At 58.2% G+C, this 57,101-nt stretch carries 57 protein-coding genes (2 of these 57 cut by a window edge); 29 read left to right on the forward strand and 28 right to left on the reverse strand.

From position 1 onward, the window contains the following. The 5 genes from EKH79_RS00550 to EKH79_RS00565 form a co-directional block, all read right to left on the reverse strand. Positions 1-753: the 5' portion of an MFS transporter gene (locus EKH79_RS00550; RefSeq protein ID WP_126671842.1), read on the reverse strand. The gene continues 543 nt to the left of window position 1, outside the view; only the first 753 of its 1,296 coding nucleotides appear in the window; its start codon is at positions 751-753; its stop codon lies off the left edge, out of view. 40 nt (positions 754-793) lie between these two features. Continuing rightward, positions 794-1,357, reverse strand: a complete 564-nt coding sequence (locus tag EKH79_RS00555; RefSeq protein ID WP_126671843.1) for a cysteine hydrolase family protein — start codon at positions 1,355-1,357, stop codon at positions 794-796. 38 nt (positions 1,358-1,395) lie between these two features. Continuing rightward, a complete protein-coding gene (locus tag EKH79_RS00560) occupies positions 1,396-1,848 on the reverse strand; it encodes a MarR family winged helix-turn-helix transcriptional regulator (protein ID WP_199754060.1) in 453 nt (150 codons plus the stop codon). Between the two features lie 182 nt (positions 1,849-2,030). Further along, entirely contained in the window at positions 2,031-2,186 is a 156-nt protein-coding gene (locus tag EKH79_RS18820; protein WP_158621157.1) for a hypothetical protein, read from the reverse strand. A gap of 286 nt (positions 2,187-2,472) precedes the next feature. Further along, a complete protein-coding gene (locus EKH79_RS00565) occupies positions 2,473-2,886 on the reverse strand; it encodes a hypothetical protein (RefSeq protein WP_126671845.1) in 414 nt (137 codons plus the stop codon). A gap of 204 nt (positions 2,887-3,090) precedes the next feature. Between EKH79_RS00565 and EKH79_RS00570 the strand changes: the two genes are divergently transcribed. Beyond that, entirely contained in the window at positions 3,091-3,558 is a 468-nt protein-coding gene (locus EKH79_RS00570; RefSeq protein WP_126671846.1) for a YybH family protein, read from the forward strand. A gap of 65 nt (positions 3,559-3,623) precedes the next feature. Here the strand turns inward: EKH79_RS00570 and EKH79_RS00575 are convergent, their stop codons facing one another. Further along, positions 3,624-4,427 (reverse strand): restriction endonuclease, encoded by an 804-nt coding sequence (locus EKH79_RS00575; protein WP_233590103.1) that lies wholly within the window; start codon positions 4,425-4,427, stop codon positions 3,624-3,626. 405 nt (positions 4,428-4,832) lie between these two features. After that, on the reverse strand, positions 4,833-5,006 hold the full coding sequence (locus EKH79_RS18825) for a hypothetical protein (protein ID WP_158621158.1): 174 nt from the start codon (positions 5,004-5,006) through the stop codon (positions 4,833-4,835). A gap of 867 nt (positions 5,007-5,873) precedes the next feature. On the opposite strand from EKH79_RS18825, the gene EKH79_RS00580 reads away from it, so the two are divergent. Next, a complete protein-coding gene (locus EKH79_RS00580; RefSeq protein WP_158621159.1) occupies positions 5,874-7,544 on the forward strand; it encodes a S53 family peptidase in 1,671 nt (556 codons plus the stop codon). Positions 7,545-7,595: 51 nt separating this feature from the next. On the opposite strand, the gene EKH79_RS00585 is transcribed toward EKH79_RS00580, so the two are convergent. Continuing rightward, positions 7,596-9,410: a tetratricopeptide repeat-containing diguanylate cyclase gene (locus tag EKH79_RS00585; protein WP_158621160.1), complete on the reverse strand. Its 1,815-nt coding sequence runs from the start codon at positions 9,408-9,410 to the stop codon at positions 7,596-7,598. A gap of 69 nt (positions 9,411-9,479) precedes the next feature. After that, positions 9,480-9,791, reverse strand: a complete 312-nt coding sequence (locus EKH79_RS00590) for a hypothetical protein (RefSeq protein ID WP_126671849.1) — start codon at positions 9,789-9,791, stop codon at positions 9,480-9,482. Positions 9,792-10,449: 658 nt separating this feature from the next. Here EKH79_RS00590 and EKH79_RS00595 point away from each other — a divergent pair. From EKH79_RS00595 to EKH79_RS00615, 5 genes are all read left to right on the forward strand, one after another. Further along, positions 10,450-11,535 carry a DUF748 domain-containing protein gene (locus tag EKH79_RS00595; RefSeq protein WP_126671850.1) on the forward strand — a complete coding sequence of 362 codons (1,086 nt, stop codon included), beginning with the start codon at positions 10,450-10,452 and terminating at the stop codon, positions 11,533-11,535. Positions 11,536-11,715: 180 nt separating this feature from the next. Beyond that, positions 11,716-11,979 (forward strand): DksA/TraR family C4-type zinc finger protein, encoded by a 264-nt coding sequence (locus tag EKH79_RS00600; RefSeq protein ID WP_126671851.1) that lies wholly within the window; start codon positions 11,716-11,718, stop codon positions 11,977-11,979. Positions 11,980-12,185: 206 nt separating this feature from the next. Continuing rightward, positions 12,186-12,503, forward strand: coding sequence for a hypothetical protein (locus tag EKH79_RS00605; RefSeq protein WP_126671852.1), 318 nt, complete (start codon positions 12,186-12,188; stop codon positions 12,501-12,503). Positions 12,504-12,670: 167 nt separating this feature from the next. Next, positions 12,671-13,486: a creatininase family protein gene (locus tag EKH79_RS00610; RefSeq protein ID WP_126671853.1), complete on the forward strand. Its 816-nt coding sequence runs from the start codon at positions 12,671-12,673 to the stop codon at positions 13,484-13,486. Between the two features lie 55 nt (positions 13,487-13,541). Next, positions 13,542-14,705, forward strand: coding sequence for a YncE family protein (locus EKH79_RS00615; RefSeq protein ID WP_233590104.1), 1,164 nt, complete (start codon positions 13,542-13,544; stop codon positions 14,703-14,705). Between the two features lie 7 nt (positions 14,706-14,712). On the opposite strand, the gene EKH79_RS00620 is transcribed toward EKH79_RS00615, so the two are convergent. Together EKH79_RS00620 and EKH79_RS00625 are read right to left on the reverse strand one after the other, a co-directional pair. Then, positions 14,713-16,695 (reverse strand): ferritin-like domain-containing protein, encoded by a 1,983-nt coding sequence (locus tag EKH79_RS00620; protein ID WP_158621161.1) that lies wholly within the window; start codon positions 16,693-16,695, stop codon positions 14,713-14,715. A 132-nt stretch (positions 16,696-16,827) separates the two neighbouring features. Next, on the reverse strand, positions 16,828-17,592 hold the full coding sequence (locus EKH79_RS00625; RefSeq protein ID WP_126671855.1) for an SDR family NAD(P)-dependent oxidoreductase: 765 nt from the start codon (positions 17,590-17,592) through the stop codon (positions 16,828-16,830). A 138-nt stretch (positions 17,593-17,730) separates the two neighbouring features. Between EKH79_RS00625 and EKH79_RS00630 the strand changes: the two genes are divergently transcribed. Continuing rightward, positions 17,731-18,636: a LysR family transcriptional regulator gene (locus EKH79_RS00630; RefSeq protein WP_126671856.1), complete on the forward strand. Its 906-nt coding sequence runs from the start codon at positions 17,731-17,733 to the stop codon at positions 18,634-18,636. Between the two features lie 64 nt (positions 18,637-18,700). Here the strand turns inward: EKH79_RS00630 and EKH79_RS00635 are convergent, their stop codons facing one another. Beyond that, complete coding sequence (locus EKH79_RS00635; RefSeq protein WP_126671857.1) at positions 18,701-19,240, reverse strand: DUF2059 domain-containing protein; 540 nt, start codon at positions 19,238-19,240, stop codon at positions 18,701-18,703. A 256-nt stretch (positions 19,241-19,496) separates the two neighbouring features. Here EKH79_RS00635 and EKH79_RS00640 point away from each other — a divergent pair, with 256 nt between their 5' ends. After that, positions 19,497-20,945 (forward strand): alkaline phosphatase family protein, encoded by a 1,449-nt coding sequence (locus tag EKH79_RS00640; RefSeq protein WP_126671858.1) that lies wholly within the window; start codon positions 19,497-19,499, stop codon positions 20,943-20,945. An 11-nt stretch (positions 20,946-20,956) separates the two neighbouring features. Here the strand turns inward: EKH79_RS00640 and EKH79_RS00645 are convergent, their stop codons facing one another. From EKH79_RS00645 to EKH79_RS18915, 5 genes are all read right to left on the reverse strand, one after another. Further along, on the reverse strand, positions 20,957-21,691 hold the full coding sequence (locus EKH79_RS00645; RefSeq protein WP_199754065.1) for a 2OG-Fe dioxygenase family protein: 735 nt from the start codon (positions 21,689-21,691) through the stop codon (positions 20,957-20,959). Between the two features lie 84 nt (positions 21,692-21,775). Continuing rightward, positions 21,776-22,177 (reverse strand): ExbD/TolR family protein, encoded by a 402-nt coding sequence (locus EKH79_RS00650; protein ID WP_126671859.1) that lies wholly within the window; start codon positions 22,175-22,177, stop codon positions 21,776-21,778. 126 nt (positions 22,178-22,303) lie between these two features. Continuing rightward, complete coding sequence (locus tag EKH79_RS00655; protein ID WP_158621162.1) at positions 22,304-23,155, reverse strand: alpha/beta fold hydrolase; 852 nt, start codon at positions 23,153-23,155, stop codon at positions 22,304-22,306. 201 nt (positions 23,156-23,356) lie between these two features. Further along, positions 23,357-23,902 carry a Spy/CpxP family protein refolding chaperone gene (locus tag EKH79_RS00660; RefSeq protein ID WP_126671861.1) on the reverse strand — a complete coding sequence of 182 codons (546 nt, stop codon included), beginning with the start codon at positions 23,900-23,902 and terminating at the stop codon, positions 23,357-23,359. Between the two features lie 58 nt (positions 23,903-23,960). After that, positions 23,961-24,311 (reverse strand): hypothetical protein, encoded by a 351-nt coding sequence (locus EKH79_RS18915; RefSeq protein ID WP_199754066.1) that lies wholly within the window; start codon positions 24,309-24,311, stop codon positions 23,961-23,963. Positions 24,312-24,935: 624 nt separating this feature from the next. Here EKH79_RS18915 and EKH79_RS00670 point away from each other — a divergent pair. Both EKH79_RS00670 and EKH79_RS00675 read left to right on the forward strand, forming a co-directional pair. Continuing rightward, on the forward strand, positions 24,936-25,979 hold the full coding sequence (locus EKH79_RS00670; RefSeq protein WP_425478445.1) for an alpha/beta hydrolase family protein: 1,044 nt from the start codon (positions 24,936-24,938) through the stop codon (positions 25,977-25,979). Between the two features lie 97 nt (positions 25,980-26,076). Then, complete coding sequence (locus tag EKH79_RS00675; protein ID WP_158621163.1) at positions 26,077-26,562, forward strand: DUF3455 domain-containing protein; 486 nt, start codon at positions 26,077-26,079, stop codon at positions 26,560-26,562. 36 nt (positions 26,563-26,598) lie between these two features. Here EKH79_RS00675 and EKH79_RS00680 read toward each other — a convergent pair whose 3' ends face one another. Continuing rightward, complete coding sequence (locus EKH79_RS00680; protein ID WP_233590105.1) at positions 26,599-27,702, reverse strand: calcium:cation antiporter; 1,104 nt, start codon at positions 27,700-27,702, stop codon at positions 26,599-26,601. Between the two features lie 904 nt (positions 27,703-28,606). On the opposite strand from EKH79_RS00680, the gene EKH79_RS00685 reads away from it, so the two are divergent. The 3 genes from EKH79_RS00685 (at position 28,607) to EKH79_RS00695 (ending at position 31,382) form a co-directional block, all read left to right on the forward strand. Next, positions 28,607-29,317, forward strand: coding sequence for a transposase (locus EKH79_RS00685; RefSeq protein WP_126671865.1), 711 nt, complete (start codon positions 28,607-28,609; stop codon positions 29,315-29,317). A 142-nt stretch (positions 29,318-29,459) separates the two neighbouring features. Then, positions 29,460-30,722, forward strand: a complete 1,263-nt coding sequence (locus EKH79_RS00690; RefSeq protein ID WP_126671866.1) for an MFS transporter — start codon at positions 29,460-29,462, stop codon at positions 30,720-30,722. 105 nt (positions 30,723-30,827) lie between these two features. After that, on the forward strand, positions 30,828-31,382 hold the full coding sequence (locus EKH79_RS00695; protein WP_126671867.1) for a hypothetical protein: 555 nt from the start codon (positions 30,828-30,830) through the stop codon (positions 31,380-31,382). Positions 31,383-31,444: 62 nt separating this feature from the next. Here the strand turns inward: EKH79_RS00695 and EKH79_RS00700 are convergent, their stop codons facing one another. Together EKH79_RS00700 and EKH79_RS00705 are read right to left on the reverse strand one after the other, a co-directional pair. Next, on the reverse strand, positions 31,445-32,116 hold the full coding sequence (locus tag EKH79_RS00700; protein ID WP_126671868.1) for a restriction endonuclease: 672 nt from the start codon (positions 32,114-32,116) through the stop codon (positions 31,445-31,447). 246 nt (positions 32,117-32,362) lie between these two features. Then, positions 32,363-32,905 carry a DinB family protein gene (locus EKH79_RS00705; protein ID WP_126671869.1) on the reverse strand — a complete coding sequence of 181 codons (543 nt, stop codon included), beginning with the start codon at positions 32,903-32,905 and terminating at the stop codon, positions 32,363-32,365. A gap of 175 nt (positions 32,906-33,080) precedes the next feature. Between EKH79_RS00705 and EKH79_RS00710 the strand changes: the two genes are divergently transcribed. Together EKH79_RS00710 and EKH79_RS00715 are read left to right on the forward strand one after the other, a co-directional pair. After that, the gene (locus tag EKH79_RS00710; RefSeq protein ID WP_126671870.1) at positions 33,081-33,464 is read left to right on the forward strand and encodes a hypothetical protein; all 384 of its coding nucleotides are present in this window, start codon (positions 33,081-33,083) and stop codon (positions 33,462-33,464) included. Between the two features lie 236 nt (positions 33,465-33,700). Beyond that, a complete protein-coding gene (locus tag EKH79_RS00715) occupies positions 33,701-34,075 on the forward strand; it encodes a hypothetical protein (protein ID WP_126671871.1) in 375 nt (124 codons plus the stop codon). A gap of 7 nt (positions 34,076-34,082) precedes the next feature. On the opposite strand, the gene EKH79_RS00720 is transcribed toward EKH79_RS00715, so the two are convergent. The 4 genes from EKH79_RS00720 to EKH79_RS00735 form a co-directional block, all read right to left on the reverse strand. After that, positions 34,083-35,888, reverse strand: a complete 1,806-nt coding sequence (locus tag EKH79_RS00720; RefSeq protein WP_126671872.1) for a GGDEF domain-containing protein — start codon at positions 35,886-35,888, stop codon at positions 34,083-34,085. 8 nt (positions 35,889-35,896) lie between these two features. Beyond that, a complete protein-coding gene (locus tag EKH79_RS00725; RefSeq protein ID WP_126671873.1) occupies positions 35,897-37,564 on the reverse strand; it encodes a methyl-accepting chemotaxis protein in 1,668 nt (555 codons plus the stop codon). A 143-nt stretch (positions 37,565-37,707) separates the two neighbouring features. Next, entirely contained in the window at positions 37,708-38,943 is a 1,236-nt protein-coding gene (locus EKH79_RS00730; protein WP_126671874.1) for an MFS transporter, read from the reverse strand. Positions 38,944-39,087: 144 nt separating this feature from the next. Then, on the reverse strand, positions 39,088-39,585 hold the full coding sequence (locus tag EKH79_RS00735) for a VOC family protein (protein WP_126671875.1): 498 nt from the start codon (positions 39,583-39,585) through the stop codon (positions 39,088-39,090). 666 nt (positions 39,586-40,251) lie between these two features. Between EKH79_RS00735 and EKH79_RS00740 the strand changes: the two genes are divergently transcribed. The 4 genes from EKH79_RS00740 (at position 40,252) to EKH79_RS00755 (ending at position 45,943) form a co-directional block, all read left to right on the forward strand. After that, positions 40,252-41,595 carry a carbohydrate-binding protein gene (locus tag EKH79_RS00740; protein ID WP_233590108.1) on the forward strand — a complete coding sequence of 448 codons (1,344 nt, stop codon included), beginning with the start codon at positions 40,252-40,254 and terminating at the stop codon, positions 41,593-41,595. Between the two features lie 274 nt (positions 41,596-41,869). Next, a complete protein-coding gene (locus EKH79_RS19125) occupies positions 41,870-43,468 on the forward strand; it encodes a carbohydrate-binding protein (protein ID WP_126671877.1) in 1,599 nt (532 codons plus the stop codon). 478 nt (positions 43,469-43,946) lie between these two features. Then, on the forward strand, positions 43,947-44,933 hold the full coding sequence (locus EKH79_RS00750; protein WP_126671878.1) for a sulfotransferase family protein: 987 nt from the start codon (positions 43,947-43,949) through the stop codon (positions 44,931-44,933). 158 nt (positions 44,934-45,091) lie between these two features. Further along, positions 45,092-45,943 (forward strand): DUF3014 domain-containing protein, encoded by an 852-nt coding sequence (locus EKH79_RS00755; protein WP_233590109.1) that lies wholly within the window; start codon positions 45,092-45,094, stop codon positions 45,941-45,943. Positions 45,944-46,027: 84 nt separating this feature from the next. Here the strand turns inward: EKH79_RS00755 and EKH79_RS18920 are convergent, their stop codons facing one another. Next, entirely contained in the window at positions 46,028-47,272 is a 1,245-nt protein-coding gene (locus tag EKH79_RS18920) for a YXWGXW repeat-containing protein (RefSeq protein WP_199754067.1), read from the reverse strand. A gap of 348 nt (positions 47,273-47,620) precedes the next feature. Between EKH79_RS18920 and EKH79_RS00765 the strand changes: the two genes are divergently transcribed. After that, positions 47,621-48,124, forward strand: a complete 504-nt coding sequence (locus EKH79_RS00765) for a DinB family protein (RefSeq protein ID WP_199754068.1) — start codon at positions 47,621-47,623, stop codon at positions 48,122-48,124. Between the two features lie 6 nt (positions 48,125-48,130). Here EKH79_RS00765 and EKH79_RS00770 read toward each other — a convergent pair whose 3' ends face one another. Continuing rightward, positions 48,131-48,931 (reverse strand): SDR family oxidoreductase, encoded by an 801-nt coding sequence (locus EKH79_RS00770; RefSeq protein WP_126671879.1) that lies wholly within the window; start codon positions 48,929-48,931, stop codon positions 48,131-48,133. A gap of 76 nt (positions 48,932-49,007) precedes the next feature. Between EKH79_RS00770 and EKH79_RS00775 the strand changes: the two genes are divergently transcribed. Together EKH79_RS00775 and EKH79_RS00780 are read left to right on the forward strand one after the other, a co-directional pair. Beyond that, positions 49,008-49,598 carry a 2'-5' RNA ligase family protein gene (locus tag EKH79_RS00775; RefSeq protein WP_126671880.1) on the forward strand — a complete coding sequence of 197 codons (591 nt, stop codon included), beginning with the start codon at positions 49,008-49,010 and terminating at the stop codon, positions 49,596-49,598. A gap of 117 nt (positions 49,599-49,715) precedes the next feature. Further along, positions 49,716-50,498, forward strand: a complete 783-nt coding sequence (locus EKH79_RS00780; protein WP_126671881.1) for a class I SAM-dependent methyltransferase — start codon at positions 49,716-49,718, stop codon at positions 50,496-50,498. A 23-nt stretch (positions 50,499-50,521) separates the two neighbouring features. Here EKH79_RS00780 and EKH79_RS00785 read toward each other — a convergent pair whose 3' ends face one another. Further along, on the reverse strand, positions 50,522-51,673 hold the full coding sequence (locus EKH79_RS00785) for a glycoside hydrolase family 18 protein (RefSeq protein ID WP_126671882.1): 1,152 nt from the start codon (positions 51,671-51,673) through the stop codon (positions 50,522-50,524). Positions 51,674-51,795: 122 nt separating this feature from the next. Here EKH79_RS00785 and EKH79_RS00790 point away from each other — a divergent pair, with 122 nt between their 5' ends. The 5 genes from EKH79_RS00790 to EKH79_RS00810 all read left to right on the forward strand — a co-directional run bounded on the left by EKH79_RS00790 (position 51,796) and on the right by EKH79_RS00810 (position 56,711). Then, on the forward strand, positions 51,796-52,005 hold the full coding sequence (locus EKH79_RS00790; protein WP_126671883.1) for an oxidoreductase-like domain-containing protein: 210 nt from the start codon (positions 51,796-51,798) through the stop codon (positions 52,003-52,005). A gap of 178 nt (positions 52,006-52,183) precedes the next feature. Then, the gene (locus EKH79_RS00795) at positions 52,184-52,702 is read left to right on the forward strand and encodes a hypothetical protein (RefSeq protein WP_126671884.1); all 519 of its coding nucleotides are present in this window, start codon (positions 52,184-52,186) and stop codon (positions 52,700-52,702) included. Between the two features lie 129 nt (positions 52,703-52,831). After that, complete coding sequence (locus EKH79_RS00800) at positions 52,832-54,832, forward strand: OPT family oligopeptide transporter (RefSeq protein WP_233590110.1); 2,001 nt, start codon at positions 52,832-52,834, stop codon at positions 54,830-54,832. A gap of 101 nt (positions 54,833-54,933) precedes the next feature. Beyond that, complete coding sequence (locus tag EKH79_RS00805; protein WP_126671954.1) at positions 54,934-55,998, forward strand: class I SAM-dependent methyltransferase; 1,065 nt, start codon at positions 54,934-54,936, stop codon at positions 55,996-55,998. Further along, positions 55,995-56,711, forward strand: a complete 717-nt coding sequence (locus EKH79_RS00810; protein ID WP_126671886.1) for a pseudouridine synthase — start codon at positions 55,995-55,997, stop codon at positions 56,709-56,711. Before EKH79_RS00805 ends, EKH79_RS00810 begins: the two co-directional genes overlap by 4 nt. Positions 56,712-56,728: 17 nt before the next feature. Here the strand turns inward: EKH79_RS00810 and EKH79_RS00815 are convergent, their stop codons facing one another. Continuing rightward, entirely contained in the window at positions 56,729-56,932 is a 204-nt protein-coding gene (locus EKH79_RS00815; RefSeq protein WP_126671887.1) for a hypothetical protein, read from the reverse strand. Between the two features lie 141 nt (positions 56,933-57,073). Between EKH79_RS00815 and EKH79_RS00820 the strand changes: the two genes are divergently transcribed. Beyond that, positions 57,074-57,101, forward strand: partial view of a protein adenylyltransferase SelO gene (locus tag EKH79_RS00820; RefSeq protein ID WP_126671955.1) — the 5' end (the start) only. It continues 1,532 nt past the right edge of the window; the window shows 28 of its 1,560 coding nt (coding positions 1-28); it begins with the start codon at positions 57,074-57,076; its stop codon lies beyond the right edge, outside the window.

Raw genomic sequence — 57,101 nt, forward strand, 5'->3', positions numbered from 1 at the left:
CACCGTAACAGCCATGGTCGAGATAAAGATAGGGAAGTTCAGTCCGAATGTGCCGATAAAAAACAACATCAGCAGAAGGGTTCTGAGATCGGGGCGTCCGAGTACATAACGAAACCCATCGACAAGCCCCGCGCGTGTGCGTTCTGCGTGATGCCTCGGATGAAGTTCGTTGACGCGCAGGAAGGTCAATGAACACAACACGGCGCCGAACGAAACCGCGTTGAACACAAATACCCACCCCGTACCTATTGCTGCGATCAGCAGGCCGGCGATGGCTGGACCGATCATGCGCGCGGCGTTGAATGAAGTGGAATTCAGCGCAACGGCATTGGAGAGATCTTCTTCGCCGACGATATCGGAAACAAAGGTTTGACGAGCGGGTGCATCGAATGCCGTCACGCATCCAAGCAGCAGCGCGAAGACATAGACTTCCCATAACCGGACCAGGCCTGTGACGGTTAGAATGCCAAGACCAAGCGCAAGCGTTCCCAATGCGGCTTGTGTGGCGAACAGCAATTTGCGTCGGTCCAGATGATCGGCTGTAAATCCGGTGATGGGTAAAAGTCCGAGCTGTGGCCCGAATTGCAATGCCATCACGACGCCAACGGCAGCTGCATTCTTATGGGTGAGTTGTGTGAGAACGAGCCAGTCTTGTGCGATCCGCTGCATCCATGTTCCGATGTTGGATACGATCGCACCGCTCGCCCAGACGCGATAGTTGTAATTATGCAAAGAGCGGAAGGTGCCTTTCATCGCCTGATTCGTCGGTCCCTGGCACGCGTCATCGCCACGATCACGCGTGTGTGGCGTCGAGAAGGTCGATGATTTCCTGCGTCGTTCCCGTCTCGCCGAGCTTCGGGAAAATCTTCGTGATGGTGTACTGATGTGTTTCTTCGGTCATGTCGGTCATGGCATCAATGGCTAGTGTGACGTTATAGCCGTGCTCATACGCCTGACGCGCGGTCGATTCGACGCCGACGCTGGTGGCAATTCCGAGAATGACGACCTGTGTTATGCCAAGACTTTTCAGATGCGCGTCCAGATCGGTGTGGGTGAATGCACCCCATGCTTTCTTCGTCACGACGTGATCGTGCGGCTGCTGGTTGAGTTCCGGAAGAAAGTCGGCGAAATCGGCTGAAAAGCTGCTGCTAGCGCGCGCTTGTTCGGTGCGGCCCGGTGCCCGGCCCGTTACGTTGACCAGCACGATGGGCAGGTGGTGAGTGCGAAACGCTTGTATGAGCGCGCTTGCATGCTTTGCGACGTCCGTCGCAGGCCTCGCCGTGGGGTATGAACAAATGCCTTTCTGTAGATCGACGACGATCAATGCCGCTTTGGAGTCGAGTGTGGTGAGGGCCATGAGACGTACTCTTTGGGGTGAGCGGTGTGGGGAGGTGGTTACGGCTCGACAAGCCGCTTTAGCAAGCCGATCGCATCGGCGACTTTCTTCTGCTCGGCAAGCGACAGCTTTGCTTGCATCGTATGGACCAGCCAGTCTTCGCGTTGCGCGCGATGCTTCTTGATCCATGCATGGCAAGCGGGCGTAAGCGAAAGAAGGGTTTGCCGGCCATCGGTGGGATGGGGGGTGCCTGCGATGAATCCGGCAGCTTGCAAGGTGGCGACCGTTGCGCCCATCGATTGCGGCCGGACGCCTTCGATCTGCGCCAAGGCGGTTACGGTGGTAGGGCCGTCACGTTCAATGCGTCCCAACACGGAGATTTGCGAGGCGGTGAGATCGCCCTGACTGGCTTGTTCCCGCAGCCGGCGCCTCAGCTGACCGAGCAGAACGCGAAGTTCGGCGGCAGTAGCGGAAAGAGGCGAGGTTGCTACGTCGAGATTGCGTTTGCCCATGCCGCCATTATGGCACATGTGAAGGTAAACTACAAAGGTTACCTTCCTAATTGAATCGGGCTATGCGAAATCCGATGCGGGTAAAACGGCGTTGCGCGAACCAGTAGTTGACCTGTCAGATCCGGTTGGGCCATATCGGCGCGACCGGATCAATCGTGGCGTGTCATGGTCATATCGCTGGTTCAAGCTGCCGAGTTTGCCGGGGCAGCAACCTGAGCATGATTGGTTGCGACATGTGTCACCGTGGGCTTTGCTGTGACCATCGCGCCGAACGTCAGCACGCAGATCAGCAGGCAAGCGGTGAAGAGGCTCTTCAGGATGAAGGTTTCGAAGTTCATGGTCATTCTCCGTGAGTGGGGTTTTGAAGCTTTCGAGATATAGATGGCAAACCCCGTGCCAATGGTTTAAATGTCTCGAAAGCCGCATTCCCATGCCATTTCTCGCTTTGCAGCGTTGCGCAAGCGGCTGTCCGCGGACGATTTTGCCGTTGTCCGGACAGGATGCGGACGGCGGACATTGGGGTGTCCGTGGTAGATGAAGATAAAAAAAGGCGGTTGAGCGTCGATGCTCAACCGCCCTTGTTGGAAAACGACATCGCTGCATGGCGCAGCGCGCCTGCTGCGATCAGTTGGACATCGCGTTGGACATGCCTAGTTCGAAGGGATCCAGATACGGGGTCGTCGGCGGCGCCGGTAGGTGACGGTTTTCAAGCACGCTTGCGATGCAGTCTGAAAAACCATTCTTCGGTTGCAGCACGACTTTGTATGCGGTGGCCGATTGAAACGCGAAGTAACCGTGCAGGGCGGTCGCACCGCCGTGGTTCGTTGCGCAACTCTTCATGCCAGGCATGACATCCGGCAATCCTTGAATATACGTACCTAATTGCTGATCGTAGGTCTGTCCAGCGCCTGATGCGGCATTGGCTTTCGCCTTGGCATAATCGTCGTCAAAGCTCACTGTCTTCGCCGACAAATAAAACGGAAGACCGATGCCGAGCAGCGCGCAAACCAGACCAATGCTGAGTTTTCTCTTGTCCATATGCGCCTCCTTTGGGTGAGGAACATGAGCGGGGGAAGGGGCTGACATTGGCGTTTCGTGGCGATAGCCACAACGTGTGTCCTGAGAACACTAGCGCCTTCCACGATCGCCTTCGCCCCCGCTTTCGGCACTAGCCAACGCGGACTGCTCGACATAACCTCGCCGCGGGATTGAATGAGTCATTCGAAAACCTGAGGAATCACTATGAAACCCCGACACGGCGCTTTGCTCGTTGTGGTGGTCTGTGCAGTTCTCAGTCTTACGGCGTGCTCGTCGAGTACGTCTTCGAATCAGGCTGCCATGGCAGGTATCAACAAGCTGCATCAGGACGACATTGCAGCGACCTTGAATCAGAACCCCGATCAACTCGCCGCGCTATGGACCGACGATGGTGTGTTGCTTTCGCAGGGTAACGCGCCGGTCATTGGAAAAGAGACCATTCGAGTCGGTGCGTCGCACAGCGTCGGTAAAGTCATCCATTACACGCCGCGCATTCAGGACGTCAGTATCAGCGGGGATTCGGCCGTGGAATGGGGTTACTTCGACTTGACCTTCCAGGATCCCAACCAGCAACAAACCGGCGAGTTCCACGGCCGTTTTCTGCGCGCGATGAAGAAGCAGCAAGACGGCACGTGGAAATTCACGCGCGTGATGTGGCAGCAGGCGGAATAGCGGAAGATGAAGGTAGTTGGAGCGGGCGATGCATCGATCGCCCGTCTCTCGTTCAGCGCGCTGTGTCAGGCGACGCGCGTACCCTGGCAAGGATGGTTGGAGCAGCTCCAGAAATGCTTGCCCGAGCGCTTGTTCAAACGCTGCATCATCAAATGACCGCACGATGGGCAGATAGGTTCGAAACGCATCACCGCGTCGGTGCTTCGCATCATCTTGGGCTTGGGCGCGGCTTTCTGACTGGTACGCACCATATCGAGCAGCGAGTTGCCGTAGATCAGCTCGATCGGTTTGCCCTGCACAAATTGACGGGCATCGTCGGTGTAGTTGCCGATGGCGACAATCTTCACGGCATCGGCGTAGTGATGGTTCATCAAGCCATACATTTCGCGCACCATCCTGACGTCCACCAGTTTGGTCCACCACTGTCTGCATTGCACCAGGGTCAGCGTGCCGTCCTTGCGCAGGAACAGATCGACGCCGTCATCGGTCTCGCCTGAAACGGCGTCTTGAACCATGTAACCCTGCCGGCGAAACGTTTCTCTGACCAGCATGTGGAATTCGCGCCAGTCGAGCATGCGAAGGCCGTTCAATTCGGTTTGCTTTTCGAGCAATCGGCGGCGACGGCGGCTATCGATAAAGGAGACCAGTGCGGCGAGCCAGCATGCGCTGAGCAACAACCATGCAACGGCAATGCTCGGCCCTTGGCTGAGTTGCTTGCCCATGGTTTGCCCGACCGAACCACCAAGCGTCGCGACAAACCACGCGAGCACATAGCGCACGCAGGTATAGCTGACGATGCCCAGGACGATGCCTGCTTGCCACGGCAGTCCGGACATCATTTCCATGCTGTTGTCTTTGCGTCTCGTCACCGCTCCCCCTTGAGCGTTTCATCACGCAGCGTGTTATTCGGAAGTGAGTTCTTCTTGTTCTAGCTGCCATAAAGACCAAGCACGAACTGAGCCAAGGAACCGGGGGCATTCCGTGACGTACGTCTTGCTTCTCCGTTCAGCCACTTAGGCTGGGGTCTGCGCGCAAAGCCTTAGATCGCGCCTGCAGCCGAGGTGCTGCAAACGGTCGCGCCGGGGCGGGGCAGATGACTAAATGTGTCACTTCCGGCGACGAATGCGGGTGCCTGTGGTTGTCGCCCTGCTTACGTATGCGGCAAGCGGGCGGGGAGGTTCGGCGGTATAGGCGTAGGGCAACCCCTTGGGAAGTAGCGGGCGCCCCTCTATGGGGCCAATTGAGGAAACGCTTTGGCGCCTCGCTGGCGGCCGTCAATGCACGACGAACTGCTCGCCAAATTTCTCGTGATGCTTGACCAGATAGGTGTTGAAGAAGTCCTGGTCGGAATCGTATTCGCCTTCCAGTTGTTCAACGATCGCGGGGTCGAACTGATCGCGGATTTCTTCGAAATCGTAGGTCGTCTCTTTATGGGTGATCTTGCTCATTGAGAATCTCCGGCTTTGGGCACTGATACATAGCCATCGCTTGGGTTGATTGCCGTCAATGAAACGTCAACGCAATCGATGGCTTCGTACCACCCATATATCGCTTGGCGTCGATGTCGAAGCGTGAAGAATCAATGTCGAAACTCATCACGCGGGGATGCGGTTATCGTGCTTTCAGCTCGGCATTCGCATGCGAAAGAGAAATCGCTAGCAAGCTTGCGCGAATTTAAGTGCGATGTCGTTCGCGATTTGACGGATAAACAAAGGTGAAGGTGCGCCTTGCGTCATGCTTGCGCTTTTGCACGAAAAACTATTCAGATGGAAAATATCCGCCTTGTTTTCTGCAGCATATCTTGCATGTCCGCTATTCACTTTTCACATCATGTGGACGAAACAGCGCACGCGTAATCGAGAGGCTTTGCGACATTGACGCGAAACGCTTGCAAAAAGCTGTCGCGAATAAAAGATGTTGCATCCGAAAAACAAGAACGCGTGCGCGCGCTTTGACATTCGTGAAATTCAAACGCATGACGTACACACTGGTGAACCGCAATTAATTCTTGCGTTTGCAAGCTGAATATTGCGCTTGACGCGAAATCCTTCGATCCCTAGTTTTCTTGCGTTCGTCATAAGGACCACGCGACGAATGATTCCACAGCGATGCGCATGACTGAAGGATTGCATCGTCTGAGCGTTGTGTCGGCACTGCCTGCGTCGGGATCGCAGGGGGAGCAGCAGCTCAACCGAAGCTCACGGAATCGCAAGGCACTTTCAAATACACAACGGAGTCGCGTGAGCGCGACATTTCTTGTCATGGGGTTTTCGACCTCATCAGGGTCGTTTGCCCCGAAATTGTGGGAGTTAGAAATGCCGAGTCATCTTCGTATCAAGTCAATGGTCATTGCTTTGGGTTTGGCCACGGTCACGTCAGGGTTTGCCGCGACACAAAGCGATGCCGCCGCCATGATCACTGTCAAACATGCAACCTCGTTGCGCCAGGGCGACACGGTGGTCGGGCCGTTGGCTTTTTCGCAGCCGATGCACGTGGTGGTTTCTCTGAAACTGCGCAATCAGGCCCAGTTGAAGGCTTATCTGGCCAAGCCCGGCCATAAGGCGCTGACGCCCGATCAATTCAAGGCGCAGTACGCACCGACTACCGAGCAAGCGCAGGCGGTGGCGGATTACCTGACCAAAGCAGGCTTTTCCAAAGTGACGATTGCACCCAATCGTATGCTGGTAGAAGGCTATGGGCGTGCGGATACCGCGCAGTCGGCTTTCAATACGGCCTTTGTGCATGTTCATACGCATGACGGGCGAGATGCCTATGCCAATGCCAGCGACGTGAAGATTCCGGCATCCTTGCAAGATTCGGTGCTCGAAGTGCTTGGCGTGCAGACCGTGCACGTCGCGCACACCTTTGCCCACCGCATCAACCGCAAGGCTGTGCATGCCGATGACAGCGGTACTGCAGTGGCGCATAACCCCACCGATTTCAATGCCATCTACAACGCAAGCAGCCTTTCGCCGGCGACATCGATTCCGGTGGGTGTGATCACCGAAGGCAGCATGACGAACATCGAAAGCGACTTGCAGCAATTTGCTTCGAGCAACAATCTGCCGACGATCAACGTGCAGGTCGTGGGCAGCGGCAGTAGCGATACCAGCGGCGACGACGAGTGGGACCTGGATACCCAGGACATCGTCGGCATCACCGGCGGCGTGCAGCAACTGGTGTTGTACGACGCTGCATCGATGCAGGATTCCGACTTGACCACTGATTACAACGCGGCCGTGTCGGCCAATGCGGTGCCCGTGATCAACGTCTCGCTCGGCGAATGCGAAACCGATGCGCCGACATCTACCGACGATCAGATCTTCGAGCAGGCTCAATCGCAAGGTCAGACGTTCTCCGTGTCGGCGGGTGATTCCGGCGCCGACGAATGCGGTAACGGCGGAACCACGCCGAGCTACCCCGCCAGTTCCCCCTATGTCGTCGCTGTGGGCGGTACGGAGCTGTACACCGACAACACCACGACATGGGCCAACGAAACGGTATGGAACAACCTTAGCGAGAGCGAGGGTGCTACGGGCGGCAGCCCAAGCACAATCGAGCCGATTCCAAGCTGGCAACAAGGCGTCGGCCAGAATGGCAGTTCCAGTTATCGTGGCGTGCCGGATGTGGCGTTCGATGCCAGTCCGGATACCGGATCACTCGTGATTGTCGATGGCCAGGCCAATCAGCAGATTGGCGGTACGAGTCTGGCGTCGCCACTGTTCGTCGGTTCGTGGGCGCTTATCCTGCAAGCGGACGGCACAAGTTTGGGATTTGCCGCGCCGCTGATTTATTCGGATGCCACATCGAATTATTCGACGGACTTCCACGACGTCACATCGGGGAACAACGACGGTGAAACCGCCGCAACAGGTTGGGATTACACCACCGGCTGGGGCAGCCTGAGCGTGGCAAATATCGCGGCAAATCTTGCATCCAGCAGCAAGTCAGATGCCGCGCAGACAGCTAAGAAACCGGCGAAGTAATACTTTTCTCGTCGAGCAGGGCGATGACCCGGTCTTCCCGGCCGGGTCATTTTAATGGGTCGGATCCGCGCAGTGTGTCGTGTTGCGTATGCCGTATAGCGACGGCTCGGTGGGCGACGATACGTCATCGCTCGTGCGGCTAGCGTTGACGACCACGCGATTGCGGCCATCGCGCTTGGCGCGATATAGCGCTTCATCTGCGGCAAGCAGCAACTGGCGCAGCTCGTAGCCGTGATGGACGGTCGAGGCGATGCCGAAGCTCGCCGAGATGGCGATGTCGTTCGATTCGCCTGCGGGTTCGGCATGGATGGCCGCGCGCAATGTTTCGGCACATTCCCGCGCACGCTCCTGATCGCATTCGGGCAGCAGAATGCCGAATTCCTCGCCGCCAAGACGGCCAAACACATCGCTGGAATGCAAATAGTGCTGGCAAATGGCCACGGCGCGCCTGAGTACCTGATCGCCCACTTCGTGGCCATACGTGTCGTTGACCGCTTTGAAATGATCCAGATCGATCAGCACAAGGCTGGCGTTGCGCGAGGATTTGGCGACATAGCGCAACGATTGCTCCGCTTCGTCTACAAAATGCTGGCGATTGAATATGTCGGTCAGTCCGTCTCGGCGTGCAAGTCGCATGAAACGCAATTGCGAACGCTTCAGACGGAACAGCCAGAATCCGATCGATGCGAGAACCGTCAATAAAAGCGCAATGTAAAGACGGCCGGTTACTACCGCTTTATGATCGAGCGCCTGTTGCAGTTGCAAAATTTCGTTCTGCTTGTTCAGTTCTGCCAGCTCTGCCTTCTTTGCGTCCATCTGTTGCTTGACCAGCTGGTACGCAAGCACCTTCGCCTCGGTTTCATCGAGCTGCCTTTTATCCGTCGCCATGTATTGCTCGTGATAGGCGAGGGCATTGCGCAGATCACCTTTTTGCGCGGCTATTTGATATAGCACCTTGTAGGTCAGGCTCAGAGGTTCGTTGAATTCGCCTTTGACCGCGCTTTTCAGCGCGTATTGCGCATATTGTTCGGCGCGAGCGGGGTCACCCTTGTCCCAATATGCTTGAGCGAGCAGTGCGTTGTACTCGGTCGTCAGGTCCGGGTATTGGTAACCCAGCACATTCGCATAACTGCCTTGTAGCAATGCGGCCGCAGCATCGGCGTGATGGTTTTGAATGTCATAGTGCGCGACGTCGCGCCGGATCGAGTCGGCGATCAGACCTTCGCTGGCTTGCAGACACACATCGATACCGCGTTGAAATTCCTGCGCTGCCGCTTTTAAGCCGTCGCTCTCGAATTGAGCGTGCAGCATGACGTAATAGCCCGCACAGGCATTTCGACCCTGCGGGAAATCGGCAATGATCTGGTGGCCATAATTGACGGCCAGATTGTATTGCCCGGCCTCGGTCAGCAGCTGGGCCGCTTCGGTAAAGACCTGGAAGCGCGCGGTCTTGTCGCTTATTTGCGGCGCGTCATCGAGCGCCTGGTTGAGGATGGAAAACGCTTCCTCATAGTGGCCGCTGATGCCAAGAATGTTGATCAATGTCGCGGTGGCGCGAAACCGTAGGTCATTGTTGCCGGATTGATTCATCAGCGCTTTCAACAGCGGCTCGGCATGTTCGTAGTCGCCGCTGTAAGCGACTTGCCACGCGACCAGGTAGCGCAGGTACGCAAGCTGTTGGTCCGTCATGTGCGATGTATCGTGGCCCAGTTCATCCAGCAGCCTTACAAATTGATCGTGCTCGGATGTTTTCAGGTTGTCTGCAAGTACAAGCAGTTCCTGTGGATTCTTCGACTCAGGACCTCTGGCAAATGTTTCGGGTGCAATGGCGTTTGCGGTGGGCACTGCAAATAATGCAGTGCCCACGAATATACCCAGGAGCAACAGCGCTCCCGCCCAGACTTTCCGGCGTGTTGTGCCGGAACCGCCCATGGGTCACTCAGACGTCACGGTGACGAGCTCGCTGGCATTCCGTTGCAGACCTTTTGGTTTAGGTTTGCCTGCATTGTCATCCTCGTCTTCATCCTCGTCTTCTTCTTCCTCTTCATCCGGGGTGGCTTGTATGCCGAAAAGTGGCACCAGTCGCAATAACGCCTGCAGCTCGGATGTATCTTTATTCAAGATCGCTGTGCGTAGCGGCGCTTCGATCTCGGTTTCGCTCAGTGCAAGTTCCAGTTCTTCCGGCGAAGCGTCACGCAGTTGTGCCTCGCTGCCCATGCGTTCTAGAAAATCAATAATGCTCGACATCGAGCGGCCCCCTGTACATTGTGTGCAACTGCCGTGGCAGTCCCCTAACGATCAACCCTTTGGGATGCTCGGTCCACAGAATGGCCGTGGACGACCCCCATCATAACTGGCTAGGCATGCCCCGATGTGATGCATCGCATCGGCTGCCATAGAGCGGTTGTATGGCCCCAGTCGGCGCGAAAACGATAGGACGCTGGCGTCGACAGTGATGTTCTATCATATTGAATTAACGTGACTTTTAAGACTTTTCCTTCGTGTATCCAACGCCGTCAGGCGCATGTGTGCTTGCGTCGGCTGAAGGGGGTATACGGCGGAGCAGCTAACCATGTCTGATTGAGGTAGTCCGGAAAGTGCAATTCCTCGATCCGCGGTGACTGGATGGATAGTGTTGCAGCCTGGTCATTGATCACGTCATGGTCAGCCGAGCAATCGCGTGCGAGCACTACTACCCATACTTGCCATTATGCGGCGGCAGTGGCGAATGGCTTCTCCAATCGATCACCGACACCTTATTCAACGGTGCGAGCGTCGCTCAGATTCGGCGCAGCATGGCGGGATAATCCATTGCGCCGCAAGTGAGTAAAACGGTCGCTGAAATTGCCCGGTCCGGCGGGTATTGCGCTACAGTCTGAAGTCTATCCGTGACGGAAGCCGCGCTGTGAAAGTCGCGCATGTGCACAAGCTTGGCGGGCTGCTTCTCGCGTTGATCGTTGTGCTGATCATCGTCCGCATCGCGATGCCTTTCATGGTTCGCCATTATCTGAACGATCGTATCGAACACATGGGTCCGTATCACGGCTCCATGGAAGCCGTTCATCTGCAAATCTGGCGCGGTAGCTACGCCATCGAGAATCTTCGTATCCAGAAGGACGGCGCGCCGCCGAGCGAACCCTTTCTGGTGGCGCCTCATACGGAGATCACGCTCAGCTACGGCGCGGCGTTTCATGGCCGTCTTCGCGGCAAAGCCGGTTTTTACGATCCGGTGGTGAATTTCATCGACGGCAAGACCGACAGCGAGCGGCAAACCGGCAAGGGCGTCAACTGGAGTGACGAACTCAATATTCTGATTCCCGCCGAGGTGGACGAAATCAACGTCCACAACGGCACCGTGACATTTCGGAATTTCGTTTCCAGCCCACGTGTCGATCTGAAGATGACCAACGTCAACAGCACCGTTACCAATCTCAGCAAGGCGCAACGCGAGAACGGATCGCGCGTCGCCACGCTGCACACTACCGCGATGGTTCTCGGGGATGCACCGCTGGAAACCAACGCCGACTTCGATCCCACCAATCGCTTTGGCGATTTCAGTTACCACATCCATGTCACGCGTATTCAACTCGTACGCGCGAACGATCTGGCACGCGCCTACACCGGTCTGGATTTCGCAGGCGGCACGGGCGATTTCACGATGGAGCTCAAAGCCAGAAACGGCGAGCTGGAAGGTTATGCGGAGCCGGTGTTCAAGGATCTGCAACTTTTCAGCTGGAAGAAAGATGTGGAGCAGGAAAAAAAAGGCCCAGTGAAGCTGCTTTATGAAGCGGCCGCACAAGGTGTGGTCTCACTGTTGAAGGATCAGTCCACCGATCAGTTCGTTGCCCGGGTGCCGATCAGCGGACGTATCGACGACAGTGAGGCCGGAAAGCCGCAGGCTATTTTCAATGTGCTGCACACCTCTTTCGTGCAGGCCTATAAGGCACAGCTGGATCATCTGAAGCCCGCGCCGGACGATGCGGGCCACTGACTGCCGCGGTACCCTGGCTACGTCGAGATAGCGTGAAATCGGCGATACCTGTCGCCTCAAGCTTTGTCGCCCCGGAAACCTGGTTGTAACCTTGGACTCGGCGGGTTTTGGCCGCATATGGGTAGTTGCCGGCCGGTGCCATACCCGCCGGATCTACCTTTTTGAAGTGAGGAGGTTCCCATGGCGACGGGTTGGGCAGGCGATGGCGCCGTGCAGGACCAGATCGATGCCACGGTCAACGACGCGGTTCAGCGTGCGCGCCGCGAGCTGAAAAAGGGCCCGGGACTTACCCACTGCGAAGAGTGCGATGCCGTCATTCCCGCCGCACGCCGCAAAGCGGTGCCAGGCGTGCGGCTTTGTGTCGCCTGCCAGGAAGCGCAGGACGCTGAACGTTCCGCAAACCTCTATAACCGGCGCGGGAGTAAAGACAGTCAGCTACGCTAGCGATTGCCATGTATCGTATGCAGGATGAATAACGCGCGCGTGCAGCTGCGCAAAAGCGTCTCCACTTTTTATGCACGCGCAGGATGCGCAGATCGCATCGACCGATGTTCATTGAACCAAGCATTGTGCTTCAACATTTCGAAGACAGAGCTGTACTTGGTTAGAGAGTAGGCTCTGTTCGTCCCCACTCGAAAAAGGAGCCGCCCATGGAAGTCAGCTTCAAAAATTGGGGTGATGCAGTGACATTTCTTTCGCAGCGCACCGACGTCGCGCTGGAAGGTCTGATGGCGCTGAGTGCTCAACAGATGGTCGATCAACAAGTGATCGCCGCACTTCTCGCATCCCACTCGCATTTGCGGGCCGCTGCCGATACCTGGCGGCTCATGGCCTCCGCGACGTTGCCGATCTCCCACGTACGCAGCTTGCAGGACGACCAACCCGAATCGGTCCGAGAAGCCTATTCGGAGCGCGTGGCATATTGGGAGGGTGTGTTCCGCAAGGCCATGCCCGAAAACGAAAGCTGAGCGTGCGCGATCAAGGCATGTCCACCGTGCCTGCGCGGCGATTATTTGTGGCAAAACGCGGATGATGGGCAGCGAGGGGATGCGCAAGACGCGCGTGCATGTAACCATAGACGGCGTTTGAACATCGCCTTCCACATCACCCATTCGTTTTTTGCCGGGCAACGATGATGCAACATTCTCTTCGACGCGTGCTCGCGTCTATCGCGTTGATACTTGTCGCGCACGTTTCGTATGCGCAGGCGCCGCAAACGGTCCAGCTGCAGAACCTCACCTGGACGGAAATACGCGATCAGGTTCGCGCCGGCAAGACCACCATCATCATTCCCATCGGCGGTACCGAACAAAGCGGACCCTACGTTGCCGTCGGCAAACACAATGTGCGCGCGGAATATCTTTCCGAGAAGATTGCACAGAAGCTTGGCAATGCGCTCGTTGCGCCGGTGGTCTCGTATGTACCCGAAGGTGGCTACGCGCCACCAAGTTCGCACATGCGTTTTCCGGGCACCATTACCATTCCCGACGATGTGTTCGAAAAGATGCTCGAGTCTGCTGCCAATAGCTTTGCCGTGCACGGTTTCAGGAACATCGTTTTCCTGGGCGATCACGGCGGCTACCAGAATGATCTGAAGCAGGTAGTGGCACACCTCAACAAGACCTGGTCTGGCACGAACGCGCACGCTTTCCTCCCGCCGGAGTACTACCAGACCTCGTCGGATGGCTACGCGCAGATCCTTCGCGAGCATGGCATCCGCGACGATGAAATCGGTACCCATGCCGGGTTGGCGGATACGTCGCTGCAACTGGCGGTGGCGCCCCAGATGGTCCGGCTGAGCGCGCTGCAAACCGCGCCAAAACTCGGCGCCAACGATGGTGTCTATGGTGGCGACCCGCATCGTTCGTCGGCCCAACTGGGTGAGCTGGGCGTGGATGCTATAGTTTCGCGCACGGTCGATGCCATCCGGAAAGACACCACGGGGCGATAGCGTCGTCCCGGTTTATTCGGCCTACGTTACCTAGTCTCTGATACAGGAATTTGCTGTGAAATGTGATCGATTTGGGCGTCTTGCATCGTTTGCTGGCGCTGTCCTGGCAAGCCTTTGTGTGACCGGCGTTGCGCTGGCGCAAACGGTGACCACCGTTCCGGGGATGCCTCCGGTGTCCAATCCCAACAACATGTATAGCGACGCGGGATTGAATAACTTCAGCCCGAACGTGGCGGGCGCCTTGCAGCGCATCTACGTGCCGAACCTGCGTTCGAACGATATATACGTGATCGATCCGACGACATTCAAAGTCGTCGACCGGTTTCCGGTAGGCCGCAGTCCGCAGCACGTCGTGCCGTCGTGGGATCTCAAGACGCTTTGGGTGACCAACAATGCCGAAGGCCACAACGACGGCAGCCTCACGCCGATCGATCCGCTGACCGGCAAGCCGGGCAAGGAAGTGATGGTCGACGATCCGTACAACATGTACTTCACGCCCAACGGCAAAGAAGCCATCGTTGTCGCCGAAGCCCATGCGCGCCTGGACTTTCGTGATGCGCACACCATGGCACTGAAGATGAGCTTGCAGGTGCCCGAGTGCAAAGGCATCAATCACGCGGATTTCTCGATCGACGGCAAGTACGCGATCTTCACCTGCGAATTTGGCGGCAAAGTTGCCAAGATCGACATGGTCAACCAGAAGGTGGTCGGCTACATCGAACTGCATAAAGGCGGCATGCCGCAGGACATCCGCGTCTCACCCGATGGCAAGGTGTTCTACGTGGCCGACATGATGGCCAACGGCGTGTATCTGATCGATGGCGACAGCTTCAAGCAGATCGGTTTCCTCAAGACCGGCATCGGTACGCACGGTATGTATCCGAGCCGCGACGCGACCAAGCTTTACGTCGCCAATCGCGGTTCCAACAAAGTGCACGGTCCGGCACATGGCCCGGGTAGCGTGTCAGTCATCGACTTCGCCACGCGCAAGGTCGTTGCCAACTGGCCGATTCCCGGCGGCGGCAGCCCGGACATGGGCAACGTCACCGCCGACGGCAAGTACCTGTGGCTGTCCGGCCGCTTCGATGACGTCGTCTATGCGTTCGACACCACCACCGGTGCGGTGAAGATCATCAAGGTCGGCATGGAACCGCACGGTTTGGCCGTATGGCCGCAACCGGGTCGTTACTCGCTGGGCCACACCGGCATCATGCGTTGATTGCCCCTCAGTCGGCGATGAATCCAACTTTTGCGTGGCTTCCATCGCAAAAAGGTTTGTTCTGACTATGTCCGCATCGGCACAAAAACGCGTTGGTCATGCGCGTGACCATGCGTCCCGTTCCACTGGTGATTTCCAGATTGCCGCATACTTTCAATGGACCGTTGGTTTGCGGATCGATCTGCAGCGGACCATCGCGTGTAGCCAGTGTTTCGGGTGACGTGGACGTTGCTGGTTCGCCGGTGGCATCGAAGTGGATGTCGTGGTGCGAGCCATCGCAGAACGGTTTGTTCTTCGATGCCCCGCAACGGCACAGCGTGGCGCGATAACCGGCAAAGCTGCCGTTGATACGCAGGTCGCCGCGAAATGCATAAGGGCCGGCTTCGCGTGTCGCGGCAAGATTCACCGGCGGTGCGGTTTCATCGGGACGTCCGTCTTTGCGCCTGTAACGAATCGCGCCAGAGGGGCAGGCGTGGGCGATGTCGACGAGCCGCTCCACATCCATGGTGTCCGGATAAAGCCACGCACCTTTGACGTTGGCCAGAAAGACTGTCGGTGCACCCGTGACGCAGAATCGCGCGTGGATGCATCGCTTCCCTTCATACAGCAACGTCAGCTTTTCTCCTTCGACCTGTTCAACACCATCCTGCACGGATGTCGCTGGCACATCCTTCGGCGCGGGTGGCGCGGCCGTTGCTGGTGCCGCGGCAGCAGCGGCATACGGCGGCGGACGAGAGAGATCGAAGCCTTGCTCGGCGCGTTGTTGCAGCTTCGCCAAAACGGATGCAGCTTGCGCGGTGCGCGGATCATTCGGATCTCGCGTGCGTTCAGCGGCTTCAGCCAATTGCTTGAAACGTTCGCAGAAGAAGCGACGCGCAGAAGGGCCTGGCGGCAACGCGGATGCATCGCGCACGGTAATAAAGGACATGCCCGCGTGACAGTTCGGATTCGACGGACCTGCCGGCAATCGCGCGGCGCGTTCGGCCAGCGGCACGATGGCGTGCATCAATCCAATGGAGAGATCCAGCGCCAGCGCTTTGTCCGGATCGTGCGACGGCACGGCATAAACGTACGCAAGCAAGCGTTGCATCAACCCATACGAAGCATTGGCGAGATCGACGGTCGCGATCGCGCGAGGATCTTCCAGCCACACGCGGCCTTCCGGTCGTGGGGGTTTGCGCAACACGGGATTGGTCGCTGCAGGGAAAGCAGGGGCAAACGTCGGATCGGCAGCGAGGATGGCCTGGTATTCGGCGCGTATGCTTTCGAATTTGTGGTAGTGCGAGTCCAGGGTGTTTTCCTGCGCACCTTCACCTTGTCGCACGATGGCATCGAAGGCGGCGAGCGCGGTCTTGACGCAAATCACGCGCTTGGCACCTGTCAAGGCCACATCGGTTTCGCACAGTTGCAGCGAAGGGTCGCCGCACATGGTCGCCGATTCGCCAAACACCTCCGCCAAGCGGGTCAGTCCCCAACTCAGCCGCTCATAAAACACACCGACGGTGTCGTAGTCCTTGCCCATCGGCGTCAAATGGATGCCAGCCGTGCTGCGTGTGAAATAACGCTCCGGCGCAAATCCTTCGCCATCAGGCTCCTTCGAATCCGTCGGACGCTCCAGATAGATGAAGTGTTGCAGTGTCTCCATGTTGAAGGGGGCAAGCTTCACCACCATGCCTGCCGGCAGATAGCCGGGATCAAGCGGGAAGTTGGATCGCCCGACGCGTGGCGCGCCACCGATGGCCACAGTGATATTCCACACCGCCAACAGGTGGCCCATCTCTTCGGTGGCCACTTCCAGAATAAGACGGCGCCAACGTTTTACGGCTTCAAGCTGTTCCGCCGTGAGACCTTCGTCTACCGAACATTTGAGCGAGAACGCTGCGTACAGATACGTACACATCAAACAATGTTCGAGCTCCGCCGCTTCATATAACGCGTGCAGCGCTATCTCGCGGGTGGGAGGCGGTGCGATCGATACGGGTTGATCCATGGCTGGCTCCATGACTGGAGTGGCGGCAACAAAACACGTTACACCCTTCTGGCAGGAACGCGAATAGGCCGCTATGCCATGTCACACACCCTGCGACGAATGCCTTTCGCGCAGGGCGTGTCTCTCACATGGTTAGACGAACATGCCGCCCGATGCTTCGATGCGCTGGGCGTTGATCCAGCCGCTGTCCTTGGCAAGCAGCGAGGCCACCACGCCGCCAATATCATCCGGCAGTCCGACGCGGCCCAACGCTGTCTGCGAGGCGACGAAGGCGTTGACGTCGGCGTTGTCGCGAACGACACCGCCGCCGAAATCCGTTTCGATGGCGCCAGGAGCCAGCGTATTGACCGCGATGCGGCGCGAACCCAGTTCCTTTGCCTGGTAGCGCGTGAGTACCTCGATGGCGCCCTTCATCGCCGCGTACGCCGCGTAGCCCGGCAGCGCGAAACGAGCGAGGCCGCTGGAGATATTCAGGATGCGGCCGCCATCGTTGATCAGCGGAAGCAGGGTTTGGGTGAGGAAGAAGGCGCCCTTGAAGTGGACGTTCACCAATTCGTCGAATTGCGCTTCCGTTGTTTCGGCGAAGCTGGCGTGAACGCCGATGCCGGCGTTATTGATCAGGTAATCGAAACGATCGCGCTGCCAATGTTCCTTCAACACCGCACGCAACTGATCGGCAAACGCCTTGAAGGTGGATGACTTGCCGACATCCAGCGGCAACGCGACAGCGCGCCGCCCAAGCTTCTGAATGGCCGCCACGACCGCTTCCGCCTCGGCTTGGTTGGAGCGATAGGTCAGCACCACATCGGTACCGCTCTCGGCCAGTTTCACGGCCATGCTTTTGCCCAGGCCGCGGTTGCCGCCGGTGATCAGGGCGATGGGGGTTTGCGTACTCATACGGTCATCTCCGGGTAGGGGTGAAACCAACGGGATAAGCATATTGATCTGTACAGACGGCATAAATGTCGCGATCATGAGCGCTGTGTTCGGAAAACATGAACAATCTGGCGGCGCTGATCGATACGCGGAGCGGCTATGAATCGCATCGAAGCCATGCATATCTTTGTTCGAGTGGCCGAGCTGGCCAGCTTCACCAAGGCCGCCGATCACTTGGGGCTGCCCAAGGCAAGCGTCTCCACGGCCGTGCAACAGTTGGAAGCACAATTAGGCACGCAGCTGCTGCATCGAACCACGCGCAAAGTACAGATGACGCAAGACGGCCAGCGCTTTTACGAGCGCGCCAAGAGCTTACTCGCCGACATGGATGAGCTTGGTGCCATGTTTCAGCATGCGCCGCAGTCCTTGCGTGGACGTTTGCGCGTCGATATGAACAGCAGCATCGCACGGCATCAGGTGATTCCGCGATTGCCCGAATTCATGCGCGAGCACCCGCAGATCGAAGTGGAATTGAGCTGCTCCGATCGGCGCGTCGATGTTGTCGGTGAAGGTTTCGATTGCGTGGTACGCGTGGGAACGCTCGAAGATTCCAGTCTTGTCGCACGACCGTTGGGGACGCTGCGCATCGTCAACTGCGCGAGTCCTGCATACATCGAGCGGCACGGCGCGCCGCTCGAGCTCTGCGATCTGGCCAACCATCACATGATCCACTACGTATCGACGCTGGGTCAGCGGCCGCCGGGCTTTGAGTATCTGGAAGGTTCAACCTGCCGATACGAGCCGATGCGCGGCGTATTTACCGTCAACAGCATTGACGCGTATGAAGCGGGTTGCCTGGCCGGGTTGGGCATTATCCAGTCGCCATGCACAGGCATGCGGAAATGGCTCCAGCAAGGTGCGCTGGTGGAAGTGCTGCCTCAGTATCACGCCGAACCGATGACGGTGTCGCTGATTTATGCGCAGCGCCGCAATATTTCCGTGCGCGTGCAGACATTCATGGATTGGCTGGCGCACGTCATCGTGCCGTATCTCGATGAGGTTTGACGAATGAGCCGGGTGCAAGCAGCGATCACGCCCGGCTTTTGCTTATCGTCCGGCGGGCATTACTTCACTTCGAGCTGCCCTGGCCCTTCTTGCTCGCTTCATACGTCTGAAGCTGGCTGATGGTGTCCTGATTGATCTGCTGGATCTGCGGCATGATGTTGGCGATATACGTCTTCATTTGCATCATGCTTTGCTGCATGACTAGCGGCAATTTTTCGATCACCGCCTGTCCGGTCGTCGACTTGTAAAACGCGATCATGTCGTTGACTTCTTTTTGGGTAAACGTAGTGCGATAAACATTCATGTACATGGGCGATATCTTGTCCCATGACAATTCGCGCAGAATCACGCCGTGAACTTTGTCAAGCTGGCTGTCGAGGATTTTTTGTTCCTGGGCATCCAATGTGCGGCCATTCAAAGCCTGCTGAACGGCGCTGCGGCCGAGCGCATCGCTCTGCCCAATGATCGTGTCCACGATTTTATGCGCCTGCATCACATCAAGCAGTTCACGCACCGACGCATCGCTGGGCGGTTGATCGGCGAAGGCAAAAGTTGGGCTCAACGAAAAAAGACAAAGCAGGACGCTCGCTGTCCATACACGCATGATGTGCACCTCAGATAATGTGATTCCCCAGCCATCGGTTCAGCTTTGGCTGCGATGGTCGTCACAGTAGATCATTACAAGGTCGTCATCTCAATCGCCGGATGCCAGCGCGACGGCAAAAGAACCGGAAATGTCATGGAGGGCGTCTACCTTAAGCGAGGTCCTGCGCGATCGCAAAAACCTGTCGTTGATCGAATCGCGACATCGAACATGACGTAATGACAGCCCCGATGCCCAAACCAGAAGGTGACACTGTATGTCTGCAACCGGCGCGAGTCCGCTCTCGGCGATCAACCACATTGTCGTTTTAATGCTGGAGAACCGATCGTTCGATCACATGCTTGGTTTTCTTTATACGAGCGCCGGCAATGTGTCTCCGGCAGGGCAGGCGTACGAAGGATTGACAGGTAAGGAATCCAATCCAGGCGTGAGCGGCTCGGCGCCGGTCACGGTGTACAAAATACAAGGCGGTACCACCAGCACGTATTTTATGCCGGGCGCGGACCCTGGCGAGGGATATTCCGCCACCAATTCTCAGCTGTTCGGCAGTACCACGGCGCCGACACCGCCGGTGGCTACGAATAACGGCTTTATCAGCGATTTCTCCTACACCCTCGGGTGGGAGTCGAAAGAAAAAGATTCGGTGCTGCCAGGCACCGTGGCAAACGACATCATGGGCATGCATACGACCGAAACGTTGCCGGTGTTGTCGGCCCTCGCGCAGGGTTTCGCGGTGTGCGATTACTGGTACGGGTCTGCGCCGACCGAAACACTGCCAAACCGCGCGTTCCTCCATTCCGCGACGTCGCAAGGGCACATGGATGACAAGACCAAAACATTCACGTCACCGACGATTTTTGCGTCGCTGACCAAGCAGAATGTCAGCTGGATGATCTGCGGCTACGATGCCGATCCGCTGACACGCATGACCTTCACCGATTTGACCAGTGCACCCGATGCCAACTTCGGCGAGTTCGCGGCTTTCCAGGCAGCCGCTGCGAACGGCACGCTTGCGTCTTACACCTTTCTCGAGCCGAGTTGGGGGTCGAAAGGTAATAGCCAGCATCCCAACTACGACGTCTCGCTTGGCGAGCAGCTGATCCACGATACGTACTACGCGTTGCGCAATGGCCCGTTGTGGAATCAGACGCTGTTGATTGTGCTTTACGACGAACACGGTGGCTGCTACGACCACGTTGCCCCGCCGTCGGGTGCGGTTCCGCCGGATAACTCCGCCGGGGAATATGGATTCGATTTCACTCGCTTCGGGCCACGTGTGCCGGCGTTGCTGATTTCGCCATTGATTCGTGCAGGAACGGTGTTTCGCGTGCCCGCAGGTTCCATGCCGCTCGATCACACATCCGTTCTGAAAACGATCGAGTTGCGCTGGAATGTGCCTTCCTTGACAGCACGCGACGCAGCTGCACCGGATGTGGGCGCGGTGCTGAGTCTTTCCACGCCGCGTACGGATGATCCCTTGGCTGGTGTGGTCGTGCCGACGTCGACCGGTACAAACCCATCTGCGAACAAGCCGTCGCATTTGCAGGAAGTGTATGCGGACCTCGTGTCGCGGTTACCTGTGCCCGATGCAGTGAACGGTACGTATCATTCGCTGCCCAAACTCGTCACCGGCGACGATTACGATCGATACATTCGTGATCGATTGACCGCGTGGAAAGCGAGCCGGCACGATTCGAAGTCGTGACGCTGCAGGCGTTACGACTTCGCCTTGAACGTCACGACGAGCACGTCACGATGCGCCGGCTCCGAGGGATCAAGCGGCGTGACAGCGGTCACGCCATGAAACACGCGAGGGTCGTGAATCAGTGCCGCATCGAGAGGGTGCGTCAGCGTGAAATCGCCCAGCGGCTTTCCGTCCGGCGTGTGGATGGTGGTCGTACCGCTTGCGATGTTGTGCCGGTCGATCAGCAAAACCAACACAAAATCGACGCCATCGCGATGGCTTCCTTCCGGCGTCGGTTCACCCGCGTTTTCGACGCTCGCTTCAATGCGGAATTGATGAACTTCCACATGCCAGTTCAGCGTCTGTGGTGCCAGCGAACTGAAGAAGCCGTTGCAGAACGCTAGTATCGTTTGCAGGCTGGCGCCGTTGGCAATGGCAGGTTCGACAGGTTCGAACCAGCGCTGGATATCGCCTTGCAGCGTGTTGTATTGCAATGACTGATAGTGCGGCTGGTGCGGTTCCAACTGCACGGTGCCCTGTGCGTTCGCCGAGAACGTCGCGTGGCGCCGGCGGCGAAATCGCCCCTTGGCCGCAAGATAGGAATCGGGGCCAAGCTGGTTCCAGCTATCGGCGAAGGCCTGCCAATCGGACAACGCTCCAACCGATTCAAACAGCGGCTGCATGGTCTGGGCCGTTACGAAACAGAAGCCCTCGCGCTGCATGGCATGAAGCAAAGGGGAAACCAGCGGTTCGGCGTGCTTTTGCATCGCTCAATTATACGAGCTATTGCGGGCATTCGTTGGCATGGAAAAGGGCGCCACGCGGGCGCCCTGAACTCGTGCACGTGCAGATCAAAACTGACCGAGTATGTTGATGCGTTCGATGCCTTGTGCCTTCGCATTCGCCAGGACGCGAGCCACCGTGTCGTAATCCACGCCATCCGCAGCGGCGATATCCAGTGCGGGCTGTTTGGGTAGTGCACCGGCGAGAGCAAGCTGCGTGACCAGTTGATTGTGATCGATCGGCGTGTCGTTCCAATACATCTGTCCGTCTTCATGGATGGCCAGATGAATCGGCGTTAGCGGGTCTGTCATTGCTTTGGACGAGGACTGCGGCAGATCCATTGCGGTCTTATGCGTAACGATCGGCGAGGTGATCATGAAAATGATCAGCAACACCAGCAAGACATCAACCAGCGGTGTGACGTTGATGCTAGCCATGACGTCATTGGAAACACGTGCAGAGAAAGCCATGATTCTTCCTCCCGGGCATGCGTGCGGTTGTCGATGTTGGTAGGCCCGGCAGATTGCGGGGAACCGGGCGGCTTCAGCTTACTGCGGGTTTTTATCGAAGGATAGATAGCTTGGTAAGCGGGGCCGCTAAAGCGACTTTGCAATCTCGTCGAAGTGATTGCACAGAGTCGAAATGTGCCCGTCGTGCGGATAGGTTACGAGCGTAGCCGTGGGCAATGTCGCCAAGGTATCTTTCACCAGGGCGAGCGGCACGTTGGCGTCCCTTGCACCATGAAAAACATGGAGCGGCGTGTGGATATCCTGCAGACGAATGTCGAGCTGTTGTGCATACATGCGCATGTCCCACACAACGCCTTTTTTGCCTTGGCGCAATGCTTCGCGCAAGGTGAAGCCATAGACTTCGTAGCGTCCCGCTACTTCGAAGGTGTCGTAATCCGGTGGCGGTAGATACCGCTTGAGCTGCGCGAGATCTTTGCCCGCACCTTTCGCCAGGTTATTGAGCATGACGCCGAGCAACATCGGCGACCGCTTGGTCAGAAACCAGGCTAGACGGTTTATCGCGGGCAGAGTGGCCAGGGAGGGATGATTATCCATGCGCCACGCACCCGAAACGATCACAGAGCTGCGCAGCCGCTGAGGGATCTGGCTGGCGCAAGCCGCGACGTAAGCGCCGCCGCCCGAAAACCCAAGCAGAGAGAATGTATCCAGCTTCAGAACTTCTGCGAGTGCCAGCACATCCACGGGCCAGTTGGAAAAGCCTCGATGTGGCTGAAAACTCGATCGGCCCATGCCTGGCCGGTCGGGCGCGATGATGCGCAGCCCATGCTGCGCGAAGACCTCATCGCCGATCAGCAACGGTTCCAGTCGCGATGACGGTGAGCCGTGAAAGTAAAAGACCGGGCGACCTTCTGGCGAACCGTATTCGGCATACGTCATGACCCTGCCATCGGCAAGTACGACATTGCCCTCGATCGCCATCGTTACCTCCCGTCGTCGGCTATGGATCCGCGTGTGCATTGTGCACGGTGCCGATCTCTCATAAACGGGCATCGGTCCCGTTTCTCTGCGTGTTGTCCCCATTTTGCAACAAATACACAGCAAAGAGGCCAGCGATATACCCGGTGTGTCTCGGGCACCTGCTGGCCTCTTTGTAGCTACTTTCGTGTGCTAATCGCTTCGTCAGGTCCCTGAAGAGGATGCAGCGGACGATGCACTTGCCGGTTTGGCGGTGTGCTTGTGCATGGCCGGGCGCGGATGCAGCGGACGGTTATGGAACAACGTATCGGCCGTCTGCTTCTGATCGGGGGTCAGCACGGCGTAGAGGTCGCTCCATGCCGATGCCAGCTTCTGCATCTGATCGGCATGCATCTGCGCGAGCTCCGCATAGGACTTCATGATGTCGTCGGCGTTCATCGTGGCCATCTTCTGTCTGCGGCCGCTCAAGGCATCGGACGTCTTCTGTGCGTTGTCGCGCATGGTCTGCGCATAGGCATCCCACTGCTTGGATTGCGCATCGGTAATGCTCAGCTGCGAATGCATCGTGGTGATTTGCTGTTCCACATTGTCCATGCGCCGCTGTGCATGCGATTTGGCGGCAGTGGACGACGAAGACATGGCGGATGTCGAAGATGCAGACACCGGCGCGGTTTGCGCCCACGCCACGCCAGTGAACATGGCAAGCGATATCAACGCGGGTACGGCAGCCTTACGAATGGGGTTTTTCATGGTGTGAACTCCAATTCATGAGTGCGGATCGAAGACGGCTTCAAAGCGCGTGTTGGCTTCAATACCCGGGAGGTGGCGGCGCGCCGTTGTCGTAATAGACCACGCCAGGCGGCGGAGGTGGAGGCGGTGACGCATACACCACGCCCGGCGGCGGCGCGGCGGCAGCCGCATTGGAATTGGCGATGGCAGCGCCCGCGACGACACCCAGCAGGGCACCGGCAATGAGTGCACCGCCGTTGTCTCCTCCTCTGCGGCGTGGGCCGTAATAACGGGGCGGCGGTGGACGACCGTAACCCGGCCGTGGGCGATGGTATTGCGCATCGACTGAAAACGAGGAAGTCATCACCGTGACGGCGATGGCCACGCAGGTCAATGTTCGGTGTAACGGAATGCGAGAGGTGCGAGTCATCAACTTACCCTCCTCAGTGTGCAGCGTTTGTCGCAGGCATCCGGCCAGCATTGGCTGCTTGCGAAGATGGAAGTGCTCGGGGCGATATCGAGCGATGAGTACAACGTCTGACTCATCATCACTATTCGCCGTACCCCGGAGTCTATGCCAAATCATGTGTAGGTTTATTCAAACCGATCTGCCGCGTGGGGTCCGGTTCATTCAGGTGCCTAGCCTGATGGCGATACGTCGCCTTTAGCCTGAAAAACGCACAGGAAGCGTTTGACATCTGTCACTGGCCGCCAAATCGGCTAATCCCACAATAGCCAGGAACGAAGCGGGCCGCATTTCCCGGGCCGCAGGGGTTCAACCTAAACAGGTGTAATCATGCTGAGGCGATTCATTTTTGGCGTGCTGCTGCTCGCAGTGGCTGTCATCGGGTGGCAGGTCCTGGCCAAACCGGAAGACCGCGGGAATCCACGCTATTTTGCGGATCAGACGTATAACTTCGAGGCCCTTCGCGTTCTCAACGATATTGCCATCGTTGGCGGCGACACCGCAGATATAACGCAAGCCATCGGGCAGATCCGCACAGGCAATGCGAACGATTGGTATACCGCGTGGACCCAGGCGGGCGATCGCGCCATGACATTGGCCGACAACACGAACGACGCCGTCTCCAAGGGCAACGCGTTGCTACGCGCGCACAACTACTACCGATCGGCAGAGTTCTTTCTTGCGCCGAACGATTCGCGGCATGCCTTGGTATGGAAGAAAAACATCGATGCCTTTTACAAGGGGCTCAATGTGCTTGATGTCAACTACGAACGCATCCAGGTTCCCTATGGCAACCATCATCTGAACGCCGTTTACTATCCGGGGCCTGCCGGTTCTGAGAACAAACCGTTGCTTGTCGTGGTCGGCGGCTATGACAGCACCATGGAAGAACTGTATTTCCACGTCGCTGCCGCTGCGCATCAGCGTGGTTATTCCGTGTTGACGTATGAAGGGCCGGGGCAGGGTTCCATCTTGCGCGAACAAGGCCTGGCCTTCACGCCCGAATGGGAAAAACCCACGGGTGCGGTGCTCGATACCTTTCTTGCGAAACATCCGGTTTCTCAAAAGATCGTGCTGATCGGCGAAAGCATGGGCGGCTATCTCGCGCCACGTGCAGCAGCGTTCGATCCGCGCATCAACGGTGTCGTTGCGTACGACGAGTTCTTCGATGGTTATGCGATTGCGACACGACGCGTGCCATCCTTCGTGTTCTGGTTGCGAGACCATCACTATGATGGAACCTTGCGTTTCCTCAGCGAGCATGGGCCAAAAGATCCGGGTTCGACATGGTCGATGCAGAACGGCATGTGGGTGTTCGGTGTGAACGATCCCTTTGCAGTCCTGGACGCTTTCAAGCCATATACGCTGGCGTCCGTCGCATCGCGCATCACCGGCGATGTGCTCATTCTCGCTGGCGCGGACGATCACTTCGTGCCGCTAGATCAGGTCGATGCATTTCAGAAGAGCCTGACGCATGCACGCAGCGTTACCACGAAGGTCTTCGATCGCGAATCGGGCGGTGGCGAGCATTGCCAGATCGGTGCGGCGAGCCTATGGCACGCGACGCTTTTCGACTGGTTGGCCCAGAAGTATGGCCAGCCCGATCAGGCGGCTCCGGTCAATCAAAAGTAAGCCGCGACCGGCATAAATGTTTCATCGATCGCCGATAAGATACCGTCACCTGTCGATACAGGTGGCGGTCCCTCGCATCGGATTAAGGAGACGTGCTGTGCAGAAGTCGTTAATGTGTTGCGCTATCGCGCTTATGACGGTTGGCGGATGGGCCCAGGCTCAAACCGCTCCGAAAAAACTGCCGGCCATAGAGGTCCTCGGCAAAGGCGTCCAGATATACACCTGCAAAGCATCCAACGGTGCTTATGCGTGGACCTTGAAGGCACCCGATGCGACCCTGATCGACGCGAAAGGCAGCGCGATCGGCAAACATTTCGCCGGACCAAGCTGGCAGGCCAACGATGGCAGCACGGTCGTCGGCGAACCCCTGAACGTTTCAGCCTCGCCTGACGCAGGTGCTGTTGCGTGGCTTGTATTGCATGCCAAGTCCCATACGGGCGACGGTGTCATGGCGAATGTCCAATACATCGTGCGCACACATACACAAGGCGGTGTGGCACCCGCTAGCGGCTGCGATGCAAGCCATGCTGGCGCGGAAGTTCGCGTGCCGTACAGCGCCACCTATACCTTCTTCCGCGGTTGAGAGAAGTAGTCCAATCGTGGTGAATGACGGTTGGCGCTAGGGACTGAAGACAAGCACGAGGAAAACGATAAACATCGAAAGATGCACCGCACCCTCGAGCATCGTCGTGCGGGCATTCGAGAACGTCATCGCGCTCAGGACAAGTGTCGCCACCGCCATCACGATTCCCGACGAAGGCAAACCGAGTAACACCGGGTGTCCGGTGTAGAGGCCGATGGCGAGAACCGCGGGAATTGTAAGACCAAGCGTTGAAGCAACCGCGCCGAGACAAAGGTTGATCGCTCGCGTAAGCCGGTCGGCACGAATGGCAATCAGCGCGGAAATACCTTCCGGCGCGAATACCAGCATCGCAATGATGATGCCCCCCAGCGCCACCGGCGCGCCCGTTACGGCAATGCCGTATTCCAGGATTTTCGCCAGGCTCTTGGACAGGATGACGATCGGCAGAATGTTTATCAGCAGCAGAATGAAGTGCCAAAGCAGCGACTTCTTGTCGAGCTTGTGCGGCCGTTGATGTTCGATCTCGCGCGGATCGATCGGTTGCGCGTCGGGCGCTACAAAATAGCCGCGGTGCCGCCCGGTTTGCAGCCAGATGAAAACGCCGTACAGACCGATCGTGAGGATGGAGAACATGATCGCCTGTGGCCGCGCGAGCGAGCCGTCAGACGTGGATGTCGTGAAGTCCGGCAATACAAGCGCAATGATCGTCAGCGGAACGATCACCGAGAGATACGCTGAAGCACCCTTGAGGTTGAAAGCCTGCTCGTAATGGCGAATACCGCCCATCAGCAGACCCACGCCCACGACGCCATTGAGCACGATCATCAGCACCGCATACATCGTGTCGCGCGCCAGGGTGGAACTGCCCGGCGAGCTGAGCATCACCGCCGAGATAAGCGCGACTTCGATGATGACGATGGAAAGGGTCAGCACCAGCGTGCCTAGCGGCTCGCCGAGCATGTCCGCCAGCGTTTCCGCTTCATGCACGACACCAAAGGCCACCCAGATGATGGCGACGAATAGCCACACGAATAACCCGAGGGTGAACATGTGGTTATCGAGATGCGTCATCCATCCTGATCCGAAGATCAGGAATAGTGCGACGCTCAGCCAGCCAAAGACCGGGCGTGCTGCTGTCATGATCGTCCGCATGATGTCCTCGACCTGTCGCTATGGACCCGTTGTGTGCGGGCGTTATCGCAATAGTAAGCGTTAAGGTGATGAGGTGGGGAGTGGATTCCCTTGTCGCGACGTGCTTTTCGACAAAAGTACGACCTTCGGACGTCGTGCGAGGCGGTAAGCGGCCCGTGGACCTGCATTGGCAGCCGCATCGTTATGATAGTGAGATGACTTCAGACCTTCATGCTGGCAGCACACGCTCGATGTGGGTAACGAAGTCGAAGTCTCATCATCCGACGATGGCGAAACGCGGTTCGTCGACTTTCCATTTTTGCTTGTCATCGGAATAACGCGATGTAAAGGATGGTTAAAAATATTTTCCCGCGCATGTCCGTGCAGGGCAGTCAATGCTCACCGATAACGTTATGGTCAATCGCTTCGCTGCTTGCCAATCCGGATGCACACGCCCTTGCTATGAATCGTGACACTGGAGCCTTGATTGCCTCGGCCCGATTCCTCGGCAGATCAACCTGTCCCCGTTATTTCACCATCGGGTTTCGATGGATTTAATCGATGTGGCGTGTCGCCTCGCACACATACAGTCGCACACAGTCATAACGCAATCTGAAAACGTTTCCTCGTCACGCTCTTTGCACGACTGAGCGATATACGCTTGGAAACCAAGCGGTCTTGGGGCTGCCGCTTGCTAGGGGAAGTGTGCAAATGCCACCCAAAGTATCCGGTGTCTGGGTAGCGACGAATGACGCATGAGTTGTTTTGATTGTCCGTGTCGTAAGCACGGCCGGCATTTCCCTTCGTATATCCGGCTGCAATCAAGCACACGAAAGTCAGGCAACAACAAAGTCGCACTCTAAGTAGCTATTGCCTTCCATCGAGCGCTATATCGCCGCACGGAGTTTGCTCTATGCCACGATTGCCACGGTTTGATATTGCCGGTGTGCCGCAACATGTGCTGCAGCGTGGTCGTGGCAGCAATGCCTGCTTTTTTTCCACAGACGATTATCAGTGCTATCTCACGCAACTTCTGCATGCGAGCCAGCGATGGCAATGTGCGGTGCATGCCTATGTGCTGATGCCAAATCACGTGCATCTGCTCGTAACGCCTTCGCGTCTGGGCGCATTGGCGGGGATGATGCAATCTATCGGACGAAATTACGTCAACTACGTCAATATGACGTACCACCGCACCGGGACCTTATGGGAAGGGCGCTACAAATCGTGCCTGGTCGATGCGGAACACTATCTTTTGATGTGCTACCGCTACATCGAACTGAATCCCATTCGGGCAGGCGTGGCGGTTGAGCCATCGGTCTATCCGTGGTCCAGCTACCGTTGTAACGCCCTGGGGGATATCGATGCGCTGATCGAGCCGCACGCGCAGTATCTTTCGCTCGGCTGGGACGATGAAGAGCGTCTGCGGGCGTACAGGGACTTGTTTGCAAACGACATCAGCCGGGCGAGTCTTGACGAAATTCGCACTTACGTTCAACAGCAGCGTGTACTCGGTTCTCCTGCTTTTCAAATGCAAGTGGAGGCGAGGCTCGGCCGATATGCGAAGGCGCGTCCGCCGCATCGCCCCCGGCGTGTTCCGGACATGCTGGCGTCGAGGCGCTAGCCGAATAAGAGTGACTATTTCAACGTGCGCAGCTGTGACGGATAGGGTTACGTAGCCCTTGCGGGCTTGTTGTGTCGCCATCCGCGCCAAAGTGCTATGGCGTCTGGCAAAATCGAGCCATTGCCCGCAGGAATATCTGGACATGCTCGATGCCGTCTCCAAACCGGCCAATTCGCCTGGCCGTGTGCTGTTCGCCAGTTTGATTGGCACGACTATCGAATTCTTCGATTTCTACATCTACGCCACCGCAGCGGTGTTGGTCTTCCCGAAGTTGTTCTTTCCGGCGGGGGATGCGGCCTCGGCGACGTTGCAGTCGTTTGCGACTTTCGCGCTGGCGTTCGTTGCGCGGCCTATCGGCTCGGCCTTGTTCGGGCACTTTGGCGACCGGATCGGCCGCAAGGCAACGCTGGTCGCGGCACTACTGACGATGGGGCTGTCCACGGTCGCCATTGGTCTGCTACCCACGTATGCGCACATTGGCTTGATGGCCCCCGCACTGCTGGCCTTGTGTCGCCTTGGTCAGGGCCTTGGCCTGGGTGGCGAATGGGGTGGTGCAGTATTGCTCGCCATTGAAAACGCGCCGCCCGGAAAACGTGGCTGGTACGGCATGTTTCCACAGCTCGGTGCACCTATTGGATTTTTCATCGCGACCGGCGTGTTTCTGTGGCTGACGCAAAGTCTTGGAGACGCCGCTTTTTTTGCGTGGGGCTGGCGTGTGCCATTCATTGCTAGCTCCGTGCTGGTGATTGTTGGCTTGTGGATGCGTCTGCGGCTTACCGAGACGCCCGAATTTGCCCGTGCCGTCGCCAAGCACGAGCGCGTAAAAGTGCCCATGCTGAGCGTGTTCGCGCATCATTCACGCGCATTGATCTCCGGTACGTTTGCTGCACTGGCCACCTTTGTGATCTTTTATTTGATGACGGTGTTTGCGCTTTTTTGGGCAACATCGTCGTTGGCCCGTCCGCGCGAAGATTTTCTGATCGTGCAGATGGTCGGTGTGGTTTTCTTCGCATTGACCATTCCGCTTTCAGCATGGCTGGCGGACAAGCGTGGCGGCCGCTTTGCGATGATCCTTGCCACGGTGCTTATCTTTATCTTTGGTGTGGCCTACGCGCCGTTGTTTGTGCACAGCGATATGGCGTTCATGATCGTCGGCATGTGCGTCGTCGGCATCACGTACGGCCCTTTGGGCACGGTGCTCGCACAAATTTTTCCAACGACGGTGCGCTATACGGGTTCCTCATTGGCGTTCAATTTTGCGGGTATTCTCGGTGCCTCGCTCGCGCCATCTATCGCGAAATGGCTTGCTGACCATTACGGGCTCGCATACGTTGGCTATTACCTGTCGGCGGCGGCGGTTTTAACGATGATTGCGCTGTTGTTCAAGCCAGAGCCGGAGATGTAAATCCTGTGGCATTAAATGTCCGCTTGAATGCATATGAGGTATTTCATGCGTCGTGACCGTTACGCCGCAAATGGGGTTGCCGCGATTCTGTTAGCCGGGCTTTTCATGTCCGTCGCCGTGCGGTCGCAGACGGCACCCGTGCAGGGTAAGTTCGTCAATATCAGTGCGCCGGCCAATCTTGCGCCGACGCGCAAGCTTTCATGCATCGACCTAACAGACGTAAAAAACACATACACGCCACCTGACGTCTACACCGCAATACGAGCCTGCCTTGCGAAAGGTGATTACGATCGTGCGGCCATGCTCTTTCCTTTGGCAGGGGCGTACGCTCATTTCGACGCATTTCGCATTACGGATCAGACAGCGCGGGATGGCGGACAGATTTTGATCATGCAAACCTTTGCAATGATGCCGCCCGATCAGAAGCAGGCGTTCAAGCAGGCGCTTACTGTGGTGATTTCAGACCCGAAAAGACATGCCGATTTCTGTTCGGACGTAAGCAAGATCGGACCGCCCGACTATTTTCCGAAATACCTGATCATGCACGGGATGAATGCTTTTCTGACGCCGCATCCCGAGCAGAATGCGTTGGTGCCGAATTTCGATGCGCAGGGTACTTGGACCAAACTTCAGGCGGAATACTTGAAGTGCGTTAACTGAGCCCCGTTTTAGAGAAAAAAGCCGCGCCATAGGCGCGGCTTTCTTATTCGTTTCCGACAGCGTCAATGCGCAGCGGTTCGCGCGCGATGGTGCATGGGTGGCGGTGACGCCGGTGCACGGAAGGGCACGACCGTGCTGTCCTGTGCGAGCGGTGCGTCGCCGAGCATGGCGAGCAGGGTCTCGCCATAAATCAGCTCGAAAGGTTTGCCGACGACGAACTTCCATGCGTCGGGCGTGTAATCCCCGCATGCGACAATTTTCACGGCAGAGGCATGATGGTGTTTCATCAGGCTGTACATCTCGCGTACGTCCTTTACGTCGACGTTGCGACTGTGCCAATGCCTGCATTGAACCAGCGTTGTCAATCCATGTTTGTGGACGGTCAGGTCGATGCCTGCGTCGATATCCGAATGTCCGGCGTGCTCCACCGTGTAACCGCGATAGCGAAAGGCCTGGGCGATACGGTTCTCGAATTCACGCCAATGCATCATGCGCAGCTGATCGAGTTCGTCGCGAAGGACTAGGCGCCGCGTGCGTTGGCGATAGCCCAGACAGCAAAGGAAAGCGGCGAACCAACACGCGCTTATCAAAAGCCCGACTAGGGTGAGTTGTACGGCGCTGTGCTCTCCCATGCCGTAGCGCACGAAGACGTACGCACTCGCGCCGAGCAAGATGCCGGCTGGCCAGTGCACCGATACGAATCGTTCGATGCGTTGTGTTCCGTGCTTCGCCATCAACTCCCCCGAGCTGTGAACGTTGCTTACTGAAACGTCTGTTGACCTTAGCGCGGACGATTGGGGAGATCAGCGTGCACTGCGGCATACGGCCGCAGCGCGGATTTGACGCGTTTGCAGGGCGTTCCGTGGCGACCGTTTTGTGCGCTGCGGCGACGCTTTGTTACAGATCTTAGGGAGGTAGAGGACAAAAAGCCGGGCGCTGGCACGCCCCCTGGTCGGGGATGCCCCTATAGCGAGTCGAGTTCACGGCTGCTGCCATTCCGGAACCAGCATGGACAGATCCGTCACGCCGACATCGACGCCGGACTGAGTCAGCAAGGTAGTGATCTGCCCACGATGGTGCGTTTGATGATTGAAAAAGTGCTGCAGCAAAGGGCCAAACTGACGAACGTAGGGCTCGCCTTTGGTGTTCTTGTAGGACAGCGGTTGCTCGAAGTCGTTGTCGGTCGTTTCGCCGATGAACGTGATGATCATCTCATCCATGCCTACCCTCGCCTTATGCAAGGACGGCAGTTCGGAGTGCAGTGGTTCATTCAGTGCACGAGGCATAGGCAGCGCGTGCGCAGGTCCCAGCGCGGCAAAACGTGCAGGGTGATCGGCAAAGCGCCTCAGCCAGATGGTGTCGGCCACCATCAGATGATTGAGCGTGCCGAACACCGAGCCGAAAAATGCACCCTTGTTAGCGTGCAGCGTTTCGTTATCGAGCTTGGAGGCCGCGTCATAAACTTTGGCGTTCATCCATTGGTTGTAACGGGCCATCAGTTCGAAGTGGCTTTTTTGCGACATGGCTGCTCCGGCGTTCGTGCGCGTTGTCCGAGAGGAAACATGTTGGCGCACGCTAAACGGCCCGGCAACGGCGAGAGGTCATACGTGTCGACGGGCCCTTCACGCGACAGCGGCACAATCATCCTGCCTACGCCGAATCATCCGGTTTAGCCGCCGCCACTTGCCGGAGTGCCCCATGAACCACAGGACGCCAACCCACGTATCTCATGTTCCCGTCAATTGGAGCGATCCGGAGCTGGCGTCGCTGCTGAATCGAAGTGACGGCTGGCAATTGGACAACCGGGGCGGGTATGCACCCCAAAACGTCGACGTTTTTGTCGGCTGGAGCTCAGCAGCGGGCCGTCCCGCCACATTGGTGTGGGAGCGTGGCCAATCCGCCGTGGTTGCGGCCGCTTTTCCGATCGGGCAGGGCGAGCATGTGCGCGTCGAGCGGCATATGGGCGGCAACGTGCGCATCCTTTTTGGCGTGGTGATCGAGGGCCGCGAGGGCTTTCGCGAAGATGACGTTCAGCGAGGCATTCGCCTCTACTGGCTGCGGGTCAACACGCAAAAATCCTGACCTGCACAGCTGTGGCTATCGGGGCTTAAGGAAAACTCCAGTCCGGTCGATAACACACGTAAGCGCGTAAACCATCCAGATTCAGCCTGCTTTTAGCGGTTTCGGTCGTGGGCACGATCATTGCAAGCCACCTGTTGAGCTTGCACGGATCCGAACCGCAGAGGTCGGGACGAATCGCAAGTGGTGAATGTGCAGAAGAAGTGCCGCGTGTGGATTTGAGTGGATTGAACCCGAAAATGACTCATTACAAGCCTAGCTCGAAGCTGTCGAAGCAGCAGGTGGATTGGAACGATCCACACCTGCAATCGCTGCTGCAAAAAACCGAGCACTGGCGGCTGGACAATCGTGGCGCATTTTCGGCACAAGAAGTCCGGATTTTCGTCGGACTGGGTGACGAAGCGGGTCAGTCCGCTTTCCTGGTCTGGGAAGGCGAGCAGGTCGTCGTGCTGGAGACGCTGTTCTCCATCCGCAAGGGCGAGCACGTGCGCCTGGACCGTTTGACGCCAGGTGTTTCGCGGACTGCGTGGGGCGTCGTCGTCGACGGTCGCGAAGGCAGCCGGGAAGAAGACCGTTTGCACGGCGTGCACGTGCATTGGCTGCACATGTGTTGAGTCTTCCTCAGGCGGTTGCCGCATCCGCCTGGTTCGGCCAGGGCACATCGCCCGATAGCAGATAGAAACCCACTTGTGCGCGTTTGGCGTGGCGCTTGGCGCGTGCGGCCAGCGTCGCCAGCGTTTCCGGGCGCCCCGGGAAAGGCGGAAGCACACGCACGGCGCCGATGGCGACAGTGGTGAGGGGAAAGAACTGCGTGTTCCCGTGCCGGTCTTCTCCGACGATGCCCTGGCGAGCAATGTCTTCGGCCGCAAACAGACTGCGTGCGCCCTGATTGAACAAGGCCACCATCTCCTTGCAGCGGATTTCCCAGTCGTCGCTTTGGAGTACGAGCAGGAAATCGTCTCCGCCGATGTGGCCGACAAAGTCCGAACGCGGATTCACGTGAGCGGTGAGAATGCCCGCCAGCAGGCGAATCATTTCATCGCCGCGGAAGTAGCCGTATTGGTCGTTGAACGGCTTGAAATGGTTGAGATCCACATAGGCCACCGTAAAAGACACCTCGGCACGAAGTAGCCGCGCCACATGTTCGGTGACGGGAATATTGCCGGGCAAGAAGGTGAGCGGATTGGCGTAGCGCGCAGCTTCGATCCTCAGTTCGGTGACACGGCGCACCAGCGATTCGCCGGTGCCCAGTCCCAGGTAGTTCCCGTCGCGTGTGATGACGAAGCCATCGCTCAAATAGCGCTGATCCTGTCCGCGCAGGATATCGGCCATGTTTTCCAGCGATTCCCACACGTCACACGTCAATGGTGCCTCGTGCATGAAAGCGGTGCAGCTTTTGCGCCCGTAAAGTTCGCGCGTGTACGGCTGGGCCATGCGCTCGCTGAAAATACGGCGATTGATGATGCCGACAGGACGGTCCGCTTCAACCACAGCCAGTGCGTGCAGCTCCGGAAACCGGGAAAACAAAGCGATGACATCGCTATTGGTGTTTTGTGCGGTCATCGCCGGCGCATCGATGACAAGATGCCCCAGGTGCATCGGCCGCTGTGTGACGGGGCCACGTAAACGGGGCGGCACGAAGATCGTGTGGTGGTTCAGCGCATCGAGTGCTGCATCGCTGATGCTTGCGCAGACGTTCATTGCGGGACGACCGAGCAGGAATCCTTGCGCATAGGGAATGCCGAGTTCTCGCAACATGCGCAAATCGTCGGCCTCTTCAACGCCTTCGCCGACCAGATCCGCGCCCAGTGTTTCGGCGACCTGACACAGTGCGCGCACGATCGCCAGACGTTCGGCGCTCTTGGCCAAGCCGTGAATCAGATAGCGGTCGATCTTGACGACTTCGGGATGAATTTCGTTCCACATCTCGAAGTTGGAGTGGCCGTTGCCAAAGTCGTCCAGGGCGAAGCGGACACCGTGCGCGCGAAGGTAACCCAATGCGTCAGCCAGGCGTGCTGGTTCGTCGACGATATCGCGCTCGGTCAACTCGATAGTGACGCGGCTGAGATCCATGCCGCCGGCACCCAGCGCAGCAAGCAGATCGTGGGGTTTGACCGATTCGTGCATGAACGCTTGTGCGCTCATATTGACCAGCAAACGTCCGGGCGCCCGCTGCGCCATGAAGGCGCTGCATACGGTACGCGCGGCCGCGAGTTCGAATTCGCCCAGGCGCCCTTCGACACGCGCAATGTTCAGCAGCTCCGGTGTGCTGATACCGCCGAGTTCCGGCGGAGATCGCACCAAGCCCTCATGCGCGACGATTTCCATCTTGTCCAGCCGAACAATGGGCTGGAACACCGCATGCAAACCATTCTGCGCGCGATCGAGCAGACTGGATAAGCGGACGGAGTCGCGAGGAAAGGCCATGAGACAGGTCAGGCGGCTTCGTCAAAAGCGGGCGGTGTGGCGTGCCGGGTCATCACTTGACGCACGAACGCGCTTGCGTCGGTTCCATGAGTGGGTACGTCTGCATCGCCAGCCGTTTCATCGATGTGGAAAAAATCCATCTGCTGCAGAAGCGCCTCGGCATTGCCGCGCATGGCGTGACTCATCATCGCTGTGCGTTCCACGAGGGTGGCGTTTTCCTGCGTCATGGTGTCCATGCCCATGACGGCGAGATTGACCTGATCGATACCTGCTTTCTGCTCGCGGCCCGACAACGCCATGCCTGCGACTTTCTCGGAAACCTGCACGGCACTGGAGACGATGCCGATCAACGCTTCGCCCGAGCGCTTCGCAAAGGTGCGGCCGTCCAGTACAGCGTCGTTGCTTTCTTCGATGGATCGGCGGACATCGCGTGCGGCGCCAGCGCAGCGTTGTGCAAGCTGGCGCACTTCGGCGGCGACCACCGCAAATCCACGGCCGTGCTCGCCAGCGCGCGCGGCTTCGACGGCCGCGTTGAGCGCGAGCAGGTTGGTCTGAAAGGCGACATCATTGATCAGGCCGGCATACTCGGCGATGCGTTGACCCGACTGGTCGATGGCATCCATCGCCGTGACCGTTTGCTCGACAATCTGCCTGCCTTGTTCGGCCAGCTGACGCGAGGTGGTGGCAACGCGATCGGCCTGTTCGGCCATCATGGTTGCTTCAGCAACGCTCGCTGCCATTTCCTCCATCGACGCAGAACTTTCTTCAAGACTCGCCGCCTGGGCTTGCGTACGCTGGCTCAGCGCATGCGTACTTTGCGCAAGAGCATGCGCGCCATCGCGCACGCTGGCGGCGCCAGCGCGAACTTTTCGCACGACATCGGCAAGCTGCGTATCCATCACGGCCAGTGCGCGCAGCAGGTCACCGATTTCATCGGGACGGCCGACGTCGACGGATTGGCCCAGTTCGCCACGGGCGATGCGTTGGGCCACGCCCGAAGCCAGACGCAGACGTGCGCCAAGTGCACGAATCAGAATGCCGTCGGTCAAGCATGCCAATAGAAGGGCGCTGGCAAACACGGCCAGTAGCATCATTACATCCTTCCGATTGGCAGCGTGTTGCGAGAGCGCTTGCGTCTCGCCCGACTTCAGCGCGTTTTCGAAGAGATTGTTGACATCACTCTGCAGCGGGACGAGATCCGGTTGTACATCGGTAGCAAGTTTCAACTGAGCGATATCGAATTGTCCGGCCTGCAGCAACGTCAGTGTGTCGTCCATGGCCTGTTCGGCGTCTTTGCGATGATCCGCGGCAATCGTGAGCAGCTGTTTCTGTTGTATGCCGAGTCCACTTTGCAAGAGCGGTTTCCAATAGCGATCAATGTCGACGCGGTTGCTTTTGATCGCCGTGGCGGCTTCATCTACAGCCGATGGCAAGCGCATCAGCACAGCGTGAGAGAGCACCTGATAGTCGTTGTTGAAATCGCTCTGGATGCGGCCAACGTCCGAAATGGGGGCGAGTGTGTCGTCTACGACGGATTGGATCCGCGTGTCTGCGTGCATCAGTGCCATGGTGCACAACGTTCCGATCGCGATCAGCAGAACGAGGATGCCAGCGAGACGGAGCAGCAGAATTCGGCGAAGGGTGATACGGAATAAACCGGAAGTCAGACGAGGCATGACGCACCAACGGGGGAGGGGATGCCTCCTAGTCGGCAATGATGACGTCGACTTGAGCCTGATGCAAAAATAAAATCTTTTGTTTCAAATGGTTGACGAAGGCGTGACGGTTTCATCGCAACGCGCATTCATCGTCATGTGCGTTACGGATCGGCGGGCGCTGCGATGAGGGAAGGCACATCGCGTGCAGCCTGTGCATGCAGCACGAGCGTGAGCACGATCGACAGCATGGCCGCGACGGCGGCAAATCCATAAATCGCGTTGTAACCCATGCCACTGGCAATCCATCCGCCGAGCGGCCCGGTGACCGCCATGGCGACGTCCATGAAAACCGAATACACACCGAGCGCCGATCCACGACTGTTTGGTGGCACGCGATGCACCGCTTCGACTCCGAGCGCGGGAAAGACGAGCGAAAAACCAAGGCCTGCGATGGCTGCGCCTGCGATGGCCACCCAAGCGTGACTCGCCACGCAGAGCGTGATGAGACCGATCGCCTCAACCGCTAGCGACACCATGGCGACGCGATAACCGCCGAACCAGTTGATGGTGCGCGCCAGCACAAAGCGTACGCCGACGAAGACGCCGCCGAATACGGTGAGCGTGAGCGCTGCGTTGTCCCAGCCGTGCGATGCGTAGAAAAGCGTGATGAACGTGGCGATGCAGCCGAAGCCGATGGATCCGAGCGCGAGTCCGATACCGTAAGGTACGACACGCGTTGCGACGGTGCGGAACGGCGAGCGCTCACCGTGCTCGACCGTGGTGGCGCGTTTCAATCGCGCGAGCGGCAGCGCGATGGTTGGCAACAGCAGCGAGACGATACCGATGGCGGCAAAGCCGAAGTGCTGTTGAATCAGCACGCCCAATGGTGCGCCGGCTGCGAGCGCACCGTAGGTCGCCACGCCATTCCACGATATCACGCGTGCCGTGTGCTGGTGTCCGACCTGTCCCATGCCCCAGGCGATGGCGCCGGTGCCGACGCAACTCTCCGCACAGCCAAGTGCGAGACGCGCAATGAAAATCAGCGCGAGACTTAAAACGGGCCAGTGACTGCACAGCGCGCCTAACGCAAGCAATGCACCGCTGACGGCACACATCGCCAATCCGGTCATCACTGTGCGTTTCGGGCCTTTCGAATCGGCCATGCGGCCTGCATGCGGGCGGCTGAGCAGCGTCGCCACGTACTGCATGCTGATCGCCAATCCCGCGAGCATCGCGCCATAGCCGAGATTGGAATGCACGAAACCGGGCAACACCGCCAGCGATAAGCCGATGGTGAGGTACGCGATAAACGTGAAAGCGACGGTGCTGAGGATGGAGATCAGCACGCGGGAGCTGCGACTATCGGGAGTCGCGGGGACGCGGGAGGCATCGGCCATGGGAATCGGGAGCTACCAGACAACTGTACCGGTTCGGGGTGACCGGCGATACCGATTATACATCAGCATGCTGCGTTGCGACATTCCGGGATGTCATGACACCTCCCGCCAATGCGGGAGGCGGGCAGGGTGCGCCGCTGAAGGTTATGCCGCCACGTTTTCCAGTGCTGCGATATCGATCTTCTTCATGGTCAGCATGGCTTGCATGACCTTACCTGCCTTGGTGCGATCAGGGCCACTCAACAGCTCGATCAATCGCGCCGGCACGATTTGCCACGACAATCCGTAACGATCCTTCAGCCAGCCACATGCTTGCGCGGAGGGATCGCCATCTTTCGAAAGATGGTTCCAGAAATGGTCGACTTCATCCTGGTTGTTGCAATGGACGACGAGCGATAGCGCCGGATTGAAGGTGAATAGCGGGCCGCCATTCAGTGCACCGAATTCCACCCCGTCCAGCTCGAACGCGATGGTCATGACGGAACCTTCGGGCTTGCCGGTCGTCTTCGCCGCTTCCTTCCCGTAGCGATTGACGGTGAGGATGCGGGAGTTCTCGAAGATCGATACGTAATAGTCGGCCGCTTCCTCAGCTTGATCGTCGAACCAGAGGAAGGGAGTGATGCGTTGGAAGCGTGTGTTCACGGCGGATCTCCTTTGGCGATATCGAAATGATGACCACCCATGCGACGAATAGCGTTGCGTGAGTTCGACACATCTTTCATGTCGACGTATCACGCAGACATGCAACCGCTTTGATGCAGAGCGGCCTGTGCTTTGTCTTCCCGAGCAATATGGCCTTCGTTGTCATGAATGTCTGAATCAAAGCTCTCGTCGTCGATGCCTTTTCCTTCGCGATAGAAGGTGTGAACCCCGTCACGTTAATCATCGGGCAGACGTCCAAATGACGATACGACATGTACTTGGCCTACACACAATGTGCACATTTGTGTTGTTGCAAAGCAACGTGAAAATAGGCTGTTTTTGCTTGTTTTTGCGAGTAATGCTTGTGCACGATTCGTGAAAATGCATCGCAAAAAAATACCTTTTGATTCTTTGCCAAATGAATCACGTTTCGCCGGGGGCATAGCGGCCAATTGGACTAGACAACGTTGTCAGAAGAGGCAGATACTCGCCGCGCTTTTTAGTTGTTGCTAGTTCATTACACGTTGGAACGTGCATGGACGCGTGATGGCGACTGTCCCCACATGACTGACTGGATTGCGGTCGTGAAATCGCCGATGTAGCTCACCCGTTGCGCTTCAACTCATTCCTGGAGACAGAACCATGCAATTAAAAAGAACCACGAAATTGTCCACTTTGACACTGAGCACGTTGAGCACCGCTGTCGGTGCGGCCTTTGCCACGACGTTGCTGACAGTTGCGCCGGTACAAACCGTGCACGCGCAAACCACCTGTGCTGCGGCATGGAGTTCGACGGCGATCTATACCGCGGGAAATGTCGCCAGCGAAAACGGTATCAATTACGAAGCGAACTGGTGGACGCAGGGCAATAACCCGGCCACCAATAACGGCGGTGCGGGCAGTGGCGAGCCATGGACGTCGCAAGGCGCATGTAGCAGTTCGCCGACTCCAACGCCGACCCCCACGCCGACTCCTACCCCGACTCCTACCCCGACACCGACACCGACACCTACCCCAACGCCCACACCAACACCCACACCAACACCCACACCCGCGCCGAGTGGTTTTGTGTTCAGTCCTTACAAGGACATCACGATCAACCTCAACTGGAACACGAACGTCATGCAGACGGCCGTGACCGGTACCACGCTCCCACTCGTGGGCAGCGGCAGTTTCTATTCGACGGCTGAACCAAACCTCGGTGCGATTTCGCTAGCGTTCGCCACCGGCGAATGCGGCGGCGAAAGCTGGGGCGGCGTGACATCGTCCGAGTTCATTTCCGGCAATATCAGTGCGCTCTCCAGTGCCGGATTGAACTATGTCGTCTCCACGGGCGGTCAGGCAGGCGTATTCACCTGTTCGTCGCCATCCGCGTTCGAGAGCTTCATTGCCAGCTACTACACGCCGCATATGGTCGGCGTCGATTTCGACATCGAAGGTGGACAGACGCAGGCAGATATCCAGCAGCTCGTGGCCGATGCCGCGGCCGCGCAATCGCAATATCCGAATCTGCGCTTCTCGTTCACGATCGCCACGCTCGCAGCGTCGGACGGAAGTTACGGCGGCGTCAATTCGCTCGGCGCGGAAGTCGTTCAAGCCATCCAGGCATCGAGCCCGGCGCTCAACAACTACACCGTCAATCTGATGACGATGGACTACGGTGGCACCAGTACCGCGAATTGCGTTGTGGTGAGCGGTGCGTGCGAAATGGGGCAGTCGGCGATTCAAGCTGTAGAGAATCTGGAACACACCTACGGCATTCCGGCCAGCCATATCGAACTGACGCCGATGATCGGTCAGAACGATTCGCAAGGTGAAATCACCACTATCGCGGATGTCGACACCATCACTAACTATGCGACTGCCAACGGTTTGGCTGGGTTGCATTTCTGGTCGCTGGATCGCGATACGCCGTGCGCTTCCGGCTCGGCTTCCTCGACGTGCAACTCGATTCCGACGTCGACATCGTTGCAATACACCAACGAGTTCCTCAAGGACCTCGGCAAGTAATTCAGGGGTAGGGGAGCGCTGATGCGGCACAGGGCCATTGCCGGTGCCGCATCAGCCAGGTTGAAGAATCACAGACGACATCGGCGCCTAAGCGCCGGTGTCGTCACAAGCACACAAAGATGCCGCCCATCCATTTCAAGCAGAACCCATCACACGCAGTACGGTGCACGGATGCGTAAGGGCGACTGTCCCCGCACGGCTGCCCGGAATGCAGCTGTGACATCGCCGATGTAACTCATCTGTTGCGGTTCAACCCAACCTTGGAGACAGTCCTATGCAAGTGAAGCGATCAACAAAGTGGTCCACCTTGACATTGAGCTCGTTGAGTACCGCAGTGTGCGCGGCGCTCTCCACGACGTTGCTGACGGTTGCACCCGTCCAGGCAGTGCATGCGCAGACGACGTGCGCTGCCGCGTGGAATGCGAGCACGGCTTATACGCAAGGCAATGTTGTCAGCGAGAGCGGCGTCAATTACGTCGCGAACTGGTGGACGCAAGGTAATAACCCGGCGACCAACAACGGTGGATCGGGCACCGGTGAACCGTGGACGTCGGAAGGGTCGTGTAGCGGCGGCTCACCCACGCCAACCCCGACGCCCGCTCCAACGCCGACACCCACTCCAGCTCCCACTCCGACGCCTTCTGGCTCGTGTGATCCGGCATGGAATGCTTCCACCGCGTATAACGGCGGCGCACTCGTAAGCGAGAACGGCATCAACTACGAAGCAAACTGGTGGACGCAAGGCAACAATCCTGCAACCAACAACGGCGGTTCCGGCACGGGTGAGCCATGGACCGAAGTCGGCACCTGCAGCGGCTCGCCGACGCCAACACCCACCCCTACGCCGACTCCAACGCCAACACCTACCCCAACGCCGACTCCCACACCGACGCCTACTCCAGCGCCAGGTGGATTCGTGTTCAGTCCGTACAAGGACATGAGCATCAACATGAACTGGAATACGTACGCGATGGCCACGGAAGTGACCGGTACGGCCATTCCCGTGGTGGGCAGCGGCGGTCTGTATGAAACCCAGGTGCCGAATCTTCCGGCGATTTCGTTGGCCTTTGCCACGGGCGAGTGCGGTAGCGAAAGCTGGGCCGGTGTGACGCCATCTGAATTTATTTCGGCCAACATCACGCCAGGCGCGGCCAATTCGCTTTCCAGTGCCGGTTTGAATTACATCGTCTCCACCGGCGGTCAGGATGGTGTCTTTACCTGTTCGTCGCCGTCGGCGTTCGAAAGCTTCATCGCGAAGTACTACACGGCGCAGATGATTGGTGTGGACTTCGATATCGAAGGCGGACAGACGCAAGCTGAGATCCAGCAACTGGTGGCCGATGTGGCAGCGGCGCAATCGGAATACCCGAATATGCGTTTCTCCTTCACACTGGCAACGCTGGGAGCATCGGATGGCAGCTACGGTGGTGTGAACTCGCTCGGTGCGGAAGTCGTTCAAGCGATTCAGGCATCGAGTCCGGCGCTCAAGAACTACACCATCAATCTGATGACGATGGACTACGGTGGCACCAGTGCATCCAACTGTGTCGTGGTGAACGGTGCGTGCGAGATGGGCCAGTCCGCAATTCAAGCGGTAGTAAATCTGCAGCACACCTACGGTATCCCGGCCAGTCACATCGAGCTGACGCCGATGATTGGACAGAACGATAGCGGTGGTGAGATCACCACGTTGGCCGACATCGACACCATCACCAACTACGCGACCGCCAATGGGCTTGTCGGTGTGCATTTCTGGTCGCTGGATCGCGATACGCCGTGTGCGGCAGGTTCGGCCTCGTCGACCTGCAACTCGTACCCGAGCGTGGGCATCCTGGGTTACACCAATGAGGTTCTGAAAGACATCGGGAAGTAAACGGAGCAGGGGATCCTGCCGCGGGTTCGCAGGCATGCCGGACCCGCAGCAGGTGGAGGATGTGACAAGCGAACCACCGGTACGAAAGTGCCGGTGGTTTCGTTCGTTTGGCGCAGGCGACGCAGGCGCTATTTCACAATTCAGTTCGCGTAAATTTACGTAAATGTTCCGTGATTTCACCCCAAAACAACAACCGGTCACGGAAATGGTGATATCAAGCGTGCACCATGGGGACGTTGGTTGGTCCGGCTTAACAAGGACGGGGGAAGCTGAATCAGATTGCTGCCCTGCAGCACGCGGGCACGGCGTTGCTTAACCTAAGTTACGGAAAAGCAAACTTTTTCTAGACAGGGACCGCACGAATTGTGTAAGTTGTGTCAACTTACAAGAAGCTGACACGTTTGGTAATTCGAGTTGCGCCGTAGTGGTCCGACGCAGGTAATTAAAAAAGTCCAGAAAACGGGGGCGGCAGCTGCTCATGCAACGAACCTTTGTAGTCGGGTGTCCCAGATCGGGCACCACCATCGTGCAGGCCATGCTGGCCAGACATCCCGAAGTTTTCACTCTTCCTGAAACCGGATTCTTTCCGCGCTTGTTAGGCGGTCTTCATTATCGTCTCGGTGATGAAGGCGCACGGCCAGCGCGACGTAGTCTTGCGCGTCGCCTCGGATTGACGCGCCGCTACGGGCGCCGTGAATTTCTGGCACTGCAGCGCTCGTTGCTTGGCGACGAAAATCAATCCAAGCGCGCACCGTTGTTTCTGGAAACCTGTGTCGAGCATTTTGGCGACATGCTGGATGGCTTGGCCGCAAAGGCCGGTCGTTCGGCGTGGATCGAGAAGACGCCGCATCATCTCCTGTATTTGTTCGAAATCGAACAGCACATGCCGGATGCGCGTTTCATCCACGTGATTCGTCCCGGCATGGACGTGCTTGCGTCGATCACCGACGCCGAATTGCGGTACGACAACAAGTCCTTCGGTGGCGGTTTGATGCAGTGGATTCGCCGCTGGAATCGTGCGGCCGAGATTCATCGGTCGTGTATCGGCGCGCGCAATCATCATCTCGTCTTTCTGGAAGATCTCACGCGCAATCCGGCTGACGAATGGCATCGCCTTTGCCGTTTCCTTGGCCTGTCGACAAGCGTCGAGCTCGATCAAACCTGCCATCAGAACATCGCTGACCCTAAGGTCGAGCCCTGGAAGCGCGACGCACTCAGCGGTTTGCCGCAGCAGTCGGACAGCAAGGTGGAAAATCTGTTTGGCCCGCAGTTGCGCGAATGGTTGCGCGAACGGCTTTCATCGTACGAAGAGCTCTACGCGGCAAGCAGTCTGGCGTATAACCGCGAGGACTACTTCCTTACCCCCGATCAGATGCCCAAGATGCTTCCGGTGGAAACGGCGGATACCGAGGCAGATGCCGCTGCGGGTCATACCGCCACGGGTGGACGTTATCGCGTCGCCTGACGCGATCGTCAATTCCATATAGGTCGCATCAAGCAAGATATTTTTCGTTGCGCATGACAACCGTCGTGCGTAACGCATGTTTCTGCGATACGCCTCGAACGAACAAATTCAGCCTCTGCCTGTCACAATAAGAGCGTCATTGTGAAACAGGTAGAACCGTGAATCGCAGAGCAACTAGAAAGAAGCAGGCATCGTACGGCAGCTGGATTCTGGCGATTGCTGTCCTGGCCGCCATCGCGGTCGCTAGCGTGTATCTCGTACGCAAGGCCATGAACCCGGAAACATCGGCGAGCACACCCGGCACGTCCACGACGTCGGCAGCGCCGATGGCGCCGGCAAGTGCTGCAACAGCCATTCAACATCCGATTTCGCAGGCCTCGGCAGGCCCAGCGCCGGCATCCACGGCAGCGCTTCCCGCGCTGGTCGATAGCGATGCGAGCGTGCTCGATGCGTTGTCGAGCCTGGTGACCGGTGGCGATCTACGCGCATTGCTGGTGCCTAGCCAGATCATTTCTCGCGTCGTGGCAACGGTCGATGCATTGCCGCGGTCGAGCATCGGCAGCACCAACATTCTTCCCTTGCGCACGCCCAAAGGCACGATGCAGACGCAACAGGCTAACGGCGTCACCTTGATCGGCGCGCAGAATGCGGATCGTTATCAGCCCTATATGACAGTGCTGGAGAATATCGATCCGCACACGCTGGTGGCCTGGTACAAGCACAACTATCCGTTATTCCAGGAGGCTTACCGCGAGCTTGGCTATCCGCGCGGTTACTTCAACGATCGTGTCGTCGTCGCCATCGACGACATGCTTGCCGCGCCCGATCTGCACGATCCGGTAGCGGTCACGCAGGTTGGGCCGCGCTACATCTTTGTCGATCAGCGCTTGCAGTCGCTGTCGGCAGGACAAAAGCTGATGATCCGATTGGGTCCCGCCAACGAAGCGCAGCTCAAGGCAAAACTGCGCATGATTCGGGAGTTGGTAGTCGGTGGACAGGTGGCGCACTAAGCGCCATTCGGGCGACTGGCGTATATCGCAAAAAAGAGGCCCGCCTTTCGGCGGGCCTTTTCGTTGAATCAAACACTCGCTACATCAACCATGATCGTGATGGTTGCCGCCACCGCCATTCGAGCGCGGTGCGCCGCCTCCATGTGGTGCAGGAGCGGACCGTGGTGCGGCCTGAGCGTGATACTGCTGAGCAGGCGCGTGGTACTGCGGAGCTGCCGCTGGGCGATAGCTGCTTGCCTGCGGGTGATACGCCGTCTGTGACGCGTGCGATGGCGTATAGGCCGTATGACTTACGCTCGCCGGGTGATAAGCCGCACCGTTGCTGGCGCTATGCGGCGCGTAATTCGCCGAACGCATGGCCGTGTTAGCCGTAGGCGCAGCGTGCGGAGCGAAGTTTGCCGAGCGCATGGCCGTGTTGCCAGCCGGGGTTGCTGCATGCGGAGCAAAGTTCGCCGAATGCATCGCCGCCGTATTGCCACCTGGACGCATGGCTGCTGCATTCGCTGCGGCAGGTGTAAATCGACCTGCACCGGCTGCTGCTACGGCCGAGGCGGGAACACCGCGAGCACCCACGACGCCGGCACCCGTAAAGGCACCTGGACGCGATGTCGCTGCAATCGGCGGCGCACCATGGTTCACCGATGCAAGCATCGCGTGATTCTGGCTGGCCATCTGCATCTGGTGCTGTTGCGCTTCAACCGCGCCGACGTGTTGCTCGTGCGAAAACGCCTCTTCTTGCGGAGTCGCCCGCGCCATCAGGCCGCCCTGGCCACCGTTGTAGCTGGTGCGGTTGATGTACGTGTTGTTGACGACGGTCTGGTTGTAGACGTTGGTGACATGCACGCCACCGAACTGATTGACGGAGCGGTTGTAGTAGAAGCCGCCCGGTCCCCAGTGACCGCCCACGTAACCCACACCGCCATAACCGTAGCCGTAGTTCACGCCACCGTAGAAGCCAACGTGAGGGCCCCAATAGCCGGTGTGCCAACTGTAAACGCCGCCCACCCAACCCCAGTAGCCAGGCGTCCACAACAAACCGTAAGACGGCGGCATCACCCAAGTGCCAGGCACCCAGTAATAAGCCGCGCCGTTCCATGCCCAATAACCAGGTGTCCAGATGTAACCCACTTCAGGCATGGGCGGCTGCACATAAACCGGCAACACCGGCGGTGGGAAACCCACAGAAATACCCACGCCGATAAAGACGCCGGCATTGGCTTTCTGCGGAAGTGCGGCAAGGGCAGCGGTTGCCGCGAGCAGTGCAGCGGCCGAACGCATGAGCCATACGCGCTTGGTCGAAAAAGTCTGCGTTTTACTAGTTTGTTTCATGGTGTGTCCTCCTGGGCGTGCACCGTACAGCAGAAAACGCGAGAAAACTTTCGACGGGTTACCGGTGTTTGACGACAAGTTCACTGGTGTTCAGCGGGTAGTCTGGGTATCGATTCGCGTATGTGCCGCAAAGCCTTGTACTGATTGACATTGTGGCTAGCAAAATCGTAGGTAAACGAGATTCTGCGCCGTGCCTGCTTTGTGATCGACGGCTGTTTCTTGATGGAGGCTTGCGTCAGGGGTTCGCAAGGAAACGCGAGTGGACAGGGCGGCCACCAAACGTTGTATACGTGACGTCGGGTCTTAAATGTTTACCATGGCGCATCGCTCGTTACCGGCCAGTCTCTTATGTCGCACTTGCAGCATCTGCGCACGCTCACGCGTTACAAGACGTGGGCCGACCGCTTGTTCTTTCAGTCGTTAGCCGCGTTGCCGGAAGCGGTTTTGAACGAGCACCAGCCGATTGTCTTCGGCAGCATGCTACGCACGCTCAATCACGTGTACTGCATGGATCAGGTCTGGAAAGCGCATCTGGAAGGCGTGCCGCACGGCTTCAAGTCGCGCAATCCGGAAGATTGTCCGGCATTCGAAACGCTGCGCGCGGCGCAGGAAAACATCGACGACTGGTATGTGCAGTACGCGCAATCACTCGATGAGGCATCGTTGAGCGAGACGGTGCATTTCACGTTCATCGGTGGCGGGGAGGGCGCCATGTCGCGTGGCGACATCCTGATGCATGTGGTCAACCACACCACGTATCACCGCGGGCATGTGGCGACGATGATGTACAACATCTCCGCTTATCCGCCCACGACCGACTTGCCCGTCTTTCTGCGCGAAGCGGCCGGTTAATCGCCGTCAGACGTATTGCATCTTGATCGTCATGCCGCCATCGACGACAAAATGCTGGCCGGTGACGAAACCTGACGCACCGCTTAGCAGGTAAACGGCCAGAGCACCGATATCTTCCGGCGTGCCGACGCGCCCCGCTGGATGTTGAATATGGTCACGCTTGCTGAGTTTAGGCTGGTGACGCGCCTGGGGTTTTTTCCACGCGTCCGTAGCGATCCATCCCGGCAGAATGGCGTTGACACGCACGGCAGGTCCCGCACTCACCGCCATGGCATGCGTGAGCGCAACAAGGCCACCTTTGCTTGCAGCGTAAGCTTCGGTGTCTGGTTCCGATTGCAAGGCACGCGTGGACGCGATGTTGACAATGGCGCCGCCCGCATTCTTTATCGATGGCAGCGCGTATTTGCTGCACAGGAATGCGCCCGTGAGATTGGTGCCGATGTACCGGTTCCATGTATCCAGCGAGAGTTCGTGCAGCGGCTGCCGGTGGGGATCTGCGATGCCAGCGTTGTTGACCAGTCCATCGATTCGATCAAAGTGCGCGAGTGCAGCATTGATCCAGCGCCGCACGCTTGCTTCACGCGATACATCGAGCTGCCTGAAAGCAGCGCGCTTGCCGACGTTCCATTCGTGCAGGCATGCGTGTCCCGCTTCGACATCCAGATCGCCGATCATCACCGAGCCGCCGGCGCCAAGAACCGCTTGTGCAATGCCGCGACCGATACCTTGCGCACCGCCCGTGATGGCAACAACACGATCTTGTAGAGGCAGCGCATCGTGCGCAGTGATGATAGGTGCGATGGACATAATGGATTCGTCCGTTTGTGACCGAGGCTGGGAAGACTAGCGCACCCTCATGGAGTGAGGGAGTACAATTCGCCGTATGCCTGATGTCCAGACAGATCTCTTTGGCCCGCCATCGGGAGAACCGCCCGGCAGGCATCGCCTGTTTTTTGCGGTGATGCCGGATGAGAACGCACGCCATGGCATCAGCCGTGCGGCGGGATTGGTCGAACAGCAACACGCCGATATTCATCCGCGCTGGATCAACGCGAAGCGCTATCACGCCACGCTGAATTTCCTCGGTGAGTTTCCCATCTTCCCGGAAGATATCGTCAGGAAGGCCAAGGCTGCGGGTGAAAACCTGAAAGCGCCGTCTTTCAGCTGGACATTGGATTACGTTGCGAGTTTTCGCGGTCATCAACCGCCCTGCGTACTGCGCAGCACGGTTGTGCCCAAACCGTTCACGACGCTTTTAGAGGCGTTGAATACGGCACTCGTCTATGCGGGATTGCAACGCCATGTCGACCATAAGGTCGTACCGCATGTGACGTTGGCGTACGGGCGTCGCGAACTGCCGGCCATTACTCCGGTTGTGCCCATCACCTGGCACGTCGAACGCGTTCTGTTGATATACAACGGTATCGGCAAAGGTGGTTATCAGATTCTAGGCAGTTGGCCGTTGTTGACCTAAGCGCTCGATCGCCGACAGGCGCATATGGGCCAAAGGTCAGATAGGCGGCAGCACAGGGCCGGCGCACAATCATGCGGCTCGTCCCCCTCAGGCCCGCACCCAAATCAGGAGATCGTCATGCGTCCGTTATCGATCGCGCTACTGGTAGCGCTTGCTGCGTCAGGTGCTGCTCTGGCGCAAGCGCCCGAGCAGAACAGCATGCACGCCGTGTATTACGTGCCGCCGTATGTAAGAGCCGCCGTCAACGATCCCGCTCGTGCGCAAGACGCAACCGTCGACGCGCGCCGCAAGATTACCGACGTGATGGTTTTTAGCCAGGTAAAACCCGGGCAGAAAGTACTGGAGCTGATTCCGGGCAGTGGTTATTTCACGCGCGTGTTCAGCGGCATTGTCGGTTCGAAAGGGCATGTCTATGCGCTGTGGCCGAATGAATACGGTGCGGAAGCGGTGGACGATGTCGCGGGTTCCGACAAGCTGGCCGCCGATCCGCATTACGCGAATGTATCGGTGCTCAAGCAACCCGCTGCGCAATTGAGCGTGCCCGAGCAGGTCGATGTGGTTTTCACCTCGCAGAACTATCACGACTATCCGGATCAGTTCATGGGGCATGTCGATCCGGTGGCCTTCGACAAACAGGTTTACGCGGCGCTGAAACCTGGCGGCCTGTTTGTGGTGATCGATCATGTTGCGCCCGCCGGCTCGGGCATGGCCGACACCGACACTTTGCACCGCATCGATCCGGAGATCGTGAAGAAGCAGGTGGAGTCGGTGGGATTTGTCTTCGCCGGCGAGAGCAATGCGCTGCGTAATCCGAAGGATTCGCACACCATCAAGGTGTTCGATTCATCGATACGCGGCCATACCGATCAGTTCATGTTCCGCTTCCGCAAGCCGGGTTGATGAACCATTGGTGCGGGCTGCCGTTACTGCAGCCCGCGCCACATGTCGTTGAGCAGTTCGTCGCCTGAGTCAAGCGTCTGCTCCCAATACATGATGCCGCCCAGGTGCTGCGCCTTTACGTAGGCGGCTTTCGCGGCAATCGATTGCGGATCATCGTAGGTAATGAAGTGATGCGTCTTCGGGTTCCATAACCATGGCGCCTGGGCTGCATCGTCCCAATAGCGTATGTAACCCCGCTTGTTGATGACGTCGTGCTTCAAATCGGGCCAATTGTGCCCGCCTACGTACGTGCCGTAAGTCTGGTAAAGACCGTTGTGCTCCGGTTTCACATCGGCAAATTCGCGACCGTAGAGTGCAGCGCCAATGACTAGTTTTTGCGGCGGAACTCCCGCTGCCAGGAACTGCTGTACGGCGCGATCCGTGGTGCGTCCATCGCCAGTGATCAGTGCAGATGCATGCAAGCCGGTGTGATGGCCGGTTGTTGGCGTCGCGCTGTTGACGAAGTCGTACGTCATCAGATTGAACCAATCCAGATATGGATTGATCGCAGCAATGTCCACACCGCTGACAAACGGGCCATCGGCAATCGCGACACTGAGCATGTAGTGATTCGCACCGGTACGACCGTTTGCGGCACCGGCTCGATCGAGACTCGCGCGGACTGCCTTCAACAACAGCGTGAAGTTGGTTTTATCCTCGGGGCTGGATTTGATGCCCGACTCGTGATGGCCCGGGTATTCCCAATCCACATCAAGTCCATCGGCATGTTGCGCGGCGATAAGCTGCGCGGCGCTGTCCGCAAATTGTTCGCGCCCGGCGGGCGTACTGGCGGCTTCGGAAAAACCGCCAACGGTCCATCCACCCACAGAAATCGTCACTTTAAGTCTCGGGTTCTTCGATTTCAGCGCGATCAGATCCTGCAGTCGCTTCGCGCCGTTGTCGTCGAGAACCACGCTGCCGTTTTTCAGCTGGGCGAAGGCGAAAATCAGCGTGTCGATCTTCCCTGCGTCTTTGGTCTGCAGCGGGTTCCAGCCGGACGCGTAGCCGACGATGCGATACGGCGCGGGCGATGCTGCCGCCGCAACGGCATCCGTTTGGATCGCAAGCATCAGGATGGGCAACAGCAAGCTTGAAATGATGCGTGCCGGACGAAGGAAGGAACTGCCACGCATCATCTGCGCTCCGTGGGTAGGGCTCTCGATCTTCGCAGCATGTCCTCGCGCCGCAAAGTACCCTTCCTCATATTGACCGCTTGAAGTCGGCCCACGACAGCGCCATCGTGGTGCCGAAGAACCTGATGCGACCCATGACCGACGACACGCCTAACGATGCTCTCCTGCGCGACGACCCGCCGCCGCGGCCTCCCGTCGAGCCCGATATGGCAGACTGCTGCGGAAATGGTTGCGATCCGTGCATCTTCGATCTTTACGAGGAAGCGCGGCAGCACTATCGCGAAGCGTTGGCGGCGTGGCGCGTGCGTCACCCTGGCGTCGATGCGGGCGTTTGAGCTGACAGCTTTGCTCAAAAGCGGCTTTGTCGGGACGCGCCAAGCAGTCATCACCCACGGTTTAGCATGGCCAAACACCGGCCCGGATGGCGACGCACGTCGCACCGCGCATGTCCAGACATTGAACGTGTTGCTGCGCTGCATTAGATTCATGCGTGTATGTAGGGGGAATCCAAAAATGAAACGTTTTCTAATCATCGCCGCGACGGCGCTGCTTTCTGCGTGCGGCGGTCAAGAGATGGTCGCGCATGCTCCGATAGGCACACTGGTCACGCCGGGCGCTGCGCCATGGCTTACCGTCAAGGGTGGCGAGCCTCAACTGGAAGTACGCGGGCTGGATCACAAGTTGACGCTGCAGCCGTCGCCCGACCTGTCGGCTGCGGTGCAATCCCAGCTGGGTTCTCGGTTGAATGGCGACTATTTCACCAATCTCGTGGTGACCTGCACAGCTTTGACCGCCACGTTGCGTGTCGATCAGGACAAGGCACCGGGCGATGTGGCCATGGACATGGGATTGCACTGCTCGTTCTGGGCGCGCGGTTTCGACACGGCACACGATTACAAGACCCACGTTTCGACGGCCGTGGCCGGCGGGGCTGGCGACCAGGGTTATGCCGATGCGCTGGCGAAACTGGTGGCCGATGGATCTGCAGATATCGCCGGGCAGGTTGGCGGCGACTTGCGGCATCTCAAATAAAGCCGCTGAAATAAGGCAATGTGGGGCGCCCCGCAGTGGGCGCCCACGATGATTCGGGCAAGCTCCACCAACATCCTGCGAGCGATCCACGCTATCTTGTTAGCTGGACAGTTTTGGGGAGAACCGCCCGTGAATGCAGTACCTGGACCTGGCGCGACACCGCGTGCCGAACTTACGCTCCGTGGCCTGATCATCGGCATCGTGATCACGCTGGTGTTCACGGCCGCCAACGTTTTCTTTGGCCTGAAGGCCGGCCTGACGTTTGCCACGTCGATTCCTGCGGCGGTTATCTCCATGGCGATCCTGCGCGCCATGAAGAACGCGACGATGCAAGAAAACAATATCGTGCAGACGGTGGCTTCGGCCGCGGGCACGCTCTCATCGATCATCTTCGTGTTGCCGGGCCTGATCATGGTCGGCTGGTGGACGGGCTTCCCGTTCTGGGTTTCCTTCGGCATCTGCGCGTCGGGCGGCATTCTCGGTGTGATGTACACCATTCCCCTGCGCCGCGCGCTGGTCACCGATTCGGATCTGCCGTATCCGGAAGGTGTGGCCTGTGCCGAGGTGCTGAAGGTCGGCTCGGGTGAAGTCGTTGAAGCGTCCGACTCGGCGTCGGTCGAAGGCGGTACGGCCGGACTGATGGCGGTCGTGGTCGGCACGGTCGTGTCAGCGGTTTTTTACATCATCGTGCAGACACAGATTTTCGCCAGCGACGTTGCCAAGTATTTCCGCATCGGCGATCGCGGTTCGGCGAGCGGCTACGATTTCAGTCTGTCATTCGCCCTGTTCGCCGTCGGCCATCTGGTGGGACTGTGGGTGGGTGTCGCTATGTTGGTCGGTGCATTGATCGGCTGGGGCTGGGCGGTGCCGCACTTCACGCTGCTTCATCCCGCGGCGGGCGACGTATCGGATGTCGCGCAAGGCGCGTGGAACCACTACGTGCGGTTCGTCGGCGCAGGCACCATTGGCGTTGCGGCGATCTGGACGCTTGCGAAACTCGTCAAGCCTGTCTTCAGTGGTCTGAGTTCGGCGATGGCTGCGTCGCGTGTGCGCAAGGCGGGCAAGGGCGACACGCTGCCGCGTACCGAACAGGATATTCCCATCGGCATCGTGGGTTTGATCGTGCTGATCTGCATGCTGCCGATTGCGTGGCTGCTGGGCAACTTCAGCGTCGTCAGCGGTCTGGGCTCACACACGACATTGCTGGTCATCGGCGGCGTCTTGTTCGTGCTGATTCTTAGCTTCCTGGTGTCGACCGTATGCGGCTACATGGCCGGACTTATCGGCTCGTCCAACAGTCCGCTATCGGGTATCGGCATTCTGGTGGTGATCATCGCGGCGCTACTGCTGGTGATCGGCGTAAAGTCGGATCTGCCGGCCGATTCAGGTAAGGCGCTGGTGGCTTTTGCGCTGTTCATAACGTCTGTCGTGTTCGCCGTCGCGGCGATTGCCAACAACAATCTGCAAGATCTCAAGACCGGCCAGTTGGTGGACGCGACACCGTGGAGACAGCAGGTCGCGTTGGTTATCGGTGTGATCGCCGGCGCCATTGTCATTCCGCCGGTGCTCGATCTGCTCAATCACGCGTACGGGTTCCTCGGCGCGCCAGGTGTCGATCCCGCGCATGCACTGCCAGCGCCACAGGCCGGTCTCATTTCTGCGTTGGCGCAAGGCGTGATTCAGAACAATATCGATTGGAACCTGATCATCACCGGCGGCCTTATCGGTGCGGGCATCATTATTCTCGACGAGGTGCTGGGGCTGGCCAAAACATCGATGCGCTTGCCGCCGCTTGCGGTTGGACTGGGTATCTATCTGCCGACATCGACCACGTTGATGATCGTGGTCGGCGCGGTCGTCGGCTGGTATTTCGACAAGCGCGCCGATCGCACGCCGAAGGCCGAAGCGACCAAGCAGCTTGGGGTGTTGCTTGCCTCGGGCATGATCGTCGGCGAGAGCATCATCGGTGTAGTGGTCGCTGCCATCGTCGTGTTCTCCGGCAAAGCCACGCCGCTGGCGCTGGTGGGCGACAGCTTCCAGAACGCTTCGATCTGGATCGGCGGGGTCGCTTTTGCCGCCGTGATTTTCGCCATGTATCGCTGGATTGCGCGAGTGGGTCAGAAGAGCTAAGTCGTTAGGGAGCGGCGGCTGCCGAAGCCGCCGCTCCTGTGCTTCCGTGCGGGCGCGCGTACAATGTGCGCATTCAATCCACCGGATGCATCCGCTTGACCATGGTCGGTATCCATGCGTCCACGCCCGATGCGGTGCTGGATGCGCTCTTTCTGCCTCTTTCCGACGGCTCGCTGCTCTTGTCCAGCGATGCTCGTGTGTTGTTTCTTCGTGCGCGCGACGGATTCCGGTTACGCGAAGTCGCTAAGCGCGACTGGTTGTGCGAACAGAGTTTCAAGCCATTCGCAGAGGCGTTGACACGCAGTGGCCTGACTGTCGGCGAGGCTGCCGATGATGGGCGTTTCGATCTGGTGCTTGTACTGCCGCCTCGGCAACGTGACGAGGCACGCGCGTTCTTTGCACGGGCTGCGCATCATGCTGATGGTGGTGGCATCGTCCTGGCATGCGTGCCGAATGCCGAAGGCGCAAAATCGGCACAAGCGGATTTGACGGCGTTGATCGGCACCGTCAGTCATGTGTCCAAGCACAAGTGCCGCGTATTTTGGGGTGTGTCGCAATCGTCCGCGCGTGATGCATCGTTGCAGTCGTCGTGGCTCGCGCTCGATCGATTGCAGCCGAATGCAGCCGGTTATCTAAGCCGTCCGGGATTGTTCGCCTGGGATCGAGTGGATAGCGCATCGGCACTTCTTGCGATGCATCTGCCCGACGATCTGCGAGGGCATGTCGCAGATTTCGGCGCAGGCTACGGTTATCTCGCGTCGCAGATCGTCGCACGATGTCCGCATGTGTCTTCCATCGATCTTTACGAGGCTGAAGCGCGTGCCCTGGAGCCCGCGCGGCTCAATCTGCAGCAGGCGATCCGCGCAAGCGGACGAGACATTGCATTCGACGTGCATTGGCACGACATCACGACCGGCATCGATCAGCGATATGACGCGGTCGTCAGCAATCCACCGTTCCACCAGGGCAGGGCAGATCTGCCCGATCTCGGACGTGCATTCATTGCGCGGGCAGCGAATGCGCTGGTTTCGCGCGGGCGTTTTTTGCTTGTCGCCAACCGCCATTTACCATATGAATCCACACTCTCCGCACATTTCGAACAAGTACATACCGTGATTGAACAAGATGGTTTCAAAGTGATTGAGGCGAGAGGCGTGCGCGCATGAGGCTGGTCAGGTTGATTGCCAATCTCGGTTACGGCACGCGCAAAGATGTTGCGTGGATGTTTCGCGAAGGGCGCATTACCGATCCGGATGGCGACGTGCTGTACGCCGACGATAAGGTCGAGCACGCGCAGATTCGCATCGATGGTGAACCGTTGGATCCTCCCGCGGGGATCGTGTTAATGATGCACAAACCGTTGGGCGTCACGTGTTCGCGCAAGGATACCGGTCGCGTAGTCTACGATCTTCTTCCGCCGCGATATCGTGCACGAACGCCAGCGTTGTCCACTGTTGGACGACTGGATCGCGACACATCCGGCTTGCTTCTGTTTACCGATGACGGCGCACTACTGCACCGAATCATCTCGCCACGCGCGCAAATCGCCAAAGTCTACGAGGCTACGCTGGCGCAAGATCTCCGCGGTGACGAACAAGCCTTGTTTGCAAGCGGCACGTTGATGCTCGAGTCGGAAACAACACCATTGTTGCCAGCGCAATTGGATGTGCTTGGGCCACGTCATGCGCGCTTGATTCTCACGGAAGGTCGCTATCACCAGGCGCGCAGGATGTTTGCGGCCACAGGTAATCATGTCGAAACGTTGCAGCGCACGGCTGTCGGCGACTTGAATCTGAAAGGATTGGATGCTGGCGCGTGGCGACAGCTCGCTTCAAGCGAGATTTCGCTGATCTTTGGAAGCCAGCCGGCAGATCGCTAGGATTGCCGGCTGTTCAATTACGATCCGATTTGCGAAAGGCGACTGCGAGCCAATTCGTCTTCGCGGCGAGAACGTGCTTGGGAAGTCCAGGAAACCAGATTGAACTCCGGAGCACTTTCTTTTGTTGTTGTTTTGGCGTCCTGCAAAGCCACTACTGAGAGCATCCCTGCTACCAGCTGCATTCCGCGCACCAAGGCGGAACGAGCAAGAAGCATGTGCATTTCTTCACTCCACCGGCCGCCCCTGTGCGACCGTGATCGAACTCTAGCAAGCTTTTACGAGAGATGTATAGAGATCGTGAAGAGATATTTTTGAGCTGACTTGATGTAACCGCTTTCGGCCGGATATCCACATTCATGCCTTTGACAAAACTGAACTTCGACAACGCTT

The sequence above is a fragment of the Dyella dinghuensis genome (genome assembly GCF_003977615.1).
Classification (GTDB): domain Bacteria; phylum Pseudomonadota; class Gammaproteobacteria; order Xanthomonadales; family Rhodanobacteraceae; genus Dyella_B; species Dyella_B dinghuensis.

Coding starts and splice junctions, on each gene's coding strand:
- EKH79_RS00555 (WP_126671843.1), bottom strand. CDS start 1,357: ATGGCCCTCACCACACTCGACTCCAAAGCGGCATTGATCGTCGTCGAT.
- EKH79_RS00560 (WP_199754060.1), bottom strand. CDS start 1,848: ATGGGCAAACGCAATCTCGACGTAGCAACCTCGCCTCTTTCCGCTACT.
- EKH79_RS18820 (WP_158621157.1), bottom strand. CDS start 2,186: ATGAACTTCGAAACCTTCATCCTGAAGAGCCTCTTCACCGCTTGCCTG.
- EKH79_RS00565 (WP_126671845.1), bottom strand. CDS start 2,886: ATGGACAAGAGAAAACTCAGCATTGGTCTGGTTTGCGCGCTGCTCGGC.
- EKH79_RS00570 (WP_126671846.1), top strand. CDS start 3,091: ATGAAACCCCGACACGGCGCTTTGCTCGTTGTGGTGGTCTGTGCAGTT.
- EKH79_RS18825 (WP_158621158.1), bottom strand. CDS start 5,006: ATGAGCAAGATCACCCATAAAGAGACGACCTACGATTTCGAAGAAATC.
- EKH79_RS00580 (WP_158621159.1), top strand. CDS start 5,874: ATGCCGAGTCATCTTCGTATCAAGTCAATGGTCATTGCTTTGGGTTTG.
- EKH79_RS00590 (WP_126671849.1), bottom strand. CDS start 9,791: ATGTCGAGCATTATTGATTTTCTAGAACGCATGGGCAGCGAGGCACAA.
- EKH79_RS00600 (WP_126671851.1), top strand. CDS start 11,716: ATGGCGACGGGTTGGGCAGGCGATGGCGCCGTGCAGGACCAGATCGAT.
- EKH79_RS00605 (WP_126671852.1), top strand. CDS start 12,186: ATGGAAGTCAGCTTCAAAAATTGGGGTGATGCAGTGACATTTCTTTCG.
- EKH79_RS00610 (WP_126671853.1), top strand. CDS start 12,671: ATGCAACATTCTCTTCGACGCGTGCTCGCGTCTATCGCGTTGATACTT.
- EKH79_RS00620 (WP_158621161.1), bottom strand. CDS start 16,695: ATGGATCAACCCGTATCGATCGCACCGCCTCCCACCCGCGAGATAGCG.
- EKH79_RS00625 (WP_126671855.1), bottom strand. CDS start 17,592: ATGAGTACGCAAACCCCCATCGCCCTGATCACCGGCGGCAACCGCGGC.
- EKH79_RS00630 (WP_126671856.1), top strand. CDS start 17,731: ATGAATCGCATCGAAGCCATGCATATCTTTGTTCGAGTGGCCGAGCTG.
- EKH79_RS00635 (WP_126671857.1), bottom strand. CDS start 19,240: ATGCGTGTATGGACAGCGAGCGTCCTGCTTTGTCTTTTTTCGTTGAGC.
- EKH79_RS00640 (WP_126671858.1), top strand. CDS start 19,497: ATGTCTGCAACCGGCGCGAGTCCGCTCTCGGCGATCAACCACATTGTC.
- EKH79_RS00645 (WP_199754065.1), bottom strand. CDS start 21,691: ATGCAAAAGCACGCCGAACCGCTGGTTTCCCCTTTGCTTCATGCCATG.
- EKH79_RS00650 (WP_126671859.1), bottom strand. CDS start 22,177: ATGGCTTTCTCTGCACGTGTTTCCAATGACGTCATGGCTAGCATCAAC.
- EKH79_RS00655 (WP_158621162.1), bottom strand. CDS start 23,155: ATGGCGATCGAGGGCAATGTCGTACTTGCCGATGGCAGGGTCATGACG.
- EKH79_RS00660 (WP_126671861.1), bottom strand. CDS start 23,902: ATGAAAAACCCCATTCGTAAGGCTGCCGTACCCGCGTTGATATCGCTT.
- EKH79_RS18915 (WP_199754066.1), bottom strand. CDS start 24,311: ATGACTCGCACCTCTCGCATTCCGTTACACCGAACATTGACCTGCGTG.
- EKH79_RS00670 (WP_425478445.1), top strand. CDS start 24,936: ATGACATTGGCCGACAACACGAACGACGCCGTCTCCAAGGGCAACGCG.
- EKH79_RS00680 (WP_233590105.1), bottom strand. CDS start 27,702: ATGACAGCAGCACGCCCGGTCTTTGGCTGGCTGAGCGTCGCACTATTC.
- EKH79_RS00685 (WP_126671865.1), top strand. CDS start 28,607: ATGCCACGATTGCCACGGTTTGATATTGCCGGTGTGCCGCAACATGTG.
- EKH79_RS00690 (WP_126671866.1), top strand. CDS start 29,460: ATGCTCGATGCCGTCTCCAAACCGGCCAATTCGCCTGGCCGTGTGCTG.
- EKH79_RS00695 (WP_126671867.1), top strand. CDS start 30,828: ATGTCCGTCGCCGTGCGGTCGCAGACGGCACCCGTGCAGGGTAAGTTC.
- EKH79_RS00700 (WP_126671868.1), bottom strand. CDS start 32,116: ATGGCGAAGCACGGAACACAACGCATCGAACGATTCGTATCGGTGCAC.
- EKH79_RS00705 (WP_126671869.1), bottom strand. CDS start 32,905: ATGTCGCAAAAAAGCCACTTCGAACTGATGGCCCGTTACAACCAATGG.
- EKH79_RS00710 (WP_126671870.1), top strand. CDS start 33,081: ATGAACCACAGGACGCCAACCCACGTATCTCATGTTCCCGTCAATTGG.
- EKH79_RS00715 (WP_126671871.1), top strand. CDS start 33,701: ATGACTCATTACAAGCCTAGCTCGAAGCTGTCGAAGCAGCAGGTGGAT.
- EKH79_RS00720 (WP_126671872.1), bottom strand. CDS start 35,888: ATGGCCTTTCCTCGCGACTCCGTCCGCTTATCCAGTCTGCTCGATCGC.
- EKH79_RS00725 (WP_126671873.1), bottom strand. CDS start 37,564: ATGCCTCGTCTGACTTCCGGTTTATTCCGTATCACCCTTCGCCGAATT.
- EKH79_RS00730 (WP_126671874.1), bottom strand. CDS start 38,943: ATGGCCGATGCCTCCCGCGTCCCCGCGACTCCCGATAGTCGCAGCTCC.
- EKH79_RS19125 (WP_126671877.1), top strand. CDS start 41,870: ATGCAAGTGAAGCGATCAACAAAGTGGTCCACCTTGACATTGAGCTCG.
- EKH79_RS00750 (WP_126671878.1), top strand. CDS start 43,947: ATGCAACGAACCTTTGTAGTCGGGTGTCCCAGATCGGGCACCACCATC.
- EKH79_RS18920 (WP_199754067.1), bottom strand. CDS start 47,272: ATGAAACAAACTAGTAAAACGCAGACTTTTTCGACCAAGCGCGTATGG.
- EKH79_RS00765 (WP_199754068.1), top strand. CDS start 47,621: ATGTCGCACTTGCAGCATCTGCGCACGCTCACGCGTTACAAGACGTGG.
- EKH79_RS00770 (WP_126671879.1), bottom strand. CDS start 48,931: ATGTCCATCGCACCTATCATCACTGCGCACGATGCGCTGCCTCTACAA.
- EKH79_RS00775 (WP_126671880.1), top strand. CDS start 49,008: ATGCCTGATGTCCAGACAGATCTCTTTGGCCCGCCATCGGGAGAACCG.
- EKH79_RS00780 (WP_126671881.1), top strand. CDS start 49,716: ATGCGTCCGTTATCGATCGCGCTACTGGTAGCGCTTGCTGCGTCAGGT.
- EKH79_RS00785 (WP_126671882.1), bottom strand. CDS start 51,673: ATGATGCGTGGCAGTTCCTTCCTTCGTCCGGCACGCATCATTTCAAGC.
- EKH79_RS00790 (WP_126671883.1), top strand. CDS start 51,796: ATGCGACCCATGACCGACGACACGCCTAACGATGCTCTCCTGCGCGAC.
- EKH79_RS00795 (WP_126671884.1), top strand. CDS start 52,184: ATGAAACGTTTTCTAATCATCGCCGCGACGGCGCTGCTTTCTGCGTGC.
- EKH79_RS00805 (WP_126671954.1), top strand. CDS start 54,934: ATGGTCGGTATCCATGCGTCCACGCCCGATGCGGTGCTGGATGCGCTC.
- EKH79_RS00810 (WP_126671886.1), top strand. CDS start 55,995: ATGAGGCTGGTCAGGTTGATTGCCAATCTCGGTTACGGCACGCGCAAA.
- EKH79_RS00815 (WP_126671887.1), bottom strand. CDS start 56,932: ATGCACATGCTTCTTGCTCGTTCCGCCTTGGTGCGCGGAATGCAGCTG.